The sequence below is a fragment of the Salinisphaera sp. C84B14 genome, assembly GCF_040361435.1.
Classification (GTDB): domain Bacteria; phylum Pseudomonadota; class Gammaproteobacteria; order Nevskiales; family Salinisphaeraceae; genus Salinisphaera.
In genome coordinates this window covers 1-57,671 of record NZ_APNL01000004.1, presented here as the reverse complement: position 1 = coordinate 57,671, position 57,671 = coordinate 1, and the positions used below count along the sequence as shown (strand labels likewise).

The 57,671-nt window shown below is 63.5% G+C and carries 49 protein-coding genes and 1 tRNA gene (1 of these 50 running past the window's edge); 19 read left to right on the top strand and 31 right to left on the bottom strand.

The window, feature by feature from the left end; all coding sequences use genetic code 11:
* The 3 genes from rpoD to C84B14_RS04340 form a co-directional block, all read left to right on the top strand.
* A protein-coding gene (gene rpoD / locus C84B14_RS04350) for an RNA polymerase sigma factor RpoD (protein ID WP_353222140.1) crosses the window boundary here: on the top strand, positions 1–615 show its 3' portion. 1,251 nt of this gene lie to the left of the window's left edge; the window shows 615 of its 1,866 coding nt (coding positions 1,252–1,866); the start codon falls outside the window, past its left edge; the stop codon is at positions 613–615.
* Between the two features lie 712 nt (positions 616–1,327).
* Entirely contained in the window at positions 1,328–3,649 is a 2,322-nt protein-coding gene (locus tag C84B14_RS04345) for a putative bifunctional diguanylate cyclase/phosphodiesterase (protein ID WP_353222139.1), read from the top strand.
* A 446-nt stretch (positions 3,650–4,095) separates the two neighbouring features.
* A tRNA-Ile gene (locus C84B14_RS04340) sits at positions 4,096–4,172 on the top strand.
* A gap of 437 nt (positions 4,173–4,609) precedes the next feature.
* On the opposite strand, the gene C84B14_RS04335 is transcribed toward C84B14_RS04340, so the two are convergent.
* The 17 genes from C84B14_RS04335 to C84B14_RS04255 form a co-directional block, all read right to left on the bottom strand.
* The gene (locus C84B14_RS04335; RefSeq protein ID WP_353222137.1) at positions 4,610–4,981 is read right to left on the bottom strand and encodes a hypothetical protein; all 372 of its coding nucleotides are present in this window, start codon (positions 4,979–4,981) and stop codon (positions 4,610–4,612) included.
* Positions 4,982–5,402: 421 nt separating this feature from the next.
* Complete coding sequence (locus C84B14_RS04330) at positions 5,403–5,633, bottom strand: DUF2188 domain-containing protein (protein ID WP_353222135.1); 231 nt, start codon at positions 5,631–5,633, stop codon at positions 5,403–5,405.
* A gap of 142 nt (positions 5,634–5,775) precedes the next feature.
* A complete protein-coding gene (locus C84B14_RS04325) occupies positions 5,776–6,630 on the bottom strand; it encodes a M23 family metallopeptidase (RefSeq protein ID WP_353222133.1) in 855 nt (284 codons plus the stop codon).
* Positions 6,631–6,724: 94 nt separating this feature from the next.
* Complete coding sequence (locus C84B14_RS04320) at positions 6,725–9,616, bottom strand: PAS domain-containing protein (protein ID WP_353222131.1); 2,892 nt, start codon at positions 9,614–9,616, stop codon at positions 6,725–6,727.
* 161 nt (positions 9,617–9,777) lie between these two features.
* Positions 9,778–10,527 (bottom strand): Abi-alpha family protein, encoded by a 750-nt coding sequence (locus tag C84B14_RS04315; protein WP_348767472.1) that lies wholly within the window; start codon positions 10,525–10,527, stop codon positions 9,778–9,780.
* A 24-nt stretch (positions 10,528–10,551) separates the two neighbouring features.
* The gene (locus C84B14_RS04310) at positions 10,552–11,805 is read right to left on the bottom strand and encodes a DUF445 domain-containing protein (protein ID WP_353222129.1); all 1,254 of its coding nucleotides are present in this window, start codon (positions 11,803–11,805) and stop codon (positions 10,552–10,554) included.
* Positions 11,806–12,183: 378 nt separating this feature from the next.
* Positions 12,184–13,950, bottom strand: coding sequence for a sodium:solute symporter family protein (locus C84B14_RS04305; protein WP_353222127.1), 1,767 nt, complete (start codon positions 13,948–13,950; stop codon positions 12,184–12,186).
* Between the two features lie 9 nt (positions 13,951–13,959).
* Entirely contained in the window at positions 13,960–14,229 is a 270-nt protein-coding gene (locus tag C84B14_RS04300; protein ID WP_348767469.1) for a DUF4212 domain-containing protein, read from the bottom strand.
* 709 nt (positions 14,230–14,938) lie between these two features.
* Positions 14,939–15,211, bottom strand: coding sequence for a hypothetical protein (locus C84B14_RS04295; protein ID WP_353222125.1), 273 nt, complete (start codon positions 15,209–15,211; stop codon positions 14,939–14,941).
* The gene (locus C84B14_RS04290; protein ID WP_353222123.1) at positions 15,208–15,702 is read right to left on the bottom strand and encodes a hypothetical protein; all 495 of its coding nucleotides are present in this window, start codon (positions 15,700–15,702) and stop codon (positions 15,208–15,210) included. Before C84B14_RS04290 ends, C84B14_RS04295 begins: the two co-directional genes overlap by 4 nt.
* A gap of 214 nt (positions 15,703–15,916) precedes the next feature.
* Positions 15,917–18,088 (bottom strand): malate synthase G, encoded by a 2,172-nt coding sequence (locus C84B14_RS04285; protein ID WP_353222121.1) that lies wholly within the window; start codon positions 18,086–18,088, stop codon positions 15,917–15,919.
* A 96-nt stretch (positions 18,089–18,184) separates the two neighbouring features.
* Complete coding sequence (locus tag C84B14_RS04280) at positions 18,185–19,675, bottom strand: RimK family ATP-grasp domain-containing protein (protein ID WP_353222119.1); 1,491 nt, start codon at positions 19,673–19,675, stop codon at positions 18,185–18,187.
* Between the two features lie 16 nt (positions 19,676–19,691).
* Complete coding sequence (locus tag C84B14_RS04275; RefSeq protein ID WP_353222117.1) at positions 19,692–20,168, bottom strand: GNAT family N-acetyltransferase; 477 nt, start codon at positions 20,166–20,168, stop codon at positions 19,692–19,694.
* Positions 20,169–20,206: 38 nt separating this feature from the next.
* Positions 20,207–20,890: a type 1 glutamine amidotransferase domain-containing protein gene (locus C84B14_RS04270; protein ID WP_353222115.1), complete on the bottom strand. Its 684-nt coding sequence runs from the start codon at positions 20,888–20,890 to the stop codon at positions 20,207–20,209.
* Positions 20,891–20,946: 56 nt separating this feature from the next.
* A complete protein-coding gene (locus C84B14_RS04265) occupies positions 20,947–21,720 on the bottom strand; it encodes a phosphatase PAP2 family protein (RefSeq protein ID WP_353222113.1) in 774 nt (257 codons plus the stop codon).
* Between the two features lie 75 nt (positions 21,721–21,795).
* Complete coding sequence (locus C84B14_RS04260; RefSeq protein ID WP_353222111.1) at positions 21,796–23,133, bottom strand: ATP-binding protein; 1,338 nt, start codon at positions 23,131–23,133, stop codon at positions 21,796–21,798.
* Complete coding sequence (locus C84B14_RS04255; protein WP_353222109.1) at positions 23,134–23,856, bottom strand: response regulator; 723 nt, start codon at positions 23,854–23,856, stop codon at positions 23,134–23,136.
* Between the two features lie 212 nt (positions 23,857–24,068).
* On the opposite strand from C84B14_RS04255, the gene C84B14_RS04250 reads away from it, so the two are divergent.
* From C84B14_RS04250 to C84B14_RS04230, 5 genes are all read left to right on the top strand, one after another.
* Positions 24,069–24,590 (top strand): EF-hand domain-containing protein, encoded by a 522-nt coding sequence (locus C84B14_RS04250; RefSeq protein ID WP_353222107.1) that lies wholly within the window; start codon positions 24,069–24,071, stop codon positions 24,588–24,590.
* 112 nt (positions 24,591–24,702) lie between these two features.
* On the top strand, positions 24,703–26,193 hold the full coding sequence (locus C84B14_RS04245) for an efflux transporter outer membrane subunit (protein WP_353222105.1): 1,491 nt from the start codon (positions 24,703–24,705) through the stop codon (positions 26,191–26,193).
* Positions 26,190–27,569 (top strand): efflux RND transporter periplasmic adaptor subunit, encoded by a 1,380-nt coding sequence (locus tag C84B14_RS04240; protein WP_353222103.1) that lies wholly within the window; start codon positions 26,190–26,192, stop codon positions 27,567–27,569. Before C84B14_RS04245 ends, C84B14_RS04240 begins: the two co-directional genes overlap by 4 nt.
* Complete coding sequence (locus C84B14_RS04235; protein ID WP_353222101.1) at positions 27,566–30,667, top strand: efflux RND transporter permease subunit; 3,102 nt, start codon at positions 27,566–27,568, stop codon at positions 30,665–30,667. Before C84B14_RS04240 ends, C84B14_RS04235 begins: the two co-directional genes overlap by 4 nt.
* Before the next feature lie 170 nt (positions 30,668–30,837).
* Positions 30,838–31,302: a hypothetical protein gene (locus C84B14_RS04230; RefSeq protein ID WP_353222100.1), complete on the top strand. Its 465-nt coding sequence runs from the start codon at positions 30,838–30,840 to the stop codon at positions 31,300–31,302.
* A 9-nt stretch (positions 31,303–31,311) separates the two neighbouring features.
* Here the strand turns inward: C84B14_RS04230 and C84B14_RS04225 are convergent, their stop codons facing one another.
* Genes C84B14_RS04225 through C84B14_RS04195 form a run of 7 tightly spaced genes read right to left on the bottom strand, consistent with a single transcriptional unit; the run spans position 31,312 to position 38,496 of the window.
* Positions 31,312–32,175 carry an SDR family oxidoreductase gene (locus C84B14_RS04225; protein WP_353222098.1) on the bottom strand — a complete coding sequence of 288 codons (864 nt, stop codon included), beginning with the start codon at positions 32,173–32,175 and terminating at the stop codon, positions 31,312–31,314.
* A gap of 2 nt (positions 32,176–32,177) precedes the next feature.
* Positions 32,178–33,365, bottom strand: a complete 1,188-nt coding sequence (locus C84B14_RS04220) for a heme biosynthesis HemY N-terminal domain-containing protein (RefSeq protein WP_353222097.1) — start codon at positions 33,363–33,365, stop codon at positions 32,178–32,180.
* On the bottom strand, positions 33,365–34,897 hold the full coding sequence (locus C84B14_RS04215; RefSeq protein ID WP_353222095.1) for a uroporphyrinogen-III C-methyltransferase: 1,533 nt from the start codon (positions 34,895–34,897) through the stop codon (positions 33,365–33,367). The genes C84B14_RS04220 and C84B14_RS04215 overlap by 1 nt, the downstream gene beginning before the upstream one ends.
* A 46-nt stretch (positions 34,898–34,943) precedes the next feature.
* Complete coding sequence (locus C84B14_RS04210) at positions 34,944–35,726, bottom strand: uroporphyrinogen-III synthase (protein ID WP_353222093.1); 783 nt, start codon at positions 35,724–35,726, stop codon at positions 34,944–34,946.
* Entirely contained in the window at positions 35,726–36,646 is a 921-nt protein-coding gene (gene hemC, locus C84B14_RS04205; RefSeq protein WP_353222091.1) for a hydroxymethylbilane synthase, read from the bottom strand. The genes C84B14_RS04210 and hemC overlap by 1 nt, the downstream gene beginning before the upstream one ends.
* 54 nt (positions 36,647–36,700) lie before the next feature.
* Positions 36,701–37,429, bottom strand: a complete 729-nt coding sequence (locus C84B14_RS04200) for a LytR/AlgR family response regulator transcription factor (protein WP_353222089.1) — start codon at positions 37,427–37,429, stop codon at positions 36,701–36,703.
* A gap of 23 nt (positions 37,430–37,452) precedes the next feature.
* Positions 37,453–38,496, bottom strand: coding sequence for a sensor histidine kinase (locus C84B14_RS04195; protein ID WP_353222087.1), 1,044 nt, complete (start codon positions 38,494–38,496; stop codon positions 37,453–37,455).
* A gap of 163 nt (positions 38,497–38,659) precedes the next feature.
* Here C84B14_RS04195 and argH point away from each other — a divergent pair, with 163 nt between their 5' ends.
* Both argH and C84B14_RS04185 read left to right on the top strand, forming a co-directional pair.
* Complete coding sequence (gene argH / locus C84B14_RS04190) at positions 38,660–40,072, top strand: argininosuccinate lyase (protein ID WP_353222085.1); 1,413 nt, start codon at positions 38,660–38,662, stop codon at positions 40,070–40,072.
* Between the two features lie 47 nt (positions 40,073–40,119).
* On the top strand, positions 40,120–40,632 hold the full coding sequence (locus tag C84B14_RS04185; RefSeq protein ID WP_348765061.1) for a general stress protein: 513 nt from the start codon (positions 40,120–40,122) through the stop codon (positions 40,630–40,632).
* A gap of 273 nt (positions 40,633–40,905) precedes the next feature.
* Here C84B14_RS04185 and C84B14_RS04180 read toward each other — a convergent pair whose 3' ends face one another.
* The gene (locus tag C84B14_RS04180; RefSeq protein WP_502949888.1) at positions 40,906–41,772 is read right to left on the bottom strand and encodes an NAD(P)-dependent oxidoreductase; all 867 of its coding nucleotides are present in this window, start codon (positions 41,770–41,772) and stop codon (positions 40,906–40,908) included.
* Positions 41,773–41,843: 71 nt separating this feature from the next.
* Here C84B14_RS04180 and C84B14_RS04175 point away from each other — a divergent pair, with 71 nt between their 5' ends.
* Positions 41,844–45,059 carry a DUF748 domain-containing protein gene (locus C84B14_RS04175; protein ID WP_353222083.1) on the top strand — a complete coding sequence of 1,072 codons (3,216 nt, stop codon included), beginning with the start codon at positions 41,844–41,846 and terminating at the stop codon, positions 45,057–45,059.
* Positions 45,060–45,065: 6 nt separating this feature from the next.
* Here C84B14_RS04175 and speA read toward each other — a convergent pair whose 3' ends face one another.
* Positions 45,066–46,931, bottom strand: coding sequence for a biosynthetic arginine decarboxylase (gene speA, locus C84B14_RS04170; RefSeq protein WP_353222081.1), 1,866 nt, complete (start codon positions 46,929–46,931; stop codon positions 45,066–45,068).
* A 77-nt stretch (positions 46,932–47,008) separates the two neighbouring features.
* Here speA and speE point away from each other — a divergent pair, with 77 nt between their 5' ends.
* On the top strand, positions 47,009–47,854 hold the full coding sequence (gene speE / locus C84B14_RS04165; protein WP_353222079.1) for a polyamine aminopropyltransferase: 846 nt from the start codon (positions 47,009–47,011) through the stop codon (positions 47,852–47,854).
* A 48-nt stretch (positions 47,855–47,902) separates the two neighbouring features.
* On the opposite strand, the gene C84B14_RS04160 is transcribed toward speE, so the two are convergent.
* Positions 47,903–48,943 (bottom strand): hypothetical protein, encoded by a 1,041-nt coding sequence (locus C84B14_RS04160; protein ID WP_348765055.1) that lies wholly within the window; start codon positions 48,941–48,943, stop codon positions 47,903–47,905.
* A gap of 328 nt (positions 48,944–49,271) precedes the next feature.
* Here C84B14_RS04160 and C84B14_RS04155 point away from each other — a divergent pair, with 328 nt between their 5' ends.
* From C84B14_RS04155 to C84B14_RS04140, 4 genes are all read left to right on the top strand, one after another.
* Positions 49,272–49,469 (top strand): CsbD family protein, encoded by a 198-nt coding sequence (locus C84B14_RS04155; protein ID WP_353222077.1) that lies wholly within the window; start codon positions 49,272–49,274, stop codon positions 49,467–49,469.
* Between the two features lie 64 nt (positions 49,470–49,533).
* Positions 49,534–50,469, top strand: a complete 936-nt coding sequence (thpD, locus tag C84B14_RS04150; RefSeq protein ID WP_353222075.1) for an ectoine hydroxylase — start codon at positions 49,534–49,536, stop codon at positions 50,467–50,469.
* 78 nt (positions 50,470–50,547) lie between these two features.
* On the top strand, positions 50,548–50,985 hold the full coding sequence (locus tag C84B14_RS04145; RefSeq protein WP_348765052.1) for a host attachment protein: 438 nt from the start codon (positions 50,548–50,550) through the stop codon (positions 50,983–50,985).
* Positions 50,986–51,140: 155 nt separating this feature from the next.
* On the top strand, positions 51,141–51,317 hold the full coding sequence (locus C84B14_RS04140) for a DUF1328 domain-containing protein (RefSeq protein WP_209059367.1): 177 nt from the start codon (positions 51,141–51,143) through the stop codon (positions 51,315–51,317).
* 71 nt (positions 51,318–51,388) lie between these two features.
* Here C84B14_RS04140 and C84B14_RS04135 read toward each other — a convergent pair whose 3' ends face one another.
* Positions 51,389–52,306 (bottom strand): response regulator transcription factor, encoded by a 918-nt coding sequence (locus C84B14_RS04135; RefSeq protein ID WP_353222072.1) that lies wholly within the window; start codon positions 52,304–52,306, stop codon positions 51,389–51,391.
* 18 nt (positions 52,307–52,324) lie between these two features.
* Between C84B14_RS04135 and C84B14_RS04130 the strand changes: the two genes are divergently transcribed.
* Entirely contained in the window at positions 52,325–53,386 is a 1,062-nt protein-coding gene (locus C84B14_RS04130; RefSeq protein ID WP_348765050.1) for a sensor histidine kinase, read from the top strand.
* A 139-nt stretch (positions 53,387–53,525) separates the two neighbouring features.
* Here the strand turns inward: C84B14_RS04130 and C84B14_RS04125 are convergent, their stop codons facing one another.
* The 3 genes from C84B14_RS04125 to C84B14_RS04115 are packed head-to-tail and all read right to left on the bottom strand — an operon-like array spanning position 53,526 to position 55,903.
* Positions 53,526–53,954 (bottom strand): hypothetical protein, encoded by a 429-nt coding sequence (locus tag C84B14_RS04125; protein ID WP_348765049.1) that lies wholly within the window; start codon positions 53,952–53,954, stop codon positions 53,526–53,528.
* Positions 53,955–53,993: 39 nt separating this feature from the next.
* Positions 53,994–54,704 carry a glutathione S-transferase family protein gene (locus C84B14_RS04120; RefSeq protein ID WP_353222070.1) on the bottom strand — a complete coding sequence of 237 codons (711 nt, stop codon included), beginning with the start codon at positions 54,702–54,704 and terminating at the stop codon, positions 53,994–53,996.
* Positions 54,701–55,903 carry a CaiB/BaiF CoA transferase family protein gene (locus C84B14_RS04115; protein ID WP_353222068.1) on the bottom strand — a complete coding sequence of 401 codons (1,203 nt, stop codon included), beginning with the start codon at positions 55,901–55,903 and terminating at the stop codon, positions 54,701–54,703. Before C84B14_RS04115 ends, C84B14_RS04120 begins: the two co-directional genes overlap by 4 nt.
* A 115-nt stretch (positions 55,904–56,018) precedes the next feature.
* Between C84B14_RS04115 and purT the strand changes: the two genes are divergently transcribed.
* Both purT and C84B14_RS04105 read left to right on the top strand, forming a co-directional pair.
* The gene (gene purT / locus C84B14_RS04110) at positions 56,019–57,206 is read left to right on the top strand and encodes a formate-dependent phosphoribosylglycinamide formyltransferase (protein ID WP_353222066.1); all 1,188 of its coding nucleotides are present in this window, start codon (positions 56,019–56,021) and stop codon (positions 57,204–57,206) included.
* Between the two features lie 160 nt (positions 57,207–57,366).
* Complete coding sequence (locus C84B14_RS04105) at positions 57,367–57,591, top strand: hypothetical protein (protein WP_348765045.1); 225 nt, start codon at positions 57,367–57,369, stop codon at positions 57,589–57,591.
* Positions 57,592–57,671 lie beyond the last annotated feature (80 nt).

Genomic DNA, 57,671 nt, shown 5'->3' with positions numbered 1-57,671 from the left:
ATCGGCCTGATGAAGGCGGTGGACAAGTTCGAATACCGTCGCGGCTACAAGTTCTCCACCTATGCCACCTGGTGGATTCGCCAGGCCATCACCCGTTCGATCGCCGATCAGGCGCGCACCATTCGTATTCCGGTGCACATGATCGAAACGATCAACAAGCTCAACCGCATCAGCCGCCAGATGCTGCAGGAAATGGGCCGCGAAGCCACGCCGGAAGAGCTGGCCGAGCGTATGGAAATGCCCGAGGACAAGGTGCGCAAGGTCCTCAAGATCGCGAAGGAACCGATCTCGATGGAAACGCCCATCGGCGACGACGAAGATTCGCATCTGGGCGATTTCATCGAGGACGTCAACGCGGTCGCCCCGGATGACTCGGCGTCGGGCGAGTCGCTGCGCGAAGCCACGCACAATACCCTGGCGAGCCTCACCCCGCGTGAAGCCAAGGTGCTGCGCATGCGTTTCGGCATCGACATGAATACCGACCATACGCTTGAGGAAGTCGGCAAGCAGTTCGACGTGACCCGCGAGCGTATCCGCCAGATCGAAGCCAAGGCGCTGCGCAAACTGCGTCACCCCTCGCGGGCGACGTTCCTGAAAAGCTTCCTCGACGAATAGCCGCCCGGACATCCAGCGCGCCGCCGCTCGGGCGGCGCGTTCGAAATGCGTGGCTCGAACGCTGCGCGGGGCTGTATGTCTCGCGCTCAACCCGTACCCGCGGCGCCGCAATACCCTTTTCGGGCAGGCAGCGATTCGTACCAGATGCGTAATGGACGACCGCCTGGGCGAGCCATTCTTCGCTCACCTTAAGCGGTCTTATCAACCTGAAAAATCGCCCGCCGATCGCGTAGAACGCGCGCATGCGTATGGATGCGCGCTACACACTGCGACCGCGAAACCATTGAGGATAAACGGCGGACAGATGCCGGCGGTGATTTTTCGCTGGCGTTGAAAACAGCTGAAATACTCGGCTGCAGGGGTGCCGGATTAACGCTTGGCACGCACGCAAGCCGCAGCTCGGAGAACGCCCTGCACCCGATCGCCGCTGCGCTTGCCAGCGCATCCAAGCAACGCGTCCGGCCACGACCCTATCGAGGTCGGCAGCCAAGTTTATACGGTGGTGGCGGACGCCCATGGCGGCATACGACCTCGTGCCAAGGTGGCAGCCAAGCGCGTAATTTGGCATGAATGTCGCAAATCATTGCAGGACCTATATCTTCGCGCACTGCGGCCGATACCGTCTCAGTAGATTTCCTTATCGATGTATCGCTGCCGGCGCTATATCAAGCATATTCATGCCTATGTACGAGCGATTCGATCGGATGGCCCCATGACACTGCGGCCGCGCACGTTTCGAAACCAGCTCATGATCGCGCTACTCGGTTTCGTGCTACTCGCCGAGCTCGGGGTGGCGATTTCGATTTTGCACCGCACCTACAACCAGCGTGTCGATCAGGCCCATGACACGTTGCAGGTGGCCAGTCGCGTGCTCGACCGCGTGCTGGAGGTCCGTGCCGAACAATTACTGACGACCGTGAACATCCTGGCTTCCGACTACGGCTTCAAAGCCGCAATCGGCACCCAGGACGAGGCCACGCAGCGCACCGTGATCCGCAATTTCGGCGATCGCGCTCGTGCCGACCTGGCCACGCTTGCCGCCCCGTCGGGCGAACTCATTACCGTGGTACCCCGTACCCAGCCCGAAACCGACGTCGATCCATTCGGCCGCGTACTCGACCGCGCGCGTCGCCTGGGCAGCGCCAGCGGACTCATCATGGTGGATAACCGGCCCTATCAGTACGTGATCGCTCCGGTGAATGCACCGCGGCTGATCGCCTGGGCCGGCATGGGCTTTCTCGTCGATGCCGACATCGCTCGCAACGTGGCAAGCGTGACCGGCGTACACGTCGACTTCATCGTACGCGAAGGCGAGCAGGAACTGTTTTCGACCGGCCCCCAGGACGCGGACGGCGACGTGGCAATCACCGACAGCGATGCGTTCCTGGTAGAACGGCATACGCTGTTCGACGCCGACGGCCACCAGCTCGATGTCGCCCTGTCGTTATCGCGCCACACCGTGCTTTCGCCCTATTACGACATGGCGAGCAGTCTGAGCCTGGTGTTCATAGTCACCATCGGCCTGAGCGCGCTCGTTGCCATCGCCCTGGCGCGGCGCCTCAGTCAGCCGGTGCGCGAGCTAAGCGAATTTGCCGAATCGGTGGCTGCCGGCCATTATCACGAGACGCCTGGCGCCCAGGGCATCGGCGAATTCGATGTGCTCAGCGACGCGCTCAACGACATGCAGATCGCGGTGCGTCAGCGTGAAAACAGGATACGCCACCAGGCCACGCACGATGCTCTAACCGGCCTGCTCAACCGCAACGCCGTGCGCGACGTGCTCTACGAGCAGATGAACAACGACGCGCAGGTCATCCTCGTACGCATCGCGCTGCACGGCTTTTCTCGTATCAACAGTGCACTGGGCTACAAGCTTGGCGACGAAGTACTCAAGACCGTCGCCGGCCGACTCAACAACGCCTGCACCATGGCCCACACGCTGGGGCGGATCGAGGGCAACGATTTCCTGGTGCTGGTCGAATGCCAAGCCGACAACGACGCCGTGCTCGCGACGATCGAACATCTGCGCGCCAAGGTCGAACAACCGTTGCACCTGGAGCACACCTCGATCCAGCTACTGCTTGATATCGGCGTGGTGCGTATACCCGAGCATGCCGACGATATCGAATCCGCCTGGCGACGCACCGTCATCGCACGCGACGGCTCGCGAGCGCAGCGCTGTGCCACCTTCTTCTACCAGCCCGGCATGGACGAGGCGCATCAACGCGAGCTGGCGATCATCCAGGGCATCGCGCCAGCGATCAAACAAGACGAGCTGTCGCTGCTGTACCAGCCCAAGATGGCACTCGGCGACGCCGAGATCGTTCAGGTCGAAGCACTCGCGCGCTGGCACCATCCGAAGCTGGGCGCGATCTCGCCGGACGAATTCATCGGTCTGGCCGAGCGTTCGGGCCAGATCCGGCTGCTCACCGAATGGGTGGTTCAGCGCGTCTGTCGCGATGTCACCGACTGGCGCGAAAACGGCATCACCCTGGGCGTGGCGATCAACCTGTCCGCCGACGAAATCGCCCAGAGCGAACTCGAGGCCACCCTCGAGCCGTTGTTGACCCTGTGCCGGGACCGAGAACGCATCACCCTGGAAGTCACGGAAAGCGCGCTGCTACGCGAGCCACAGAGTGCGCTGCAGAACCTGCGCGCCCTGCAAGGCCGAGGCGCACGTATCTCGGTCGACGACTTTGGCACCGGCTATTCTTCTCTTGCACAGCTCAAAAGCCTGGCGCCGGACGAACTCAAGATCGACAAATCCTTCGTATTCGGCCTCGCCGACACGCCGGCCGACCAGTTCATTGTCGACCTGATCATCGACCTGGGCCATAAACTCGGCCTTGAAGTCGTCGCCGAAGGCATCGAAAACGCCGAGTCGTGGCAGTACCTGCTACATCGCGGCGCCGACATCATCCAGGGCTATTTTCTGTCACGGCCGATGCCCGCCGATACCATCATCACCTGGCTGGCCGAACACGAAGCCAACCGTGATCGTTGGCTCGACTACTCGACCACCAAACAGCCTTGAGTTCCGCCGCAGCGATACCCGAGCATGCGCGTGCCTCGGTCCGAACAACCGCATCACCGTCGCCGGCTGCGCCCCAGCTCTAACCGTACGAGCCGCAATGTCGGCGTCGAGGTCTGCTAGGCCGAGTCGTCGCATTCAAGCACCGACCAACCGCGCCACGGCCAAGCACGGACATAGGCAAGGTTCGCCACTTGTTTCAGTGGGGTCACGGGCGTTGGCCACGACGCGCGTGCTTTCGCACAAGCGCGTTATCAACCCGAACAATCATCTATTGAATAACCTATATTTTCGGGCCGGGCTAATAAGCGAGTAGCGCCCGCATGGGCGAATAGCGACGCCAGCCGAACGGCGTGTGTCGGCAGACCGACCCGCCTGTCACCGCGCTCTGGGCCAATTCATCCTTGGCGACCTACGGCTATCCCGATATAGTGCTCCCCGCGTGTACGGGGCCTGTAGCTCAGTTGGTTAGAGCAGGGGACTCATAATCCCTTGGTCGCAGGTTCGAGTCCTGCCGGGCCCACCATTCGCATGCCGGTTGCGCAGAATAACGCTGCCGGGCCCTAGCGCCCTCCCCCCCACACCTCAAGTGCTGGGATAAGAAGCCGCTCGCCGTATTTCGATTCGCGGGTCTGGTGACTTGGTCGCCCTTCAATCCACTGATCCGGAATTGTTTTGCCCCTCCCGTATCAAGGAATACTTCCTGAAGGGGTCGAGGCCGCGGGCGAGGCCTACAGGCGGTCGGTCGCGCGCTGGTGCAGCCTTAAGAGATCTCCCCCGCCCAGGCTCGCCGTTCAATATCTTATTCCCGACGAGCACCAATGCGTGACGACGCCGCGAGCGCGATGGCGGACAACCCGCCATCACGCCGCAAATACACTGCCTGCCCGCACCCGGCCCTGGCCATCGCCCTGGCCCCGTCAGGACGGCGAGTGGGCTATAAGCCGGTACTCAACATGCCGGCTAGTGTTTTGATTGTCGCCCGATTGCGCTTCGCTGCTGTGCCTGGCCTGCCTGTTGCAGACCCAGCGCACCCGCTCGGCGTGCTCGTGGTGCGTTGCGGGCGGGGGCATCGAAATGTCGCTGCCAGTACTCGCGCGCAGGCGCGCTGAACCAGTGCTGCGGGGACGTATCGAAAACCCATCGCAGGTAGTCGCGCCCGGCCAGATCGACGAGTTCGCACACGTCGCGGTAAGTACCCGCAGTCATGACCCGCGCGGCGATGCGCTCGGCGGGCTCGGTTTCGCCAAGGCGTTCCCGCGGAAAATACTTTTGCGCCATGGCGGCAAGAAAACCGTACAGCGCTTCCGGATGATGTTCGACAGCCGTAATCATGAAAGTCACCTCCGTTGCCGACAGATTCAGGGGGTTCGAGCAACGGCTCGACCCGATCGAATCGAGCCGGCCATCGCCTCAAGTGCCCGCTAGAATGCGGCCCCAAGATGACAAGCCCACGACAGAACGAAGGTAATTTCGATATGACGAACGGGCAGAATAACGGCCGCTCACGGTCCACGGATTACTTTTTTAATTCAAATGCTTGCGAAGCGGGCGAACAGGTGGCGGACCGGTCATGCAGTCCGATCGTGACGGGCTGAGGCAAGACCGCCGGCCTTGAAGCGCGTCGACGTCGATACCGTGGACCCAATGGGCGGCTGTTGGATCCGTTGGCAAAAGCCGGCCGACGATGTCGGCGAGATCGTGCCTAGGCCGCTACCGGCCGGCACGACCGACACGCGCGAGCATCTCCGGTGCTTCAGCCGGCAGAGCGGTAGTTGGCAGGCCGGCCAAAGTTACGCTCTATCTCGACCTCGCCGGCGGCGTTTTCCACCCGCACGAGGCTTGGCCGCTGCCGGCTGGCGAGATCCATCGCTCGAGCGATGGCATTGTCACGGCAACGGTAACCTCGGCACGGCCGCGGTGTGCCCAGTTGCTCGACATACCAGTACGCGCTGTAGCGCACGACGCGATATACGTGCAATGCCATATTCGACGAATACGTTGCGATCCCGGACGCTGATCATAACGACATGCCGACCTCCGTACAACTACGTAGAGCCGTCGTTAATCGGGCGTTAAACTGCCCGGCCGTTATCTGCATACCGCTTTGAGCGGCGTGCAAGCTGACATCAATTGCCGCGCTGCAACACCAGCAACGGGTCGATACGCGTCGAAAACCAGGTCATGCCCCAGTGCAGATGCGGCCCGGTTGCACGCCCGGTTGCGCCAACCTCCCCGATGATCTCGCCTTGCTTCACTTGGTCGCCAACGGCGACATCCAGTTTGGACAGATGCAGGAAATTCGAGCCGACCCCGTAGCCGTGGTCGATGAGTACGGTGCCGCCGGTTAGGTACAGATCGGGCTCGGCCAATACCACCGTGCCGGAAGCCGGCGCTTTTACGGGTGTGCCGGTCGGCACCGCAATGTCCATGCCGGAGTGGGCCGAACCGGGAGTCCCGTTGTAAACCCGCTGATTACCGAAGCGCCCGCTGATACGCCCACGTACCGGCCACACAAAATGTTCGGCGAAACCAAGGCCATGGCTCGAGTCGGCACGAGCCGCCGCGACCTTCTTCTGTTCGCGGGCGATGCGACGCGCGATTTCCGGCGGGGGTGAGACGGTCTTGGGCGGTACGCCGTTAATACGCTCTATAGGCCAGTCGCGCGGGCGAATTTCGATCTCGACGACACGTTCGGCCTGCCCTGGCGGGGTGACGTGCAGGCGGGCCACGCCGGCGGCATCGCGCCCGATACCAAACACCGCGGTGCCATAGTCGGTGACATCGAGCGCACGACCTTCGTAGCTCACCCGGCTACCGCTGGGTACACGGGCGTAAACCAACTCGCCCTGCTGTACATGGGCCGGCGCGACGACTTCAGCCGCCGACAGCTGTTCGACCCACGCAAACGTAAGGCATAGCAGCCCGAGCAGCCAGAACACCAAGGCATGCACGGAGAGGGACTTCGCAGTCTTCGGTTTCATTGGTTGCGCACCTTGTAAACGAGCAAATCCAGACAGCCAACCCGTAGCCGCCGGGCCGCCCTCACCGGCTGGCGGGGTCCAGAACGTCCGGCAGTTATCGCTGCGGTGGTTCGGCGGATCGTGAGGTCGATGCCTTCGTGGCTGGACCAGCCGACTTCACAAGTACGGACTCGACAGGTTCCGGTCGGTGAAAATAATAGCCTTGAAAATGACTGACGTTCGCCCGCTTGAGCAACTCCAGGGCGGCCCGGGTTTCCACGCCTTCGGCAACGACATGCAGATCGAGCGTGGCCGACACATCCGCGATCGATCGCAGCACGGCGCGGTCGACCGGATCGTGCTCGAGATTGCGTACGAAGGCGCGATCGATCTTGATACCGTCCACCACAGCATTCTTGAGCACATCGAAGCCGGCATGCCCGCGGGCGAAGTCATCCAGCCAGACCTGAAAGCCTCGGGCTCGCAAATGCTCGATCAGACGCGGGTAGTGTTCGCCGAACAAGGCTTCGCTTTCAGTGATTTCGAAAACCAGCTCGCTGCCTTTCGCCTGCCACTGGTCCAGCATGGCGATCAGCTGCCGGTGAAAGAGCGGATCGGCCATGCTGATAGCGCTGATATTGATGCTGAGATAAAAGCCCTCGGGCCAGAGCCCCCGTTCCCGATAGTCGTCGATCAGTTCCAGCGCATGTTGCAGCACCCAGCGATCGATACGACCCATCATGCCCAGCCGGGTGGCTATGGGCAGGAATGTTTCCGGCCGGATGACGCCGTCGGGCTCGCATAGGCGCAACAATGCCTCGTAGCCGACAGGGTTGCCCTGAGCATCGACAATCGCCTGCAGATACAGCGTGAAATCGTCCTGATCCAGACCGCGCTGGAGCAGCTCGGCCGCGCCGCCAGTTTCCACCGACCGCTCGCCGTGATCCGCGCGCTCCTGATAGACCTCGTAGCGATTACGGCCCGCATTCTTGGCGGCATAGAGCGCCGTGTCGGCATGCAGCAGAACGGAATCGGTCGAGTCCAGGCCGGGGTCGAGTTCGGCCAGGCCGATACTGACGCCTACGTTGAACACGCGCGTGTCATGACGGAATTCATGGTTGCGGACTTTCTGAATGATCTTTGCGGCCACGATACGCGCGCCTTCGGCATCGCCGGCGTGGACGATCGCAGCGAACTCGTCCCCCCCGAGACGGGCGAGCACATCGCTATCACGCAGCAGCGAACGCATGGAGTCGGCGAGTTCGCGAAGCAGTTCGTCGCCTGCGGCATGGCCGCAGATATCGTTGACCGCCTTGAAATGATCCAGATCGAGATACATCACGAATGCATGCAGTGCGCCCTGCTGCACACGCAGCCAGGTTCGCATGAGCGCTTCATCGAAACCACGCCGGTTGGGCAGACCGGTCAACGCATCGTGGCTGGCCTGGTGGGCGAGTTCCTGTGTCGCCCGCCGTGCTTCACTGATGTCCTGGAACACGAACACCGCGCCCCGGATGGCGCCGGTATCGTCGTGGATCGGTGAGATCGAATCGACGATGGAAATAAACTGCCCGTCGCGGCGCCGCAGGCGGGTGAAGATCGGTACCCGCACCCGGGCGCCGTCCTTGAGCACCTTCGGCAGGGGATTGTCGAGCGCGACTTCGTCATCCGCGTCATAAAACTGAACCACGTCGCCAAAGTCGGCGCCGACGATCTGTTCGCGTGTACAGCCAAGCAATTCCGCGCTGGCGGAATTGAGTTCGGTGATGCAACCCGCCGCATCGATCCGAATCACCCCCTCGCCGATCGACTCGAAGGTGATATCGGCCAGTTCCTTGGCTTCGAACAATTCGTGCAGGGCCTGCTTGCGCTCCGAAATATCCTGGATATGGCAAATGAAATACAGCGGCTCGTCGGCGTCCCGCAGCAATGACACGTCCAGCTGTACATCAACGCTGTGGCCAAGCTTATGGAGATAGCGTTTTTCCATGCGGCCAACAAGCTTGCGGCCGGTAAGCAGGTCGTCAACGTAATCGAGATCGATTTCGAGATCGTCCGGATGGGTAATATCCTGGAACGTCAGCTTGAGCAATTCGAGCTCGTCGTAGCCTAGAATCTCGCAGAGGGCGCGGTTGACGGAAAGCCAGCGGCCTTCCGGCGATACCAGCGCGATGCCGGTGGGCGCATGCGCCAACGTCTGGGTTAGCCGGCGCTTGGCGCGGCGCAGTGCATCCTGCGCCTCGCGCTGGTGTGTCACGTCCGACACCGTACCGACGATACGCTGCCCCGATTCGGTCTGCGCTGCGCTGCCCTGTTCGCGCAGCCATATCGGTGCGCGATCCGGCAACAACAGCCGGTATTCGAAAAAGTATTCCGAAGAAGGATCGGCCAAGTGCGCCTCGATACGGACCTGGCGGGCATCGCGCTCGTCGGGATGTATCCACGCATACCACTTGTGGCAATCGATGGCCGATTCGCCTGTGTGACTCAGGCCAATCCGGCTGTTGAAGCGGCCGTAGAGTCGATAGACATTGTCTTCCATGTCGATATCGATCAAGCCAAGACCTGCATTCTCGCCGGCTGTACGCCAGCGCGTATTCTCGGCGAGAAGCAGACGCTCTCGCTCGGCACCGGCAACAAGCGCTACGTGTTGTTCGTGTACGTCAATGACCGCGCCGGCCAGCAAAGGCAGCTGCCCCTCGCGTAACTCGACCTGGCCGATGGCCTGAATATAGCGATGCGTGCCATCCGCGCGAACCAGCTGGACGATAAGGCTGTAGCCGGTCCCGGTCTCGCGCGCCGTGGCAAGCGCTTTGTTCAAGGCATCGCGCGAATCCGCGGAATAGAACGCCAGCGCAGAGTCGATCTGCGGGGTATAGGTCGCGGGGTCGACGCCATGCAGCGCATACACGCCGTCCGACCAGCGAATCTGCCCGGTCTGCAGGTCGTAGGACCATACCCCGACCCAGCCATGGCGCTCGAGAACTTCAAAGCCTTTCAGCTGCATCGCTCGATCTCCAAACGATTACAGCGATGGCACGACAACCTGGCGTTCTGGCGCGAAAAACATGGCATCCCGCAAATTATACAGCTCTCGAACGCGCCGGTTTGAGCGCGCACGCTCGCAGTTTCGACGGAACCGTGGCCGCGACGAACACGGTCACAAACTCAGGGACGTCCGTGCGGCAAGGCCACGGCACACAGCGACTCCGCGAATTCACTCAGCCTGATCGTGCAGCGTTCGATGTTCGAGTACTGGTTGAGCTCTGTTTCGATATAACCCATGGCCTCTCGCACCAGCGTGTCTGCTTCGAGGATTTCATACTGGGGTTCGAGCTCACGCGATTGCGGGCCGACCGTGAGCAGGCCCAGCGAATACATATGGGCAATAAAGTTCGGCACCTGCGCCCGTAGGAGCACGCCGGCTTCCTTGCCCACACTCGATGCATAGGACAGCACGCGCGTGCTGCCGATGCCCGGCAGCGAACCGGCATTCACATGCACCATCGGCCACGTGCTGCCATCGGCCATGAGAACCAGAATCCGGGCCTGCGAGGGATTGAGCTGGCGCAGCAGCCGGACATAGAAATCCTGTTCGATCGCCTGCTGGTCGGTACCGCGAGAGGCATCGAGCAGTTCCGCGAAGATCTGGGCCGGCAGCGTGTCGCTGTTCGGGCTCGAATTGCCGAGCGGGTCGGCCGGACGGATCCCGGCGCGATCGAGGCGTTCGCCCAGACTTTTGAGCGCACGGTATTCGGCACGGCGCAATGCGCGAATACCCAGCCCGGCCACCGGCCGACGGCCCAGCCACAGCGCGGTTCGGCGCAACAGCTCCAGCGGCAAGGCTGCGCTTTCTTCTGTCTCGAATTCCGGCGCAAACGCATCGTAGCGCTGCTGTTCATAGTCGTATTGATTCACACCGCCCTCCCAGGCACTCGCCACTTAGCCGCCGCCAAACAGCACCATGAACTGAAACACGCCCACGGCCAGCCCGAGCCCGGCGCCCACGGCAATCAGAATCCATTCGTCTTCTTCGAACGCGGGCCGGAGCATGCCCTCGAATTTTCGCGGCGACAGGTCGCGCATACGCTCGACCAGGGTTTGTTCGATGGCCATGGTGCGATTCGTGTAGCTGATGAATTCCTGCATGGTAGGCGACGCACTGCCCTGGGCATCGGGCGTGTACTGGATCAGCCGCTCGACCGCCGTCTGCTTGAGCCGAATATAGTTCACGTCGCCGACCGTCCAGCTCATGAAGGAGCCGACCGGGCCGGCACTTTCGTCCACGGCTTCACCCACGTGGTGGGCGATGATGGCAAAGATCCGATCCGAATACGGCCCCTTGAGTACCTGCTGCAGGATATTGGCCGGCGCCAGCACTTCGTTGGCCACCAGATCACCATAGGCACGCGCAACGTCGGCCTGACGCTTGAAGAACAATCCATGCAGTTCGAACGGGCCGACGCGATACTTTTTCTTGGGGTTGAAGATCATCTTGAGCGCGGCCCAGTTGGTGAACCAACCCACGATCATCCCGAACAGAGGCAGCAGCCACCACGGCTGAAAGAAAATCCAGACGACCATCTGCAGCGCGCCCAGCGGGAAGCCGAAATAGGCCCCCGAGCGGGCGATGAACTTGAACTCCTCCTTTCCGGTTTCCAGAAAGATGCGGTTCATCAGCTCCTTGTGGTGGACCAGATTAGTGACGACCATGTCCTTGAGATCGAACACCTGGTTCACGTCGCTGCGCAGGTCGCGCACCGTGTCGGCAATAGCCCCGGGCACGGCCGACTGGACCCGCGCAACGATGGTGGCGCGAACCGCGTCCGGCGTGCGCGCCCACACGCTCGGGTGATGCTCCTGCATGACTTCGTTGACCAGGTCCGCGGTCATTTCGTTGAGCGGACCCGTCAACTTCTCGGCCACTTCATCCGGGTCCAGCCGCGAAAAGATCTCTTCGCTGTCGATCAGGTTTTCAGTGATGGTATCGGTGGCGATCGCCGACATCTTGGCGGCCTTGCGCGGTACGATGCCCTGCCAGCCGAGAAAGGGCTTCCAGACACCCACGAACTCGATCGGATGAAACATCATCCAGATCGCGACCCGGTTGGTGATATAGCCGATTATCGCGCTGATAAACGGCATGGACGCATACTTCCAGAACGTTGCCGTTCCTAGAAACGCCAGGTCCATCATGCCGATCTCCTCGTATCCTGCACTGACGGGTATTTATTGTTGTAGTCGCGATTCAACGGCCGGTCACCGGCTCTAAAAAGATCGCGTTTTCAAATCAACATACAGTTATTAAACGGTGCTGTCGCCTGCTGCGGGCGATTTTTCCCATAATCGGCAGTCGCGGCCCGGGCAGCGGCCTCAGCAGAGCCCGTTACGCCGACGCCAAGCACATTCCCAACGCGACAACGCCGCCGGCCTTTAGCATGGCGAGCGCCCCGGGCGGCCCGCGTCCGGCGATCGACATGCACCCATACACAGCCCGCCGTGAACGCGGGCACCCGCGATAAAAAAAGGCCCCGCAGAGCGGGGCCTCGAGTCGCAGGTCGTGTTTCGTACCGGTTAGCGTAGAACGCCGGGAACGCGTACGTTCTCGACCAGTTCCCGCACTTCTGCCGGCGGCGGCGCGGTCGCCCGCGATACCAAAAACGCCACCACGAAGTTGATCAGCGCACCGATGGCACCGAACGACTCCGGCTGAATGCCGAACATCCAGTTCGCCGCGCTATCGGCAAACAGGTTGGTCCCCGGCACAAAGAATATCCCCTTGTACAGGAAGATATAGACGATGGTCACGGTCAGGCCGGCCAGCATGCCGGCAATGCCGCCTTCGCGGTTCATGCGCTTGGAAAACACGCCCATGAGCAGCGCCGGGAACAGCGAAGACGCAGCCAGGCCAAACGCCAAGGCGACCACCTCCGCAGCAAACCCCGGTGGATTGATGCCCAGATAACCGGCCACCAGAATCGCGCCGGACATGGCGATACGTCCGGCCATGAGCTCGCCCTTCTCGCTGATATCGGGCTTGAGCATGCTCTTGAGCAGATCATGGGAAATGGCCGATGAAATCGCCAGCAAAAGCCCCGCCGCGGTCGACAGGGCCGCTGCGACGCCGCCCGCGGCCACCAGGGCGATCACCCAGGCCGGCAGCTGCGCGATTTCCGGATTGGCCAGCACCATGATGTCGCGGTCGACGTTGACCATCTCGTTGCCCTGCCAGCCATAGCCTTCGGCCGTGGACGCGAACTCCGGATTCTTGTCGTTGTAGTACTGAATCCGGCCGTCGCCGTTCTTGTCCTCGAAGCCGAGCAGGCCCGTGCCTTCCCAGGTCTTGAACCATTGCGGGCGTTGTTCGTACTCGAGGTTCGAACTTTCCGTACCCACCGGCCCGGTTTGTACCGTCTCCATCAGATTCAAGCGCGCCATCGCGCCCACGGCCGGGGCGGTCGTGTAGAGAATCGCGATGAAGAACAGTGCCCAGCCCACCGACTTACGCGCGTCGCTGACCTTGCGCACGGTAAAGAAGCGAATGATCACGTGCGGCAGGCCCGCCGTGCCGATCATCAGCGACAGCGTGAGCATGAAGATATTGAGCGTCGAATGCTCCGGGTTCGTGAACTTGTCGAAGCCGAGCTCGGTAATCACCCCATCGAGTTTCTCCAGCAGATAAACCCCGCTGCCATCCGCCATGGTCGAACCCAGACCAATCTGCGGCAACGGCACGCCGGTGAGCTGGATCGAGATAAAGATCGCCGGCACGGTGAAGGCGAAAATCAGCACGATGTACTGGGCGATCTGGGTATAGGTAATGCCCTTCATGCCACCCAGCACCGCATAGACGAACACCACGCCCATGCCGATGAGCACGCCCGTTTCGAACTCCACTTCCAGAAAACGGCCGAACGCGACGCCCACACCTTTCATCTGGCCGATTACGTAGGTGATCGAGGCCACGATCAAACAGATGATCGCCACCGTACGGGCCACGTTCGAGTAATAACGCGCGCCGATGAAGGCCGGCACGGTAAAGCTGCCGAACTTGCGCAAGTACGGCGCCAGTAACAGGGCCAGCAACACGAAGCCGCCCGTCCAGCCCATCAGATACGGCGAGGCGTTATAGCCCAAAAACGCAATCAGCCCGGCCATGGAAATGAACGACGCCGCGCTCATCCAGTCGGCGGCGGTGGCCATGCCGTTGGCGACCGGCCCGACGCCGCCGCCGGCTACATAAAAATCCTCCGTGCTGCCGGCACGCGAGGCGATGGCGATAACGAAATACAGCAGAAAACTGCCGCCTACGGCGAGATATATCCAGGTTTGTGTATCCATGGCTGTGCTCTAATCCTTTTCTTCTACGCCGAATTCCCGATCGATCTTGTTCATGCGGAAGGCATAGAAGAAGATCAGGAACAAAAACACATAGATAGAGCCCTGCTGAGCGAAGAAATAGCCCAGCGGATAACCGCCGATATAGAAGTTATTGAGCACGTCCACGAGCAGAATGCCGCAGCCGTAAGACACCACGAACCACACGGCGAGCAGCTTGAGAACAAGCCTTATATTGGCCTGCCAGTAAGCAGCCGCCGAGTCGGATGGCCGATCGGACATATCCCCCTCCTTGTTATGAATTGTCCTTGGCAATCCTCGACCAGCGGGGTAAGACCGGCAATGATACTTTTGGCTATTCAACCATTTGGCTAGCTAACGCCGAAAAAGCCGCGAAGAAGTAAATGTATTGAGCATGCATAGGCACAGCTTCAACCCGATACCGTGAGCCAACCAGCCTGCATCGGCGCTTCGCGCTTACTAACCCGGCATAGAACTAAATGACTTCTAGGGTTGGCAGGCCGCGTATACGAACGCATCCATCTGAAAAACGACCGGCGAAAGTGCGCCGACGTCTTGCCGATGAGATGGGAAACATTTGAGAGATGCAGCTTTCCGACGTCGGATCAATAATCCAGCGACACGGCAACAGATGTGGCGCCCAATTCGGTCATTAATGAACTAAGCGCGACCATTCACGAATCACGGGCCGCCAATAGCCGCGCAAACACAGGAATGCAGTCAGTCAGCTTATCCAGAGGCCGAATGACGAAAATAGCGGCCTGACTTCAACCGTTCAGGCCGCACGGATATTTTTAGAAGCGGCAATTTGAACCAAGGGGCTCTGGGTCGAGGCGGCTATCAATCCGACCGGGGGGGGGTCACCTGAAAGCGTTTGTCGTTCGGTCATACCGCCGTCAGGATTGCCTCCTGACCTGGGTGTCCGTTACAGCCGGGGCGCCTCGCTCTGTCTCCAGATACTAAAACAGTCTCACACCTCGTAGATTCTCCGAACCCACAGCGGTAGATCGGGGTCGGCTGCATCGACCGCACCGTTTCGAAGTGTGAGCACCCAGCGCTGCGGCTGAAATGCTTTCGAGCTGTCGTAGATCAGGGCCACATCGCACAGGCGTGCGGCCTCTGCAATATAACGCTGATTTCGCTCATAGCGTTGTCGAATCTTCTCTTCGGGAACGTCGTGCCCGCCCAAGGCGACACGAATACGCACGCGCGCAACGCAGATATCCGCGCCGCTGCTATTCATGTCCGCCCGTACTCTAGCGCGCCTGCGGCGTCGATGGTCTGGCGTGAGCCAATCGCCGACAGTTGCGTACCGTACATTTGGCTATAGAGCACAGGGTCGCCGGAGACGTTGTCGCCGGTCCAAAGCAACACAAACTGACCATCCGAGCGGCCGCTGGCCGCGGCTTCTCGATGGTTGCAATTGGTCGAGCAGAGCGTCTGTAGCACCTCGGCATCGGCAGCCGGTTCGCCCAACGGATAAGCTTTGGCAAGGATGTTGGCGCCGCCAGCGCCAAGAAAAGTACTCGTATACAAAGTAACGATATTATTCGTTGCGTCGCTTACCACATCGATCGCGCCTTGCACGCCATCGCCAACCTCGTCGACAACCTGCGAATCCTCTATCGGTTGATCCGGCCCTGCCGGATTGGCTAAGGCCTGTACTACAGGCAGGCAAAGCCCCAAGCAAAATAAGCCGTATGCGACAAGGCGTCGCTCTTTATTACACAACATCCCGTTCCCCCATGACTCCCAAACCGTACGACGCGGCATAAATCAAAAGACAGCCACAAGCCCGTCTTTGCGATATTTCAGCCTACAGAGCACGCCATGCGGCGCAAGCCCATGCCCGTGACATATAGCGCAACCTATTGACAACCGACGGAATATGGAGCCCACAAAAAAGCCCGGCCGAAGCCGGGCTTTTTCGTAACGGGCGTGGCTGGCATCAGCCTTTAGCCCGCTTGGCCTTGAGCTCGCGGCGACGCGCGTGCAGGACCGGTTCGGTGTAGCCCGAAGGCTGTTCCAGACCCTTGAAAATCAGGTCGGAGGCCGCCTGGAAGGCCACGGAATCGTCGAAGTTCGGCGCCATGTTGTGGTAGTTGGCGTCGCCTTCGTTCTGGCGATCCACCACCGCGGCCATGCGCTCGAGGGTTTCGCGCACCTGCTGTTCGTTGGTCACGCCGTGGTGCAGCCAGTTGGCCACATGCTGCGAGGAGATACGACAGGTCGCGCGATCTTCCATGAGCTGGGTGTCGGTGATGTCCGGCACCTTGGAGCAGCCCACGCCCTGGTCGACCCACCGCACGACATAACCCAGGATGCCCTGGCAGTTGTTGTCGAGCTCTTTCTGGATCTCTTCATCAGAGAGCTGGCGGTCGAGCAGCGGAATCGTGAGCATGTCGTCGAGGTAGTCCTCGTTGCGCGATTCCAGTTCGGCCTGGCGTTCCAGCACGTCGCAGCGATGGTAATGAATCGCGTGCAGCGTGGCGGCGGTCGGCGACGGCACCCAGGCACAGTTGGCGCCGGCTTTCGGATGGCCGATCTTGGCTTCCATCATGTCGGCCATGTTGTCGGGCGCGGCCCACATGCCCTTGCCAATCTGTGCCTTGCCGCGCAGGCCGGCGGCCAGGCCGGTGTCGACGTTGTTGTCTTCGTAGGCCTTGAGCCAGGGCTGGGATTTCATCTCGCCCTTGGGCAGCATCGGGCCGGCTTCCATCGAGGTGTGCATCTCGTCGCCGGTGCGATCAAGGAAACCGGTATTGATGAAGATGGTGCGCTCGCGGGCCTGTTTGATGCAGGCCTTGAGGTTGAGGCTGGTACGACGCTCTTCGTCCATGATGCCGACCTTGAGCGTGTTCGGCGCCATGCCGATGCCCTTCTCGACGGCTTCGAAGAGCTCGACCGTGAAGTTGACTTCGGCCGGGCCGTGCATCTTGGGCTTGACGATATACACGCTGCCAGCACGGCTGTTGGTGTGGGGACCGTTGCGCTTGAGGTCGTGCAGGGCAATGGTGCCGGTGCACAGCGCGTCCAGAATGCCTTCCGGAATTTCGTTGCCGTCGCTGTCGAGCACCGCCGGCGTGGTCATCAGATGGCCGACGTTGCGCACCAGCATCAGGCTGCGACCGGGCAGCGTGAGCGTGGAGCCGTCGGGGGCGGTGTATTCGCGATCGTCGTTGAGCTTGCGGGTGATGGTCTTGCCACCCTTCTCAAGCGACTCCTGCAGGTCGCCCTTCATCAGGCCCAGCCAGTTGCCGTACACCAGCGCCTTGTCTTCGGCATCGACCGCGGCGACGGAGTCTTCACAGTCCTGGATGGCGGTGACGGCGGCTTCCATGAGCACGTCCTTCACGCCGGCTGCATGATCCTTGCCGACCGGATCGTTGGCATCGATCTGGATTTCGGAATGCAGGCCGTTGTTGGTCAGCAGCACGGCCTTGGGCGCAGACGCATCGCCCTGGTAGCCGGCGAACTGCTTGCTGTCCTTGAGCGTGGTGTGGCTGTCGCCCACGTCCACGGCCAGGGTGTCGTTATCGATACGGTAGGCAGTGGCATCGGCGTGCGAGCCGTCAGCCAGCGGGAAGGTATCGTCGAGGAACTTGGCCGCCCATTCGACCACCTTGGCGCCACGCTTGGGGTTGTAGCTGCTGCCCTTCTCGGCGCCGTTATCCTCGGGGATGATGTCCGCGCCGTAGAGGGCGTCATACAGGCTGCCCCAGCGGGCGTTCGCGGCGTTGAGCGAAAAACGCGCGTTGGTGATCGGCACCACCAGCTGCGGGCCTGGCACGGTGGCAATCTCGGGGTCGACGTTGTCGGTCGACACCTTGAAGTCGCCCACATCACCGACGATGTATTCGAGCTCTTCGAGCAGCTTGCGGTATTCGCCCTTGTCGAAGGCATCGCCGCGGTGCTCGCGGTGCCATTTGTCGAGCGTTTCCTGGATATCCTCGCGATGACGAAGCAGCTGCGCGTTGCGATCGCCGAACTCGGCCACCAGCGAAGCCAGCGTCTGCCAGAAGGTGTCGGAGTCGACGCCGGTGCCCGGCAGGGCTTTTTCAATCAAATCATGCAGGGGCTTGCCGATCTGCAGGCCCGCTTTTTCGATACGGTCGGTCATAAAACGCCTTTTCTTGTGCCAAACGCAGCCGTTCTGGCGAACGGTCACGAAAATTTGTCAGGCCGGCATCATAACAAAGCACTGCCGACATGGGTTTTACGGCGATCCGGCCCGCCGCTTGCCCGGCGCCCGGGTGCGCTGCTGCAGGCGGTACAGGAATTCGCCCATGATGCGGTCGTACAACGCATCCCCCAGCACGGCATCTTCAATGCCGGCGTCCAGGCTCGGGTTGTCGTTGACTTCGATCACCCGAATACCGTCGGCGGTCTGCTTGAGGTCGACCCCGTACAAACCGTCGCCGATGAGATTGGCCGCGCGCACCGCGGTGTCGATGACCTCGGCGGGCGCATCCTCGACCGCCAGCGTGGCCGAATCGCCCTCGCTGTAGTCGCCGCTGTCTTCGTGCTTGACGATCTGCCAGTGGCCGCCCGCCATCGCATACTGGCAGACATACAGCGGCTTGCCGGCGAGCACGCCCACCCGCCAGTCGAACTCGGTGGGCATGAATTCCTGGGCCAGCGCGAGTTCGGAATCGTCGAGCAGGCGCGCGGCGATAGCGTCGAGTTCGGCGCGATCGTTGGCCTTGAACACGCCTTTCGAAAACGCGCCTTCCGGGGCCTTGAGCACCATCGGAAAACCCAGCAGCTCGGGCAGGCGCTTGACCTCGCGTTCGCCAAAAATACAGGCGCGCGGCGCGGCCACCTTGTAACGGGTCAGCAGTTCGGCGAGATAGACCTTGTTGGTACAGCGCAGAATCGAGGTCGGATCGTCGATGACGACCAGGCCTTCGCGCTCGGCACGACGCGAAAAGGCATAGGTGTGATGGGCCAGCCGCGTGGTTTCACGAATGAACAGGGCATCGAACTCGGCCAGCCGGCCGAAATCGCGCCGGCCGATGATTTCCACCTCCAGGCCCAGACGCTTGCCGGCGGCCACGAACTTGTCCAGCGCGGCGACGTTCGACGGCGGCTGCGGGTCGTCTGCGTCCACGAGCATGGCTACGTCGAAGCGCGCGGCCCGACGCTTGCGTGCGCCGCGCCAACCCTTGGCGACGTGGGCCTGCAGGGCGCGATCGAGAAACGCTGCCTGTTCGGCGTCCAGTGACCGAATCGAGAGCGTGCGCAGCCCGTCCACCGCCACCTTGCCCTCGCGCCGGCGCAGCTCCACATGCAGCAGCGGCACGGCAAACTGCTCGAACAGCCGCCGCGCCAGAGATGCCAGCAACGGGTTTTCGCAGCGGCCGAGGTAGACGTTGAACGCCGCCGGCAGGCTGGCACGTTCGGCCTCGCTCAGCCGATCGAGATACTCGGCCAGCGCCGGGATTTCGCTGCCGTAGATGATCTTGCGCGACAGATCCTGCAGCGTGGCCACCGAGGCGAGCACGCGATGCCCGCGGGCCTCGGCCAGCAGCGAACAGTAATAGCCAAGGCTTTGATAGCGCGTACTGCGACACAGGTTGATGACGTGCAGATCCGCCTCGGCGAACGCCGGATCGGCCAGATAGTCATCGGCGAGCACCAGCCGTACCGAAGGCGCGGGCGCTTTCCAGTCCCGCAGAGATTCCACCACCACGATCGGTTCGGCCATAGACGCGTTTTACCCGCTAGTTGTTGAGCTGTTTTTCCAGGCGCACACCGTCTTCGTGCCCGCTGTTGCTGCCCGGATAATAATCGACAAGTCGTGCGATTTCGCGATATCCCGCATCGGCAAACAAGCCGCGCGAGGCGCCGTTGGAAAGCCGCGCCTCGGCCCGCATGAAGCCACATCCCCTTGCGACAGCCTGGGTCTGCGCGCGTTCCAGAAGCCGGCGTGCCATGCCCTGGCCACGAGCGGCCGGGCCGACCGCGATCGAATACAGCCGGGCCACGCGGCTGCCACGGCGATAGAGCACGATCACATCGGCCACCACGGCCTCGTCCACCACGGCGACCAGGAAATCGCCGTGGGCACGGGCGATGAGATGGCGCAGGCTGCGCCGGCTCTGCCCGTCCAGCACGAAACAGGCCTGTTCGAGCGCGTAAACGCCGGCCAGATCGCCAAGATCGGCGGCGCGAATGATAGGCGATGGGGTCACCGGCATGGGCCGAGTATACGCGCGCAAACGCCCGACGCGAGAGGCTATTTGGGCTGCAGCTGGGCCATGAGAAGCCGCGCCGTGGCCGTCGACGAGGCCGGATTCTGACCGGTGACCAGATTGCCCGCGACCACCACATGCGAAGCCCAGTCCTTGCCGCTCGAAAATTCAGCACCGCTGTCGCGGAGCATGTCTTCCACGCGAAACGGCACCACCTCGGCCAGGCCCACGGCCTGCTCTTCGCTATTGGTAAAGCCGGTGACCTTGAGGCCATGGACCAGCGGCCCGCCGTGCGCATTCCTTGTATGCCGAAGCACGCCCGGGGCATGGCAGACCAGCCCCAGCGGTGTGCCCGCGGCCTGATTACGCTCCAGCAGCGCGATCGAATCGCGGTCTTCGGCCAGATCCCAGAGCGGGCCGTGGCCGCCGGGGTAGAAGATCGCGTCGAAGCGCTCGCCGGTCACGTCTGCCAGTTTCTGCGTGGTCGCCAGCGCGTGCTGGGCCTCGGCATCTTTCTTGAAGCGCTCGGTGGCCGCGGTCTGGGCCTGGTCGGTGTCGCTGGCCGGGTCCAGCGGCGGCGCGCCCCCGGCCGGCGAGGCCAGCACCACCGCCGCGCCGGCATCGCGAAAGACATAGTAAGGCGCGGCGAATTCCTCCAGCCAGAAGCCGGTGGTCTTGCCTGTATCGCCGAGCGCAGCGTGCGAGGTGAGCACCATCAGCAGTTTCATGGCGCATCCTTTGTGGTGACGTCACACACGCACGATGCGGCCACCGGCCACGACAATCAATCGTGCCGGCGCAAGCCGTGCGACGGATGACCCGATTCGGCACCGCTTCTACCTTTCAGGCGGTGCATACCGGACACGAGGCCACGCGTGAGTATGTCCTGGACCGGCGTGTAGACGACCAGCGGCACCACCACCAGCGCGGTCACTACCCCGCCGATGATGGCATCGGTGAACCAGTGCGCACCGCTGACCAGCCGCGGCAACACGAAAAAGGTCGCGAACACCGCGGATACCAGGCCATAGCGGCGCCCCGCGAAGAACCACAGCAGGAAGGTGAACGTCGCCACCACGGTGGCATGATCGCCGGGAAAGCTCTGGGTCGAATGGTCCTTCGGGTTCAGCGGCGTGTGCTCGGAGAGCATCGTGAAGGGTTCCAGCACCAGCGAAGGGCTGTCGCGGGAGACATCCTTGAACAAAAACTCGCGGGTGATTGCGACCAGCACCAGCAACAGCACGCAGACCAGAATTGATCGGGCGATACGCACGTCTCGCGGCGCATTCTGGCCACGCATGACGTAGGCGATGAGCACCCCCAGCAGAATGAACGCCGCGATGTAATCGAATATCCGCAGGTTCGCGAACGCCCAGAACATCTGCTCGGTATAGCTGGTCTGCACCATCGAGTTGAGCCCGAGGGCGATATGCCGGTCGAGCCCGTCCCAGAGCATTCGGGTGGGCGCCCAGAGGTAGGACAACACCAGCAGCGCGGCGATACCGTAGCTGATCATCAGGCCGCGCAGATTCCAATAGGCTTCGTTCGTACTCGTCATTGCCGCTTTCCTCAAGGTGCCGCAACATCATCTAAACGAGATATTAACGATTTCTTAATACTGTGTATATAGCACCTAATTGATGCCGGTTCGCGGTAGTCGAATGCTCACGCTCAGCCCGCCTTCGTTACGGTTGGCCAACGTGATGTCGCCGCCATGGCCTTGCACTACCGAGCGCGCGATCGACAGCCCCAGGCCGGTACCGCCGGTATCGCGGCTGCGTGAACTTTCCAGGCGCACGAACGGGTCGAACACCCGTGCCATTTCGGCCTCGTCGATACCCGGACCGTCGTCCAGCACCTGGATCGTCACTGCCTGGCGATCGTCGAGCAGAACCAGCCGTGCCCGCTGGCCGTAGGCGAGCGCGTTGTCGATGACGTTACGCAGCGCACGCCGGATCGCGGCCGGACGACACACCAGCGCCAGGCGGGCGTCGGGCTCGAATAACACCTGTGCACCCGCAGCGCGATAGTCTTCGCACAGGGCATCCACCAGCGCCGATAAATCGACGGTGCGTGTGGCCTCCGTGGCGGCCTCTTCGCGCATGAAGGTCAGCGACGCCTCGCTCATGCGCGCCATATCTTCGAGGGTGGCCGCCATCGAGCGCGTGTTGTCGTCGTCCGGCAGAAATTCCAGGCGCAGCCGTAGCGCGGTGATCGGTGTGCGCAGGTCGTGGGCGATGGCGGCGACCATACGGGTACGGTCGGCCACGAACCGGGCCAGGCGCTCGCGCATGCGATTGAATGCCGCGACCGAGCGCCGGATATCCTCGGCGCCGTATTCAGGCAGCGGCGCCACCTCTTCGCCCCGGCCGAAGCGTTCCGCCGCCCCGGCCAGCTCGCGCAGGGGCGCAGTGATCCGGCGGCTGGTCAGCACCACGATGAGCACCATCAGAACCGCACTCACCGCCAGCGTCATCAACGAAGACCGTGCCCAGTGCCGGGTCGGGTCGAACACCATCTGGCGTGCGCGCAACCAGACGCCCTCGTCGATTTGTACGGCCATGCGCAGCGCATCGCCGGCACGCCGGTTCGGCCCGCGCGCCAGCCCGGGGCCGATCGCCACCCGCACCCGATCGGTTTCCATGCCCATGTTGCGGGCCATGTCCAGGGCGAAACGGTTAGCGGCGTCACTGCGCCCGGCAAATGCACGCCCCGGCGTGGCTGCCAAGCGATAACGCAGATCGCGGGTGGACAGCGCGGCGACCGCATCCGCGCGCTCGTCGTCGGCGACGAATTCCAGCGTGCGCATGGCGGCCGCCACGTTATCGGCCATGTTGCCCAGGATCACGCGCTCGAGAAACCGATCGCGCTCGTGCATGAAAATGAAGAAACTCACCAGCTGCGAGATCACCAGCGCCAGCAGCGTCAGCGCGACGATCCGCCCGGCCAGGCTGCGCGGCCACATGCGCATTCAGGCCGCCTTGCAGGCGGCGGCGAAGCGATAGCCCCCGCCCCAGACGGTAAGAATCAGGCGCGGATTGGCCGGGTCGAGCTCGACCTTGCGGCGCAGCCGGCTGACCTGATTGTCGATACTGCGATCGAACACCTGGGCGTCCTTGCCCTGCGTCAAATCCAGCAGCTGGTCGCGCGAGAGCACGTGATTGGGGTGGCGCACAAACGCCAGCAGCAGCCGGTATTCGCCGGTGGACAGGGCCACGGCCACGCCGTCTTCGTCGACCAGCTCCTGTTGCGCGGTATGGAAGGTCCAGCGATCGAAGCGTACGGCGCTGCGCTCGGGCTGGTTGCGCTGGGTCGGCAGCGCCGTGGCCCGCCGCAGCACCGCGCGAATGCGCGCGAGCAGCTCCCGCGGCGAGAACGGCTTGGTGACATAGTCGTCCGCGCCCATTTCCAGGCCGATGATGCGGTCCGTTTCGTCGGCCACGGCAGTCAGCAGCACGATGGGGATGTCGTGGGTTTCGCCCAGCCAGCGACACAGGCTCAGGCCGTCCTCGCCGGGCATCATGATATCCAGCACGACCAGATCGAAGGCCGATTCACGCACCAGCCGCCGCGCCGCGGCCGCATCGGCCGCCGCGGATATGCGAAAGCCGTGATCGCGCAGATAGCGGGTCAGCGAATCGCGAATATCGCGATGATCGTCGACAACGAGAATATGCGGCTGCGGCTCGGCCATGACGGGCTCGTGAACGAATGGCCGGGCCAATATAACCTGCCATCCGGGGGGGGTTTACGCGGCCGTTGTATCGAGCTCTGCCAGGGCCAGGGGCTCGACACACTTTGCGACAAATTCATCGCCTGCCGACAGATTTGCACGACATTTGTGCGCGTTAATGGCGTTCGAGACAGGGCCAGCACGGCCCGTATCGCCCCCAAAAGGAGACATCCATGAAACACCGTATTCTCATGACCGCCCTCACCGCCGGCCTGGTCGGCATCGCCAGCGCCCATGCCAAGCCCATGCACGATCCCGACAAGCTGTTCGACGCGCTCGATGCCGATGGCAACGGCAGTCTGAGCCAGCAGGAACTGTCGAACATGCGCCAAGCCATGGCCAAACTGCGCTTCGATGCTGCCGATACCAACGGCGATGGCCAGATCGACAAGGACGAGTTCATGGCCCAGGCCCAGCAGCGCGCCGAGCGCATGTTCGAGCGCATGGATGCCAACGGCGACGGCAGCCTGGACGCAAACGAAGCCCGCCCGCCGCAGCACGGCAAGCACGGCGGCGACAAGCCGAAGCACGCCGAAAACGGCGCCGATAAGCCGAAAAACCACGGCAAGCGCGACGATATGTTCAAGAAAATGGACAGCGACGGCGACGGCCTCGTGTCACGGGAAGAGTTCAAGCAGGCCATGCAGCGCCACCACGACCGTATGGCACAGGAACACGACAAGCGTTCGCCGTAACGTCCGCAACGACGGCCCGCTGCCCGCCCGGCGAGCCCGGGCCGTCTCGCCTGCCCGTCGGCGTTCGTGCCGGCGGGCTTTTCACAGCCGTTAGAATGAGTAGCCGATTCCCGTGATCCTGTCGTCGCCCATGCGTTTTGCCGCTCTTGCCTGCCTGTGCCTGGCGTTCGCCGGCTGTGCGACGACGCCGCTCGACGAACTGGCCGAACCGGCATTCGAGATGCCGGCCCGGTTTGGCGCCAGCGGCGAAGCAGCCACGGATAGCCGCTGGTGGACCGCCTTCCACGATCCGGGGCTGAATACGCTGGTCGAACGCGCGCTGGGCAACAACTTCAGCCTGGCCTCGACCTATGCCCGTGTCGAACAGGCCCGGGCCACGCTCGCCAGCGCCAATGCCGACCTGTTCCCGAGCGTGGATGCGAGCTTCGAACAAAGCGGCACGCGGCGGTCGAACAACGGCGCGAGCGTGAGCGGCAGCACTGCCGGCAACAACGGGATCGTGCTCGACCAGAGCGGCTCGAACTGGAGCGAAACGCGGACCCTGCAATTTTCGGCGGCCTATGAACTCGATCTGTGGGGGCGGCTGCGCAATGCGCGCAGCGCGGCCCTGTTCGATGCCCGCGCGACCGCGGCCGACTACCAGGCGGCTGCCATCACGCTCACCGCCGATCTGGCCAGCAACTGGTATCAGCTGCAGGAACTGCGTGCGCGTATCGCGCTGCTGGAAAGCCAGATTCAGACCAATCGCGACGTGCTCGACCTGACCACCTATGCCTTCAAGTACGGCCAGAGCCAGGCCGCCGACGTCCTACGCCAGCGCCAGGCCGTGGAGTCGGTACGCGGCCAGCTCGAGCAGGCCCAGGCCAGCGAAGCGGTACTCGAACACGCCCTGGCCACGCTGGTGGGCGTCGCGCCTAAAGACCTGGACATACCCGAAGGCGATCTCATCGAACTGCCCGCCCTGCCGGACACCGGCGTGCCCGCCGCCGCGCTCATGCGCCGGCCGGATGTGCGCCAGCAATTCTATTCGCTGGCCGCGGCTGATCGGCGGGTCGCGGTGGCCGTGGCCAATCGCTATCCACAGCTGTCGCTGTCGGCGAGCGTATCGGCGACCAACGATTCCGGCGATCTGTTTTCCAACTGGATTACCCAGCTGGCGGCCAATCTCACCCAGCCGATATTCGATGCCGGCTCGCGCGCGGCCGAGGTCGATCGCAGCCGGGCCGTGGTCGCCGAGGAAGTCGCCGATTACCAGCAGAGCATGCTCGAAGCGTTGCAGGAAACCGAGGATGCGCTGACCAACGAGTACCGCCAGAAGCGCTATCTGCAGCGCCTCGACGAACAGCTGCGCCTGTCGCGCGAGAGCGTGGCCAATCTGCGCCTGCGTTACCTGCGCGGCGCCACCGACTATCTCGACGTGCTCGATGCCCTGCTCACCCGCCAGAACCTGCAGGTGGACTATCTGGCCGCTCGTCGCCAGCTGATCGATTACCGTATCAACCTCTATCGCGCGCTCGCCGGCGATATCGACAGCCTGCCCGACGCGGGCATCGATAATCCCCGCATCCCGCTGGACGCCGCGCAAACCGAAGACCGCCCATGAACAGCGAACCACCCCGGCGCACGTTGCCGCGACTGCTATGGATTGCCCTGCCCGTTCTGGTGCTGGTGGCAGGCGTCGTCATCGCCTTCATCGTGCTCACCAGCACACCGAGCGCGCCCAAGGCCACGCCGCGCGAGCGCCAGGCCCGGCTGGTTACGGTCACACCGGCCGAAGCGGCGCCGACGACCCTGGATTTCTCGGCCAACGGCACCGTGCAGGCGGCCGATTCAACCACACTGCGTCCGCGGGTGTCGGGCCAGATCGTCGCGCTGACCGACAAGCTCGCGCCGGGCACACGCTTTAATAAATCCGAGGTACTGGCTCGTATCGACGAGGCCGATTACCAGCTCGCGCTCAATAGCGCGCGCACTGATCTGGCCAATGCAAAGGCCGCGCTGCGCGTGGAACAGGGCCAGCAGGCCGTGGCCAAGCGCGAGCTGGCCCTGGTGGGCAGCGACGTCAGCGCCGACGAGCGCGACCTGGCCCTGCGCGGGCCCCAGCTCGAACAGGCCCAGGCCGACGTCGAAGCCGCCCGTACGGCGGTCGAACAGGCCCAGCTCGATCTGGACCGTACCAAGGTGCGGGCGCCCTTCGACGGCATCGTCACCGAACGCAGCGCCTCGATCGGTGATGTGGTGACCACCAGCGACAGCATCGCCACCCTGGCCGCGACCGATACCTACTGGGTCGATGTATCGGTGCCGGTCGATCAGCTGCGCTTCATTCATGCCGCCGACGCCGAGCGTGCGGGTACCTCGGCGCAGATCTTTTATCCCGACGGCTGGGGCGCGGACGCCTTCCTGCCCGCCGAAGTGCTGCGTATCCAGCCGGCATTGGAAACCTCGGGGCGCATGGCGCGGGTGCTGCTGCAGGTGCCCGACCCGCTGGGCGACAACACGCCTGCCGACACGCGCCTTCTGATCGGCGCCTATGTACGGGCCGCGCTGGAAGCGCGGCTGCCGGCCGACAGCGTGCTCATCGACTCGGCCTTCGTACACGAGAACAACAACGTCTGGGTGATGAGCAACGACAACCGCCTGGATATCCGCAGCGTCGACATTCTCTATCGCGACGCCAATCAGACGGTTGTCTCGGCCGGGCTGGAACCGGGCGATGCCGTGATCACCAGCGAACTGACCGCGCCCATCCAGGGTATGCCCATCCGGGTCGACTCGAGTACGGCGACAACACCCGCCAACCCGGATGACGCAGGCGACCCGGGCGACGACGAAGCCGAAGCCGCGGCCATGACCGGCAAGCAGCGGCCGCAGGGACTGCGCCTGAGCGGCCCACCGGAGGAGATTACGTCCAGCCCGGCTAGCGCGCGGGCCGACACACGTCAAGTGGCCGCGGCAACGACGGAGCCGAACTCGTGAGCGAGAGTCCGCGCCGCGGCCCGATGGCCTGGATGGTCGCCAATCGGGTCACGCCGAATCTGCTGATGCTCGTACTGCTGGCCGGCGGCCTGCTGATGACCACGCTCATCAAGCAGGAGGTCTTCCCCGAATTCAGCCTCGACATGGTCACGGTATCGGTGTCTTATCCGGGCGCCACCCCCGAGCAGGTCGAACAGAATATCGTGCTCGCCATCGAAGAAAAGGTGCGCGACGTCTCCGGCATCGACGAAATGACCGCCACGGCGGCCGAAGGCGGTGCCACGGTTCAACTGGAACTGTCCGAATCGGCCGACGGCCAGGCCGTGTTCCAGGACGTGCAACAGGCGATCAGCCAGGTCACCACCTTCCCCGACGATGCCGAAAAACCGGTGATCTCGCTGTCGGACCACCAGCGCGACGTGCTCGATGTTCAGCTCTACGGCGATGTCAGCGAAAACGCGCTGCGTTCCTATGCCGAAGAAGTACGCGACCGTTTGCTGCAATCGCCGGACATCACCCAGGTAGAGCTCGAAGGCGCGCGTGATTACGTGATCCGTGTCGCCATTTCCCAGGAGCGCCTGCGCAGTTTCGGGCTCACGCTGGGAGACGTCGCCGATACCGTGGCCGCCTCGGCGGTGGACGTGGCCGGTGGCAGTGCCGATACCGCCTCGGGCGAGGTTCTACTGCGGCTCAAGGGCCGACGTGATTCCGCCAGCGAATTCGAACGCATCCCGCTGCTGACCACGCCCGAAGGCACGGTGGTACGGCTGGGCGATGTGGCCACCGTGAACAACGGCTTCGAAGACAGCAAGACCGAAGCCACCTACGACGGCGCCCGCTCGATCGGGATCGCGGTCTATCGCGTGGCCAAGCAGACGCCCATTTCGGTCTCGCAGGCCACGCGCAAGGTGATGGCCGAGCTGGAAACCGACCTGCCGCCCTCGCTGCACTACGCCATCAACGGCGACAGCTCCGAAATCTATCAGCAGCGCCTCGAACTGCTGCTCAAGAACGCATTCATGGGCCTGGTGCTGGTACTGGGCGTGCTCAGCCTGTTTCTGGAGATCCGTCTGGCGTTCTGGGTGACCATGGGCATTCCCACCGCCTTTCTCGGCGCGTTCTTGTTCCTGCCTTTGATGGGCGTGACCATCAACATGATCTCGATGTTCGCCTTCATCATCGCGCTCGGCATCGTGGTGGACGATGCCATCGTGGCCGGCGAGAACATCTACGAACATCGCGAACGCGGGGCCAGCGTCATGCAGGCTGCGATCGCCGGCGCGCGCGATGTGGCCATGCCGATTTCGTTCTCGATTCTCACCAACGTGGTGGCGTTTCTGCCGCTGCTGCTGGTGCCCGGCTTTCTCGGCAAGCTCTTCGGCGTGATTCCGCTGGTGGTAATTACCGTCTTCCTCGTCTCCTGGGTCGAGGCACTGTTCATCATGCCCGCGCATCTGGCCCACGAACGCAAGGGCCGGCGCAATCGCCTGTCGGCCGCCATCCATACCCGCCAGCAGGCGTTCTCGCGCGGCTTTTCGCGTTTCGTGAGCGATTACTATGCGCCGCTGGCCTCACGGCTCGTTGTGCATCGCTACGTCACGTCGGCACTCGGTGTCGCCGTGCTGCTGATCGTGCTGGCCTGGGCGTTTTCGGGCCGCATGGGCTTCGCGCTCATGCCCAAGGTGGAATCCGATCGCGCCCAGGCCACGCTGACCCTGCCCTATGGCAGCCCCATGGATCGCGTACAGGCCACCCGCGACCGCCTCGAAGCGGCGGCAGAACAGGTGATCGCCGACAACGGGGGCGGCGACCTGGCCACCGGCGTGTTCGCCACCATCAAGGAAAACGTGGTGGAAATGCGCGTTTACCTGCAACCAGCGGACATACGCCCGATCAGCACCTCGGCCTTCACTACCGCCTGGCGCGAACAGCTCGGCGATATCGCCGGCCTGCAGTCGGCCCAGTTCCAGTCCGATGCCGGTGGGCCCGGCGCCGGCAAGGCCATTACCGTGGAACTGTCGCATCGCGACACCGATACGCTGGATCGCGCGGCCGAAGCGCTGGCCACACGGCTGGGCGAATTCGCCGGTACCCACGATATCGACAGCGGCGTGGCCGAGGGCAAGAATCAGATCAGCTTCACCCTCAACGATGCCGGCCGCTCCCTGGGCCTGACCAACGCCAGCGTGGGCGCCCAGGTACGCGCTGCCTTCTATGGCGCCGAGGCACTACGCCAGCTCCAGGGGCGTAACGAAGTCAAGATCATGGTGACCCTGCCCGAGTCCGAGCGCGACAGCGCAGCCTCGATTCGCAATCTGTTGATCCGCACGCCCGACAATACCTACGTGCCGCTGGCCCAGATCGCCGATATCGACTACGACCGCGCCTTCACCCAGATCACCCGCCGCGACGGCCGGCGCAGTATCGAAGTCACCGCCAACGTCACCCCCTTCGATGCCACCAGCCGTATCACCCAGACCCTCAACGCCGAAACCCTGCCGCAGCTCGCCCAGGACTATCCGGGTCTGAGCTACGGCTATTCCGGCCGCCAGCAAGACACGGCCGACTCGGTGCATGCGCTGTTCGTGGGCTTCGTCTTCTCGATGGCCGGCATCTACATGCTGCTGGCGATCCCCTTTGCGAGCTATCTGCAGCCCATCATCGTGATGATCGCCATTCCGTTCGCGGTGGTGGGGGCCATTCTCGGCCACGAAATCATGGGCTATTCGCTATCGGTGGTCAGCCTCATGGGCGTGCTGGCGCTGGCCGGCGTGGTGGTCAACGATTCGCTGGTGCTCATCCACTATGCCAATACGCTACGCAACAGCGGAGAAAGTCCGGCCAACGCCGTGCGTCTGGCCGCGGTTCGCCGCTTTCGCCCGATCTTGTTGACCACGCTGACCACCTTCGGTGGTCTGGCGCCGATGATCTTCGAAACGTCCCTGCAGGCACGCTTCATGATTCCGATGGCGATCTCGCTGGGCTTCGGCATTCTGTTCGCGACCGCCATCACCCTGGTACTGGTGCCCTGCTTTTACGTGATCGTGGAAGACCTGCGCGGCCTGCTGTCGCGGCGCGAACCCGAAGCAGGCGCCTGAGCCGGCATGAAAAGACCGTTTCGGGGTGTTGATAGCGCGGGCAAACGGCCCGCGTGGCGTTCGGCAATAGCGCCGCGCATCCGCTTTTCCCACGCCGATACGATGCGCTTCTGCGCGCGGTGGCGATGAGGGTTATCCTGAGGCGCTGAGCCCGCCCGATACCACCGCCGATGAAGCCCCGCAAGACGCCCCTGACTGCCCTCGCGATCGTGCTTTACGGCATGCTTACCGCCTGTGCGAGCGCGCCGCTGCCGGCGCCGGTTGACGACGCTTCCACGAGGGCGGTCGCGGTACCCGCCGGCGACGGACTGCTTCTCGAGCGCCTGCGGGCGAGCCTGCGCGAGCGCGGCTGGGCGCTGATGTCATACGATGCGTCCGCGCTCGATCGCAACCGTGCCTACGACAGCCTGGCCCGGCAGGCCCGATACCGGCTCACACTCTCCGAGGATCGCATCGGCAACTGTCGTGGCGGTATGCCCAGCTTCCTATACAACGCGACGATGATAGAAAACCGCGGCGGCGCCGTGGTGTTCGCCCTCACCGGCGCGCACTGCCTGGACGAGGTGATCTCCCGCTTTGCCACCGGGCTGGATCGAAACGGGTTGATCGCGCCGACGGTGGGCGCCGGCGGCTGAGCCGGGCGTTCAATCCAGCGGCGGTTCGGCCTTGAGGCTGGCCGCCAGGCCGTCGCGAAAATCCGCGAAGGCGAGCACGTAGCCGGTATCGTCGAGCAGGCGCTGGTTGCTCAAGCGCCGGGATTCGCGCAGAAACGACAGCCGCATGGCCGAAAAGCGCTGCTCGGCCTCGGCCCAGGAAATACGCGGCGGCGAGGCCACACCCAGCATCTCGGCCAGAGTGTCGTAGTAGATGCCAAGCCCGGTCGGATGGCCATCGCTGGCGTTGTAGAGATTGTGGTCGAGCACGCGGGTGCCGGCCAGCCAGGCGATAGCGGCCAGATCGTCGATATGGATACGGTTGCTCCAGCCACCCTCTTCATCGTTGAGAATGGGCGTGGCCTCGCGTACCCGTGCCACCGGCAGGCGGTTCGGCCCGTAGATGCCGGGGGCCCGCAGCACGCGCGCCTGCGGCGAGAAGTCGAGCATCTGACGCTCGGCGTCAACGCGCCGCTTGGCCCGTTCGCTTTCGGCGTTCACCGGCCGGGTTTCGTCCACCCAGGCATCGCCGCAATCGCCGTAGACGCCGCTGGTGCTGATATAAACGGTATAGGCCGGCGAAGCGTGAAGGGCAGCCAGCACACGCGCCATGCGCGTATCGGTTTCGCCCTCGCGCTGGGGCGGGGCGAAATAGAACAGCCGATCACAGGCCGGAAGCTCCAGCTGCTCGGTGTCGAGATCCAGGGTCAGCGCATGTGCGCCCACGGCGCGCACCTTCGCGGCGCTGGCCGGGCTGCGCACCACGCCGGTCACGATATCGCCTGCAGCGACCGCGCGTGCGGCGACACGAACACCCGTGTCGCCGCAGCCGATGATCAGACTATGCGAAGCCAAACCTAGCGGTTCGCGTCGCGCAGTTCGAGGCCGCGACGATAGGCCGAACGCGCTTCCTCTTTTTCGTTGATTTCCTCGAACAACCTGCCGAGCTCAAGCAGCGCATCGGGGCGCGACTGATTCTTCTGGCTGGCCTCGAAATAGCTGCGTGCCCGGCCCCATAGGCGATTGCGCAGGCACAGACGGCCCGCCACGAGCAACAGTTCGGGCTCTTCACCGTACTGCTTGAGCCAGTTCTCCACCGTGGCCAGCTGTGCAGTGCGGTCGGCGCATTCCAGATCGCCGAACAGCAGCGCCAGCGACGCGCTCCACTCGTGCTTGAGCGTGTCGCGAATGACGTCAGCGGCCTGCTCGTCCGCGCCGGCCAGCTTGAGCAGCTTGGCATAGCGCTCGACCATGCCGGGCTTGGAACGCAGCCGTTTGGGCACGCGCTTCCAGGCGGTGGTCAGAGCGATCGCGTCTTTTTGCTGATGGTGGGTGAGATCGTCATTCCAGGCATCCACCGCCAAACGATCGATATTCTCGGTGGGCATCTCGCCGTACTTGTAGAGCGACGGCACCAACGCGCGCAGCTGCTTGTAGTCGCCCACGCTCGCCGACTGCGCCGCGTAGAGCTGAAGCACCTGCGGGTGCGTGGGCTCCATCTGGTAGAGCCGGGCCAGACTGGCCATGGCCTCGGCGCTCTGGCCCTGCTGGATCTGCAGCTGGGCCTGGGTCAGCAGCACGGCAAGTTCACTCGCGCCCTTCTTGGACGAGGCCAGCTCCAGAAAACGATCGCGGTCCGAGACATGCCCCTGAAACTGGGCCGCGCGGGCGGCGAGCAGATAATTCAGGCCCGGCGCTTCGTGGCGGTCGGCAAGACGACTCAGCTCGGTCTCGGCGCGTGACCAGCGCCCTTCCAGCAACAGCTGCAGACCGTCGTAGAGCGAATGGCGTGCCTTGCGCTCACGGCGTCGAGCGACACGCTCGCGCAGCGAACGCGGCAGCAGCACGCCGGCGACGATGAGCTTCCACAGCCCGATCACGAGCGCGATCGCCACGACCAGCGCGGCCACCGCGAACAGCAGCGAGGTTTCTACTTCCCAGCCGCCGAACGACAGCAGCAGATAGCCCTGCTGGTCGCGAAAGACCAGCGCGATCACGATGCCGAGGATGACGAATAGGCAGAAAGCCAGCAGCGTACGCCGCATCATGCACCGTCCTGGCCGGTCTGCTCACCGGCGCTAGCATCGTTGTCCTGATTGCTCGAGCTGCCATTGCTGCCCGAAGAGCCGCCGCCACGACGCGACTTGAGCTGTTCGAGCAGAACCAGACTGCGCGAGATATCCGGCGTATCCCAGTCGAGCTTGACGTTGCTCATCTGGTTGAGTCGGTCGCGCATCTGGCTGACCGGTGCCGCATCGCTATCGTAATAATCCGCAAGCCACTCACGCGCGGTTTCCAGGCTCTCGCGATAGTTCTCGGTATCGCGCTCGAGCAGGGCCAGCCGCGCGCTGCGCAGTTCCAGCTGCAGGTTCTGGTTCAGAAAGAACGCCTGATCCGGGGGCAGCAACGCGCGCTGGGTACCGTCCGAGCGGCGGATGGTCATCATTCCGGAGAGCGCGTCGCCCACCGAATTCTTGAAGTGATCCCAGCCTTGGCTGAACTGCGACTGGAACTCGTCGAAGCTCATGCTCGATTCGTCGTCCGCGGCCTTGGCCTGACTCTGCTGATTGTCGTATTCGCTGGGCACGCTCGAATCCAGCGGCAGCTGGGGCACCTGTTCGATAAGGGCCGCAAGCTGCAGCGACAGACCTTCGATATCCGGCGATGGCAGCGCTTGTAGGGCCGCCACTTCGTTGGCGATCTCGCCGCGAATATCGAACAGGCGCGGGTCGTTCTTGCGCGCGATCGCATCGCTGGCCATTTCCAGCGCACGCGCCGCGCCTTGCGGATCGTCGTAGAGCTGTACGCGCTGGTTGGCGACACGCAGCAGCGATTCGATCTGGTCGAGCTGCAGCCGGCTGGCGCTTTCGTTGCGCGCATCGGCCAGTTCGGCGAGCTGGGTCTGAGTGGCTTCCAGCGACGCCTGCATATCCGACAGGTTCTGACCCTGCCGGTCGATACGCGAGCCCAGCTCGCCCAGGTCGGAATCCAGCGACTGCAGCCGCGAATCGAATCGCGAAAGGCGCGGCATGACGATGTCCTGCACGCTCGACTGCACGCTCTTTTCGACCGTGTCCAGGCGCGAATCGGCCGAGGCAAGCCGCTGTTCGCCGCGGTAGAGCAGCCAGCCGGAAATCACCAGCGCGATGAGCGCGATTACCACCGCCACGATGGCAATGATCGGCGGCTTGCCACCGCCGTTGCCGGTGTGCGCGCCACGGGCCGGCCGGTTCGGGGTGCTCGCACCACTGCCCGTAGGCTTGGCAGCGGCCGTACTCGCTGCGGTCGTCGCCCCGGGATTTGTCGCCGAGGCGCCGGTCTTGCCAGCGCCGGCGGTATTGCCTTTCGCCGCATTCGACGAACTCGCGTCCGTCTTGGCGCTCCCACCGGATGTGTTCGCGCCCGATGCGGCTTGTTTCTTGCCGCTCTGGCCGGCCGTCGTTTTATCGGCCGGCTTGCTGGCCGCCGATTTGGACGCGCCGCTGCTGGCACTGGCCGATGTGGAAGCGCTGGCCGCGCTCTTGTTCTGGTCAGCGCCCTTGTTCGAAGGGGCTTCGTTACGCTTTTCTTCACTCATGTGGTGGCGGATTCCCCCGGTAGCCGATAGCCCGTAGCGATGGCTGCTATTGTCGGTCGCCCGTCGATTGCCGCGCAAGCGCGGCCACGATGGCCTCGCCGCTGATGCGTTCGACGATCAACGGCGCATGCTGCCAGTTCAGGCGTTGATCGGCCTGTTTTACCACACGCACGCTTGGCGCCACCAACCGACAGCGTTCCAAAGCGGCTCGCACGTCGACGTAAGCGCGCTTGTTCACGAGATCGCACAGATGCGCCAGCGCCTCGCCGCTGGTCACGATCACCGCATCCGCACGGTGGGCGATCCGCTCCAGGCGGTCGACGCTCGGTGTCAGCCAGCAACGCCGGTAGAGCGCGATCTTGTGCACTCGGGCACCGCGTTGGCTAAGCGTGTCGACGAGCAGATCGCGCCCGCCTTCGCCGGAGAGGATGGCAATATCCAGCCCCTCGACACGGGTAAGCGTGTCCATGGCCAGCAGGCCTTCGCTGGTGAAGGCCCCCGCCGGCCGTTCGACCGGGCGCCCGGCAGCGGCTTCCAGCGCCTGGGCGCTGGCATTGCCGACGCCGTACAGGCGACCGGCGGGCGCGAAGCCGGGCATGAGCTGCCAGGCGGCATCGACCGCGTTGGTGCTGGTGACCAGTACCCGATCGGCGGTCACTGCCTGCATCAACGCGCGATAGGCCGCGTGGCGATCGGCCGTCGGCTCGATGGCCATCAGCGGCTCGACGATGACCGTGGCCCCCGCCTGTTCCAGCAACCGCGCCCAGGCCGCGCTCTGGTGCACGGCCCGCGTGAGCCAGATCGTCTGGCCGGCCAGCGGCGTACTCATCAACCCAGGTCAGCAAGAATCTTGTCGGCGCCCGCGGCCAGCAGTCGGTCCGCCAGCCGGTGGCCAAGCTCGGCGGCTTCGCCGGTCGGGCCGCTGATTTCGTCGCGCACCATCACGCTGCCGTCGGGCTTGCCCACGCAGGCGCGCAGGCGCAGCGTCTGCCCGTCGTGCACCGCATGGGCAGCAATAGGCAGATGACAGCTGCCTTCGAGGCGGGCGTTGACCGCGCGCTCGGCGTCGATTCGGATATGAGTGTACTCATCGTCCAGGGCCGCGATATGCGCCGCGGTTTCGTCGTCGTCGGCACGAATCTCGATCCCCAGGACGCCCTGGCCGATCGCCGGCAGGCTTTGCTCGATCGTCAGTTCGCTGGCGATACGCGAGGCCAGCTCCAGGCGTTCGAGGCCGGCACAGGCCAGCACGATGGCATCGAAGTCGCCGCGATCGAGCTTGGCCAGACGGGTCTGGACGTTGCCCCGCAGACTCAGAATTTCCAGGTCCGGGCGCAGGTGCTTGATCATCGCCGCACGGCGCAGGCTCGACGTGCCCACGCGCGCGCCATCGGGCAGCGATTCCAGCGTCTCGTAGTGGTTAGATACGAAGGCGTCCAGCGGGCTGCCCGGGGCAAGCACCGTGGGCAAGGCAAATCCTGGCGGCAGCTCCGCGGGCACGTCCTTCATGGAATGCACCGCCATATCTGCTTCGCCGGCCGCGATCGCCGCCTCCAGCTCCTTGAGAAACAGCCCCTTGCCACCGATTTCGGCCAGCGGCCGGTCGAGCACGCGATCGCCCTCGGTCCGAATGGGCAGCAGCACCACGTCGACTTCGGGCAGCGCGGTCTGCAGGCGCACCTGGACGTGTTCGGCCTGCCACATCGCGAGCTGCGACTGACGGGTGGCAATACGAAGGGTCTTGGACATGAACAAAAGCCTTATTGGAGACGACACGCCGCGCGGTCGTGAAAATCGTGAATTCTACCCCTCGATCAAGGCCCGTACCTCGGCCAGCCGGCGACGGCTGACTGGAACCGGGTCGCGCACATGGCGCAGGGTCAGGGTGGCCCCGTCTTCGCCGTCCAGACGCAGGCCGGTGATATGGCGTTTGGCCACCAGCGCCTTGCGATGTACGCGAACGAAGGCCGCGCCCAGCGCCTGTTCCAGGGCAAGCAGGGACTGCTCGATGAGTAGCTCGCCCTGCATATGATAGACGGTGGTGTATTTCTGGTCGGCCCAGAAATAGAGGATATCGCTCGCCGCCACCCGTTCGATGCCGTCGCGGGTACGCGCACTGACATAGGTGGGGCCGTCGCCGGTGACCACGCCGTCCAGGGCGGCCAGCTGAGCACGGCTGGGCTGGCGTGCGCGCGCCAGGGCTGCCGCGAGGTCGTCGCGACGCACCGGTTTAAGCAGATAGCCGGCCGCATGATTATTGTGTGCCGAAAGCGCGTGCTCGCTGTGCGCGGTCACGAAGATGACCGCTGGCGGTACGTCCGCCTCGGCAAGCTCACGTGCAATCTGGAGCCCGTCCATGCCCGGCATATGCACATCGAGCAGCACGGTATCGGCAGCCGTTTCGTTGACACAGTGGACCGCGCTGCTGCCGTCCCCGGCCTCACCGACGACGTCGTAGCCGGGAAAGGCATCGATCATCCGGCGCAGACGTTCCCGGGCCAGCGGTTCGTCGTCGACGATCACGATTCGCATATCGTTCCTGTCATCGCTGTTCGCTAATGTTCAGCCATCTGCGGCACGACCATCACCACCGTGAAACGGTCCCGCTGCTCGTCTACCCGCAGTACGGCCGCATCACCGTATCGCAACGCCAGCCGATTGCGAATATTGGCGATCGCCTGGCGGTTGCCCGGCACGGTGGCGGTATCCGCACAGATCGGGTTCGACACCTCGACCACCAGCGTGTTGCCCTTGCGCTGCGCGGTGATTGCTACCGTACCGCCGGCGGGCAGTCGCGCCACGCCGTGACCGATCGCATTTTCCACCAGCGGCTGGAGCGACAGCGCCGGCAGCCGGCAAATACGGGCCGTCGGCGCGATGTCGATATCCATATGCAGACGCTCGCCCAGGCGCAGCGACTCGATTCCCACATAGGCGTTCACCAGCGTCATCTCCTCGGCCAGACTGACATCGGCCGGCCCCTGTTCCGACAGCCGGGCGCGCAACAGCAACGCCAGATCTTCAAGCGCGGTTTCGGCATCGCCCGGGCGCACCGCGATCAGCGCCGCCACGCTGTTGAGGCTGTTGAACAGAAAATGCGGCTCGATACGGGCCTGCAGGGCCTCGAGCCGGGCGCGCACCTCGGCCTGGGCCTGGGTCTGCCAGGCTGATCGCAGCCAGAAATAGCGCAGGGCAAGCGCCGACACGACCGCGCAGATACCCACGCTCCGGGCCAGAAAGCCGTCGTGGGAGGCGTCTTCGAGCAACAGGGCAAAGCCCGAATAGCGCCCTGCCACATAGGTGATCTCGGTGATCGACAGCGTAACGAGCAATAAAACCAGATAGGCCAGTAGGGCCATGCCGCGAGCCGACATGCCGCTGGCATAGCGCTTGATCAGGCACAGGGCGGCCGCGCTGCATACGCCGATCCACTGCATATACACCGACAGCAGCAGAAAACGTCGCGGCAGTTCGTCGCTGAGCGAGCCGCCCAGCGCAAGCACGATCGCGACCGCCTCGCAGACCACCAGCACGCGAAGCACGCGGGCGCCGGTACAGAAATCGGGCAGAAATTCGACGTTTTCGCGCGCGCTCGTCATTGAAAAGGCTCGAATCGACAAACCACAGCATTGCGCAGCTGGCCTGCGACAACAAGCCGGTAAGAGGCGCGACACCCCCGAGCGGGCATACGGCATTGCTATACTCGCGCGCCGAACGCGATGCGAGGCGTCGCGACCATCGATGCAGCAACGAGCCAAGCGCATGAGCAATACCCGCAGCGACAACGCCGGCCATCAGACCTGGGGCGGGCGTTTTTCGGAAAGCCCGGATGCCCGGGTGGCCGCGTTTACCGAGTCCGTTTCCTTCGATGCCCGCCTAGCCGGCCACGATATTCGCGGCTCGATCGCCCATGCGCGCATGCTCTCGAAAGTCGGTGTGCTCACCGACGGCGAGTTCGAAGAGATCGAAGCCGGCCTGCGCGCCATCGAGGCCCGGATCGCCGCCGGCGATTTCGCCTGGGACCCGGCCCTTGAAGACGTGCATATGAACATCGAAGCGCGGCTGACCGAGGATATCGGCGCGCTCGGCAAGAAACTGCACACCGGGCGCAGCCGCAACGACCAGATCGCCACCGACATCCGGCTATGGCTGCGCGATGCCATCGATGCGCTCGTCGCCGAGCTCGAACGCCTGCGCGCAGCACTCGTCGGCGTGGCCGAGCGCGAGGCCGATACCATCATGCCCGGCTTCACACATATGCAGGTCGCCCAGCCGGTAACGTTCGGCCACCACATGCTGGCCTGGGAAGCGATGCTGGCACGCGACACCGAGCGCCTGCGCGACATCCGCAAACGCGTCAATCGCCTGCCGCTGGGCGCCGCCGCTCTGGCCGGCACCACCTTTCCGATCGATCGCGAAATGGTCGCGGCCGAGCTGGGCTTCGACAGCGTGATCGACAATTCGCTGGACGCCGTCTCCGATCGCGATTTCGCGATCGAGTTCGTCTCGGCGGCGGCGCTTACGATGACGCATCTGTCGCGCCATTCCGAAGAGCTGATCCTGTGGATGAGCCCGGCGTTCGGCTTCGTCGATCTGCCGGATCGCTACTGCACCGGCAGCTCGATCATGCCGCAGAAGAAAAACCCGGACGTGGCCGAACTGGTGCGCGGCAAGACCGCACGCGTGAACGGCCATCTGGTGAGCCTGCTTACGCTCATGAAGGGCCAACCGCTGGCCTACAACCGCGACAACCAGGAAGACAAGGAACCGATCTTCGACGTGGTCGATACGGTCATGAACAGCGTGGCCCTGTATGCCGACATGATGCCGCACGTCACCGTGCATGCCCACGTGTGCCGCGAAGCCGCGCGCAAGGGCTTTTCCACTGCAACCGATCTGGCGGACTATCTCGTACGTCAGGGTGTGGCCTTTCGCGACGCGCATGAAATCGTGGGCAAGAGCGTGCAGCACGCCATTGGCGCCGGCTGCGACTTGGCCGATCTCGACCTGGCCACGCTGCGCGGGTTTTCCCAGGCGATCGGCGAGGACGTCTACGAGGTGCTCACGCTGGAAGGCTCGGTGGCCGCACGCGACCATATCGGCGGCACCGCGCCGGCCCAGGTTCGCGCGGCGGCTGCACGGGCAGGCGCCGCACTGCCGAAACGGAACCCGTAGCCGCTGGCTACGGTCTTAATTTCAACGCCATATACAACAGGATAATCATGTCACGTCGTCTTTATTTCCTGGTCCCGGATATTGATACGGCCCATACGGTGGTCGACCAGCTCAAGCAGAACGAGGTCGCCGAAGACGACATGTCGGTGGTGGCCCGCGACAGCGTGCAGACGAGCGACCTGCCCCAGGCCGACGTCACCGAAACCTCCGATCTGGTCGGCTCGGCCGAGCGCGGTGCGGCCGCGGGCGGGGTGACCGGCGTGGTGGCAGGACTCGCCGCCGTGGCCTTCCCGCCGGCAGGGCTGGCGATCGGTGGCGGCCTGGTCGCGGCCACCGGCCTGGCCGGCGCCGGCTTTGGCGCCTGGGCGTCGAGCATGATCGGCATTCGCCACGACAATTCGCAGATCGAAACCTATGAAAAGGCGCTGGAAAACGGCCAGGTGCTGTTCATGGTCGACGTGGCCGCCGAGCGCGTGAACGAAATCGAACGCGTTATTCAGCAGGCCGCGCCGAGCGCTAAAATCGAAGGCACCGACGCCCAGGGCGACAACGCCGACTGATACCGGCATCGCCCCGCTCGAACCCGACAAGGCCGGCAATCATCGCCAGCCTTTTTCTTGGCCGCTAATTTCGCAGCCGCGGATTTTTGTCGTCGTTGGCGACGACAACCATCCGCCAATGAACGCCAATAAACGCAAGCGGAAAACGTTCGCAAAAATCGCCTAGCTACAAGGCCGCGGACTGCTTGCAGCGTCTGCCCTGCACCAGGTCCACGCCGCTATCCTGTCTGCGTTTACTCGCGTTCCTTGGCGGCCCCTATCGTCTTGGCACGCTCAGTGGTCGAACAGATCGCGGCGGGCGCGGTAGAGCGCGGAGATGTCTTCGTCGCCGTAGCCCTGTTCGATGAGCTTTTCGTACTCGGCACGGGTCTGGGCCGACAGCGGCAGCTCGCCGCCGTTGAGCTCGGCCATATGCAGGCAGATGCCGAGATCCTTGTGGTGATGCTTCATCTTGAAGCCGGGGTCGAAGATATCCTTCACCATCGTCTTGCCGCGATGATTGACGAACCAGTTGCCGGCCGCACCGGAGCCGACAACGTCCACGACCTTTTCCAGCGGCAGATCGAGCGCGGCCGCAAAGCGCATGCCTTCGCAAACCGCCTGATTGATGCCCGCGCACAGAATCTGGTTGACCGCCTTGGTGGCCTGGCCCGTGCCCACTTCGCCCATATGGGTGATGCTCTTGCCCATGGCGTCGAGCACCGGCCGCGCCCGCTCGAACACGGCCTCGTCGCCGCCGGCCATGATCGACAGCGTGCCGTTCTTGGCGCCTTCGGTGCCGCCGGAAACCGGCGCGTCCACGAAGCCCGCCCCTTTTTCAGCCACGCGCCGTGCCGATTCGCGGGCGGTATCGCTGGCAATGGTCGAACAGTCGATCACGATATGTTGATCGTTCAGGCCGGGCAGCAGCGCGTCGACCATGGCCAGCACGTCGTCGTCGGCGCTGACACAGATGACGATCGCCTCGGCCTCGGCCGCGATGTCGCCCGCCTCGGCAACCGCTTTCACGCCGTATTCGCGCGCGAACGCCTCGGCCTTTTCGTGCGTGCGGTTGTAAACCGCGCTCAGCAGGCCGGCCGCCTGCAGGTTGGCGGCCATGCCGTGGCCCATGCCGCCCAGGCCGATGAATGCAGTTTTCATAGCGAACGTATGTCGAGAAACGAAGCCTCGATGATAAGGTTTGAGTCCTCTGTGGCCAATCCCGTACTGCAATGACGTTTTCGCGGCGCACGAAAGGCGCTATAGGCGCGCTGTGTGTGCTTGCCGTGCTGCTGGCGGCTGCGCTCGTGTGGCTGCCGTCCATCGTGGTGCGCCAGCTGACGCTGCATTACCTCGACCAGGCCGGCATGACCGCCACGATCGGCGATGTCGACGTCAATCTGTTCACCGGCAGCGTGGTCTACGAAAACGCCCAGGCCAGCGCGGCAGAGGGTGAACAGATTGCTGTCGGCCGACTCGCGCTCACGCTGGAATACGCGCCGCTGCTGTCCAAACGGCTGGTACTCACCCGCCTGGCCATCGCCGACAGCGCCATCGACATTCGTCGCGACGCCGACAATACGCTGCGCGTGGGCGGCTACCCGCTCGTGGCCAGCCCGGACTCGGGTCAATCGCTGAGCTGGGGCATTGCGGTCAAACAACTGGCGCTTGCCGGTATCCGGCTGCACTACGTCCAGCCTGCCCAGGGCGAACAGCCGGCCATCGATCGAGAACTCGTGCTCAACGATTCCAGTGCTCGCGACGTGGTGAGTTGGGAGCAGACCAACGACGTACCGATGCAGGCCGACATGAGCATCGGCGAGGGACGCATCCGCCTGTCCGGAAAGGTCACGCCGTTTGGTGAGCGTATTGCCGGACATTTCGAACTGGCAACCCAGCGCTTCGAGCTGGCACTGATCGACCCGCTCGCCACGGGCGGCGTGCTGCGCGAAATGAGAGGCCTTGTCGACAGCGATCAGCGCATCGATTTCGAGTACGACGCCGACAACGCCCTGGACATCACCATCGCCGGGCAGTCCACGGGCCACGGCGCCACGCTTGCCCTGGACAACGGTACGCGCATGCGCGCCAGCCAGCTCGCGTGGCAAGGCAATATCCAGCTTGCGCTGCTGCGCGCCGAAGGACAGCCGGCCACCATCGCAAGCGATGGAGAGATCGACGCGAAGGGATTCAGCGTCGAAAACGGCGAACGCTTGAAGCTCACCCAGGATACGGCTCATTGGCAGGGCAAGACACAGCTGACGCTCGCAGCCGAGGCCACGCAACTCGATCTGGACGGTCAATACCGGTCCGCCGCGCCACAGCTGAAATCGGGCAGCACCACGGTCGCGGCTGAGCAGCTGGATTGGACCGGGCAATTCGCCGGCGAGTTCGGCGCCAGCGCCAGCAAGCTCGGCATCGACGGCTCGATCGAAGCCGCAAGCCCGCGGGTGTCGAGCTCGACGCTTCAGGCCAGAACGCCGCGGCTGAATTGGCAGGGTCATATCGAAACGGCCCTTGGCGATTCCATGCAGGTCACGACCGACGGCCGCCTGGCCACGCAGGCGGTATCGATTGACGACGACGATCTTCAGGCCAAGACCCAGGCGCTGGACTGGCGAGGCACGCTGCGCGTGGCCGGGGCCAACGATATCGACAGCGACGGGCGACTGCGCAGCGATCGTATTGCGCTGTCCTCGCCGGGCGCCCTGGACATGGTGCTCACCGCCGTCGATTGGCAGGGCAAGATCGACGTCGATACGGCCGCGACCACGCGGATACGCAGCAACGGCGCGCTCGACGCCTCGGCATGGACATTCGACGTGCCGGACACGGCGCTGTTCGAAACCGACGACCTGAACTGGCGCGGACAGACCGATTTCGATATCGGCCGGCTGTTCGCACGCAGCGCCAAGGGTCGTGTGATCGCCAAACACGCACGTCTGGACCTGCCCGGCCAGCCCATCGCACTGCGTGCCGATCGGATCGTCTACAACGGTGCCTACAGCGAGCGCCCGGCCGGCGGCGAGCTCAAGCTGAATATGGACGGCGACATGGTCGCCCAGAATTTCGCGATCCAGAACACCAGGCTCGACGCCGCCTGGCTGTCATCGCGCGACACCGAACTCTTTCGCCTGGTGGTGGACGGGGTCGATGACATCGCCTTCAATAGCCTCAATGCCAAGGGCGTGCGCGTACTCGACGATACCGATTCGCGCGTGGCCGTACTGCAGGCCATCTCGGCGAGCGCGCGCGATTTCCGCCTGACCGACCTGGCCCATTATCACCTGGGCGAACTCGATATCGACGAAGCCAATATCCATATCCGTCGCGATGACAACGGCATGGGCGTGATGGCGCTTTATTTCGGCGGCGACGATGAAACCTCCAACGCCGTGCAGGCGGGCAGCGGTTCGTCCGGCGTGGCGTCGACCTACAAGATCGATCATCTCTCGTTGACCGGCCCGCAGATCGTGTTCAACGATATCTCCGTTACGCCGAACGTATCGCTCAGGGGCTCGTCGCTGGTGTTAAACGTCGACGGGCTGGATACCGGCCATCCGGAACGCGACGCGCGTTTCGACCTGGCCCTGGACGTGGGCGAGTACGGCCATCTCGACAGCCGCGGCAGCATCGCGCCGCTGGCCGACGGCGGCCTGAACATGGATGTGGATGCCTGGCTGCGTTCGCTCGCGCTGGCGCCGTTGTCGGGTTATCTCAATGCCGCGATGGGCCGACGGATCGCAAAGGGGGTGGCCGACGGCACGCTCAACCTCGCCGCCCAGGGCGGCCAGCTCGACGGCAACCTCGATACCACACTGTCGAACTTTCGCCTGGTCGACACGCCCAACCAGGAAACCGAAATCATCCTCGGCATATCCATGGACAGTGCGCTGGCGCTGATGCGCGGCCAGAGCGACACCATCCAGTTCCAGACCGCGATCCTGGGCGATGTCACCAACCCCTACTTCTCGATTCGCAATTTGGTACGCGAAGCCGTGCTGGCCGGGCTGCGCACCGCGGTGATGAGCGATTACTCCCCGGTCGGCCTGCTCAACAAGGCCAAGAACGCCGTACTCAGCCTGGGCCGGTCACTGGCCTCGGAGCCGGTGTTCTTTGTAGCCGACAAGGAATATATCCGCCCCGATGACCGGCCCTATCTGGGCCGCATCGCACAGCAGATGAGCCGCAAGCCCGGCCTGCGCCTGACCATCCAGGGCCATGCAACGGCCCGGGACGCCGAAGCGATGGCGCCCAACGGCGAAGCCAGGATAACCGTCGACAACGAGGCCGAGCTCAGGCGCCTGGCCCGGCGCCGGGCGAAGTCGGTGCGCGATTATCTGGCCGCCCGCGATGCGCCGCCGGCACATATCGAGCTGGCCGCGCCGGTGATCGATCGCGACGGCGACGCACGTCCGCGCGCGACTCTATCGATTACCGGCAAGTAAGGCGGGCTAGGCCTCAACCAAGTAGGTATAGCCCGCCAGCCCGGCTTCCAGCAGCGCTTCGGTTTCGCGCTTGAGCCGACCGCCGAGCCCGGAGGCGGCCAGTTTGCGTCGATAGGCAGCGCGCAGGTCGTCGGGTTCGAAATGCACGTAGCGCAGCAGTTCGTCGGTGCGATCGCCCTGCTCCGCGTCGGCCAGGCGCCAACCGCGCTCGCTGGCATCGACTTCGACATTGACCACGTCGGTATCGCCGAACAGATTGTGCATATCGCCCAGATTTTCCTGATAAGCGCCGACCATGAAGATACCCAGCCGGTAGGCCTCGCCTTCGCGCAGCCCGTGTAACGGCAGCGTGCTGTCGACGCCGTTTTCGTCCACGTAGCGATCGAGCCGGCCGTCGGAGTCGCAGGTCAGATCGCAAAGCCGGGCCCGTTCGTCCGGGCGTTCGTTCAGACGCGCCAGCGGCATGACCGGAAAGATCTGGTCCAGCGCCCACACGTCGGGCACCGACTGGAACACCGAGAAGTTGACGAAATACTTGGCCGCCAGCTTTTCCTGGGCCGCGGTGATCGCGGCGCGTTCGTCGTCGTTGTCGCCGGCGTGAGCCGCCACCGCGCGATAGATCGACACCGCCTCGGCCTCGGCGGCCGCACGTTCCTTGAGGCCGATATCGCCGGCCAAGAACCGCGCCTGGACATCCGCCAGGCCGCGTTCGGCGCGATCGAGCGTGGCGCCCGGCGACAGCTCGGTGGTCAAGTCCGCGGCAGCCGGCGTGCTGGCCAACTCGCTGTCGATGACCTGGGTGAGCAGCACGGCATGATGGGCGGTCAAAGCCCGGCCGGATTCGCTGATCACGTCCGGCATGGGCAGGTCGAATGCACGACATACCTTCGCCAGCGCGCCGATCACGGCATCGGCATAGTCGGGCACGCCATAGTTCATGGAACAGAACGAACGCGCGCCCCGGCCTTCGTAATCGACCGCCAGGCCGCCGCCCACGTCTACGCAGGCAAGCGGCGCGCCCAGCGCGCGCAGCCCCCGATACAGATGCGCGGTTTCGTCCATGGCCCGCGACAGGGCGCCGTGATCGGCCACCTGCGAACCCACATGCACGTGCAGCATGCGCACACAGTCGGCGTAGCCGAGCTGTTGCAGCCGCTCGACGGCCTCGACCACCTGGGTGGCAGTCAGGCCGAACTTGGATTTCTCGCCGCCGGTGTTCTGCCAGTGACCGGCGGCGACGCTCGCCAGACGCACGCGCAGGCCGATGTTGGGCCGCAGGCCCAGCTCTTCGGCGATTTCGGCGATGGGCACCAGCTCGGAAGGCTTTTCCACCACGATATAGACACAATGGCCAAGCTGCTGGCCGATCATGGCCAGGCGCAGGAAGGCGCTGTCCTTGTAACCGTTGCATACGATCACGCTGCCCGGCGCGGCCAGGGCGAGCACAGCCATCAGCTCCGGCTTGCTGCCTGCCTCCAGGCCGGCGCGTTCGCCGCCCGCAGCGACCAGCCCCTCGACCACCGCGCGCTGCTGATTGACCTTGACCGGATAGACCACGGTATAGCGGCCCGCATAGTCGTAGCGTTCGCGCGCGCCTTCAAAGGCATCGCAAAGCCGGGTGATGCGATCGCCCAAAATATCGGTGAATCGCGCCAGCACCGGCAGGCGCAGGCCGGCGCGCTGGATCTCGTCGGTGAGCGCATCCAGATCGATGGCCGGCCCGTTTCGGCGCGGCGTGACGGTGACCGCACCGCGCTCGTTGATATCGAAATAGCCCTCGCCCCAGGTGGCAACGCGATACAGGGCACGGGCATCGTCGATCTGCCAGTCGTGGGCAGGCCGCGGGTTGGTATTGGATCGGGACATGAACATTCGTGTTGCGTGGCTGGCTTATACTGCGAGCCAATCTGGTTCGACGGATGCGCAAACGCGCACAGCAAGGAAAACGCATGGTACTCGACGACAACTGGTATACCGAAGCAAGCCACGACCTGGGGCTGGGCTTTTCACTGCGGATCAAGTCGAAACTGCATGAAGAACAGTCGGAATATCAGACCATCGCCGTCTATGAAACCGAAACCTTCGGCCGCCTGCTCACCATCGACGGCCTGGTGATGCTCACCGACCGCGACAACTTCGTCTACCACGAGATGATGACCCACCCGGCGCTGTTCGCCCATGGCGCGGCCAAGAACGTGGTGATCATCGGCGGCGGCGACTGCGGCACGCTGCGCGAAGTGCTCAAGCACGACAGCGTGGAGCACGCCACCCAGATCGAGATCGACGAGCGCGTCACCCGTATCGCCGAAGAGTATTTCCCGGCCCTGTGCGATTCCAACGACGACCCCCGTGCCACGCTTGCCTTCGAGGACGGCGTGGCCTGGATGAAAAACGCGCCGGATGCCAGTGTCGACCTGATCATCATCGACAGCACCGACCCGATCGGCCCGGCCGAGGGGCTGTTCAACGAAGCCTTCTACAAGCAATGCCATCGCGTACTCGGCAACGGCGGCCTGCTGGTACAGCAGAGCGAATCGCCGCTGGTGCACAGCGAACTCATCGGCGAGATGCACGGCGGCCTGCGGGCGGCCGGCTTTGCCGATACCCATCTGCTGAGTTTTCCGCAGCCGAGCTACCCCACCGGCTGGTGGTCGGCCACGCTGGCGGTGCGTGATACGCGCAGCCTGTATGCGCCGCAGGGCGGGCTCGATTTTCAGACGTTCTACTACACGCCCGCCATGCACAATGCCGCGTTCGCACAACCCGCCTTCATGGCCCGTATCCTGGCCGACTGACCACCGCCGTGGCGCCGGTGATCACACCGGCGCCACGCGCCGGACACATCAGTCGGAGGCGCTGTTGAGCGCCTTTTCGAACGCGTCCGAAGCATAGAACGCCGCCAGGCGACGGCGTACCAGATCCTCGAGCAGGCCGCTTTCGGCCAGCCCCTCGATCACCAGTGGCGCCAGCGTTTCGGCTTCCTGTCGCAGCAGATCGCGATCGACGCCGACATCGCCAAGCACATCGGTGAGCTTGCGCTTGCCGTTGCGTTCGAAATACGACACCACGGCCGCGTCGACCAGCTCGCCGACATACTGGGTCTCGCGCAGTTCCTGCCAGATGCGCAGGCCGTAATCGACCAGCTTCTGGAGTTCGTCGCTGTCGACCACTTCTTCGATCGACAGCTTCTTGTCGTGGATTTCGGCCCAGATTTCGGAGGCGATCGCACGAATCCGTTCTTCGTCCAGGGATTCGATCAGCATTTCCTGGCTGCGTGCCAGCGTCTTCGCGGTATTGTTCTCGATATAGGCCCGTACCCGTTTTTCGACCTGGGCTTCGAGCCCCGGCATGCGCTTGCTCAGGGCGCTGCTGGAGCCCTTGAGCAGCGACGAAACGCCCGGAATCGAATTGATCGCGCCGGTATCCGAAAAGATGTAGTCCTTGATGCCCTGATAGAGCACATCCGAAGCCAGCGCGGTATAGACCGGACTGTCTAGAAGCCGCGTGATCAGGCGCGCACGCAGCGCTTCCAGTTCGACGAACAGCGACACCCCGTCGTCGAACAGGGACTCGTCGATGACGTCCTGCACCCGCGTGTTCTTGTTCACGTCGTGGCAGATCAGATCGTTGGCAATGCCGCCGATCACGCCGGCCAGATCGTCGGGCAGCGACATATCCAGGGCCAGCCGCTCGGCCGCGCCGCGCACGGTATCCACCGATACCAGCGTTTCCAGCGTCGTCTGGTCGGCCCATTTCCAGACCGCGTCGACCTCGTCCTGCAGGCGCTGGGTAGCGCCCTTGCCGCGCCATTGCTCGAGTTCGAACGCCACATGGGCTTCGAAGATCGCCTCGCCGGCCGAATTCATCTTTTGCGACTGTGTCATGCGTCAATGAAACGATTGAGTGGTGCCGCGAGCTTACGCGCTAAAGCCGTTCCGGGCGAGCGATTGGCCTTGGGCAGCTCTGGGCACCCTCTCGCGGGTCGCGTTCGAGTGCTCGCGCACGGTACGGCAAGGCGTCCAGGCCTTGCGGTCGGGTCAGCCGCCTGGCAACGCGGACGCGGCGTCTGTGCGGCCGCCCCCCTTGCGGGCCGTCGGCCTGAGCGCGACAGGTTTTGCAGGTGTTTCTTAGGTATAAGCCCGTATTGAGCGGACTCGGCCGGGCGCTTAACTTGGCCAGACTGTTTTCAAGGTCATCCGCAAGGATCACGCAATGAACGAAGATCAATTCGAAGGCAAATGGGATCGCATGAAAGGCAAGCTGCGTGAGCACTGGGGCCGCCTCACCGACGACGATGTCGAAGAGGTTCAGGGCAAGCGCCAGAACATGCTTGCCAAGATCCAGGAGAAATACGGCGATACCAAGGAAGCCGCCGAAGAAAAGCTCGCCGAGTTCGAACGCAAGTTTTAGGGCGAGTGCTTCACTACCGGCGCCCGCACGGGCGCCGGGTCCTTTACTCAATCCGGAGGCAACGATGCGACACGACGATTACATAACGCGTACGAGCCGCCCCGAACCGCGCTTTCTGCGTCGGGATCCGGTTGTGCATGCCGATACCGATAACCGTTGGCAGGGTCCGCTGGACGAGGTGGCGCTGTCGAACTTTGAACGCGATGGGTTTCTCTGGTTCGAAGGCTTTTTCTCCCAGGAGCGCATGACGCCGTTCTTCGACGAACTCGCCGCGATGAGCGAGGACGAGCAACTACTCAAGCAGGACGGTGTGATTCGCGATCCGAAGTCCGGCGCCATTCGCTCGGTTTTCGACATGCATCGCATTTCCGAGCGTTTCGCCGAGCTCACGCGCGATCCCCGCATTCTGGGCATGGTGCGCCAGCTGCTGGGCGGCGATGTGTATATCCATCAGTCGCGTATCAACGATAAATACGGTTTTCAGGGCGCCGGGTTCGACTGGCATTCCGATTTCGAAACCTGGCACGCCGAAGACGGTATGCCGCGCATGCGCGCAATCAGCGCATCGATCATGCTCACCGACAATAACGAGTTCAACGGCCCGCTGATGCTCATTCCGGGCTCGCATCACGCGTTCGTGCCGTGCGTGGGCCAAACCCCGGACGACAATTGGAAGAGCTCGCTCAAGGCACAGGAAGCCGGCGTGCCCAGCCAGGAAAACCTGCAGGCCCTGGTTAACCGGGGCGGCATCCAGGCGCCCAAGGGGCCGGCCGGCTCGCTGCTATTGTTTGAATGCAACGTGCTGCATGCCTCGAACTCGAATATGTCGCCCTGGCCGCGCTCGAACCTGTTCTTCGTTTACAACAGCGTGGAAAACGCGCTCGAGCAGCCGTTCGCGGCCGACAAGCCACGACCATCGTTCCTGGCGAACCGCGACCAACCCCGAGCGCTGGATATGCACGATCCCTATCGGGATGTTCGATTCGCCAAGTCGGCCTGACCTATGCAAGTGTACGAACAGCGCGGTGAGTGAATCACCGCGCTTTTTCGTTGAGGTAACCCAGCCAAGGAGATCAACATGGCTAAACAATGGATCGTCGTCAGCGACGCGGCACGTGCCCGAGTCTTCGCCCGCGACGGTGCCGGCAGCGGCCTGACGCTGCTCGACACCCTGACCCACAGCGAAAGCGAGGCCCACGAGGGCGACCTGCGCACCGGCGGCAAGGGCGACGTGCACGACAGCGGCGGCTCGAGCGTACATCAGCCGGACCCTCAGACCACGACCTCGGAAAAGCATGCCGACATCTTTGCCAAGGAGGTGGTCGAGCACCTCAAGAGCGGGCTCAACGACAGTAAGTACGAACAACTGATCGTGGTCGCCGATCCATCGTTTTTAGGCCGCCTGCGCGACAAGATGGATGGCCCGCTGGAAAAAGCGGTAGCCGAAACCATCGACAAGAACTGGGCCCAGCACGATGCCGATCAGATCGAAAAACAGCTGGCACGAAAGCTGTAGCGGGCGATCAACAATATTTAATTGCTGAATACATTTTTCCGGCATACTGGCGTACACGCGTGGCGCCGGTATGTATCAGCGTATTAAAAAGCGCAGGGCGACTCTGGCAACGTCGTTCGAGTCACGCGGATGCTTCAAAAATCAAGGAGAAAACCATGCTGGGTTGGGCAATTACCTTTTTCATCGTCGCAATCGTGGCGGCGCTGTTCGGCTTTGGCGGCATCGCCTCGGGTGCGGCCGGCATCGCCAAGATCCTTTTCTTCATCTTCCTGGTGCTGTTCGTGATCGCACTGGTATCGAACGCGGTGCGCGGACGCGGGCCGAAGATATAGCGCCTGTCGCCACCAGGCGAACCCAAGGTTGGGGCGCCGTCAGGTTCTGACGGCGCCGAATCAGGCGGTGTTCAGCTTTCGGGAATCTCCACGAGATGCCCGGCCGAAAGCCAGATGCGCACCAGATGCGGCAGGGATTCGGCATTGAGCTTTTGCATTATGTGTACGCGATGCGTTTCCACCGTGCGCGCGCTGATGCCCAGCTGGCCCGCAACCTGCTTATTGGCCAGACCATCGACGATCATGGCCATCACCTGTTTTTCTCGCGGCGTGAGCAGTTCGATGAGGGCCGCATGCTGGCGGGCTTCGCGCAGCGCAAGATCGTCGGCGTCGGTGGCTTTGGCAAGCTGCTGAACGCGTTTGAGCATTGCCTCCGGCGAAAACGGCTTCTCCACGAAATCCACTGCGCCGAGACGCATCGCCGCAACCGCATGCTCGATATCGCCGTAGGCGCTCATCATGATGACGCTCACGGCCGCGTTCTTTGCCACCAGCTCTTTTTGCAGAGCGAGACCGTCCATATCCTTGAGCCGCAGATCGATGAGCGCGCAGCCGCGATCGGGCGCGCGCACGTTGAGAAAGGCTTCGGCGCTGGAATAGCACTCGACCTGGTAACCGGCATCGCCCAGAAGACCTTTCAGCGATTCACGGATCGCTGGATCATCGTCCACGATATGTATGACAAACGGCACCTTGCCCCCATTTTCGGTAAACGTTGCGACTTCTGTCGGCGACGATCTTTTTAATGTATTGAGCCTATTTTGACAAGATAAAGCAGCCGATAAGCATTCGGACCAGCTATTCCCCCGCTTTAACGGAATGACGCCATGAACGAAGATGAGTCGGAAACTCTTGACCCCGGGCAGCCACAAACGCTGGCGGCTGCACAAGCTCGCATTGCCGAGCTCGAACGACAGCTTCAAGACGAGCAGAACCGGCACTCGGAGATCGAAGCCAACGAGCGCTGCTTTCGCGAACTCGCCGAGCACATCCGGGAAGTCATCTGGATGACCGACGAAACCGGCGAGCAGCTGGTCTATGTCTGCCCGGCCTACGAAAAGATCTGGGGCCAGAACTGCCAAGACCTCTACGACGACCCGAGTAAACGTCTGGCGCGTGTACACGAAGAAGATAAAGCGCGCGTCCTCGAGGCATTCGAACGCCAGGCCCATACCGGCGACTACGACGAGATCTATCGCATCGAACGGCCCGACGGCGAACTGCGCTGGATCCGAGATCGGGCGTTTCCGGTGGAAAACAAAGACGGCCAGGTTTATCGACTCGCCGGGCTGGCACTCGATATCACCGACCGCATCGAGTTCAACGACCGTATTTCCAACCTTCAGTACGACATCAACAGCCAGGATCGCATGAGCGTGTTCGCCACGCTGGGCACCGGCCTGGCCCACGACCTGAGCCAGCCACTGACCGCGGCACGCAACTTCATCGCTCGGGCCCGCATGGGCTTTACCTCGAACGCGGATGACACGCGCCAGACGCTCGAACGCGCCGACGCCGAAATCTCGCGTGCAGTGGCCATCATCCATCACCTTCGCGACTTCGCCCGCCAAGGCCGGCCGACACGCGTGTATCAGACCCTGGGGCCGATCATCGACGACGTGCACCAGATCCTCGATCCGGCGCTGCGGGCGAACGACATTCGCTATGAAGGGCCATGCTCCGATTCGCTGCGCGATCTGGAGCTGCCGGTCGACGCCGTGTTCGTCCAGCAGATATTACGCAACCTGCTCAGCAACTCGATCGATGCGTTCGACGAGGCATCGGAAAAGACCAAGACTCTGAGCATCGACGTTGTAAGCAACAACGACGAGTATGTCGATATCCAGATCAGCGACAACGGGCCAGGCGTTGACGATTCGATCGAAGTATTCGAACCCTTCAAGACCACCAAATCCGAAGGCGTCGGCCTGGGCCTGGCGGTCAGCCGCACGCTGGCGCGAAGCCACGGCGGCGATCTCGTGCTTGCCTCGCGCGGGGGTGGCGCGGCCAACGGCGACGACAACGGGCCGCATACCGTATTTACGTTGCGCCTGCCGCGGCACGGTTAATCCCGCACCAGAACGGCTGACTGCGTCAGCTGTTTTCAACGCCATCGAGAAAGAAACGCCGCCGCGCCTGCGGCGTTTCTTGCGATGGCTTCACGAGCGTGGGCCGCGGCGCGGCGATTGGCATGCGTGTGAAAAGGTCCTAGCGCGGCGGATGCATGATGCGCATGATCACCGCCACGCCAAGGCCCCAGCAACCGTTGAGCGCCAGACCCACGCCCACGCGCGCCATGCTCAGGCCGTCGAAAATCTCGGTCATGGTCTGGCCCTTGAGCCACTGGACGATAAACAGATACACCAGCGTCGGACCGATCGCGCCGAGAATGATCGCACCGACGTAGTAGCCGGCCGCCAGTGCACGCCGGATCAGCAGCCACAGCAGCATGCCCCAAAGGCCGCCCCAGAACGCCAGCGATATGACCGAAGGCACATCGAACGGTGGTACGGCAGTCATGTTCCAGGGCGTGCCCCCGGGAACGACCCCGGCCGTGATGAACACCCACAGCAGGCCCTGATGGAAGGTCAGCGTGGATACGAAACCGGCGATAAAGGCCTTGATGAAAGCGAACATGGTTCTCCCTTGGGTATGCTGTAATCGCGTGCTTGCTGCCTACCGGCTGCGTACGGTATCGGCGGTCTGGTTGAACAGGCGCTGGCGCGCTGCCTCGGTCTTGGGCTGGCCCCCGCGCCATTGCTTGCCCAGATCGACGCCGCGCTGCACCGCTTCGCGTGTCTTGATGCGCTGGCGCCAGGCCGCAACCCGCGGAAACTCGTCGAGAGGTTGTCCCATGGCCTTGGCAATGAGCACCCAGGGCCAGTTGACGATATCGGCGATGGTATAGGTTTCGCCGACCAGGTAATCGCGTTCGGCCAGGCGGCGTTCGAGTACGCCCAGACAGCGGTGATATTCGCCGGTATAGCGCTTATAAGAGTACGGATGATCGCCGGGCGCATAGTTGACGAAATGACTCATCTGCCCACCCATGGGCCCGAGATTGCCCACCTGCCAGAACAGCCATTCGTCGACTTCCTTGCGTAGCCGTGCATCGTCCGGCATGAGCTGGCCGCTCTTGTCGGCCAGATAACGCGCGATCGCGCCCGATTCGAAAATCGGCAGCGGCTCGCTGCCGTAGCCCGGCGCGGGTGAATGATCCACGATTGCCGGCATGCGGTTGTTCGGCGAGATGGCCAGAAACGCCGGCTCGAACTGATCGCCGGCGTTGATATCGACCGGAATCAGGTTGTAGTCCAGCCCCAGCTCTTCGAGCAGAATGGATATTTTCCAGCCGTTGGGCGTGGGCCAGTAATAGAAATCGATCATGACGGCTCTCCGGTGGCGTCGATCGCGCCTGACCGGGCGAGCGCGGCGATATCGGCGTCGGAAAAACCGTTCTCGGACAGCACTGCCCGAGTATCCGCGCCCAGTGCCGGCGCGCCGCGATAGTCTTCGACCGGCATCTGCGAAAAGCGCGCCGCGGGCCGGGTCTGACGCAGCCGTCCGGCTTCAGCATGTTCGGTTTCGATAAGGATGGCGTTGGCCGCGATCTGGTCGTGGCTGAGCAGATCGGTCCGGGTCAGGACGGGCGCACAGGGTACGCCGTACTCGCTTAGACGGGCCAGCCAGTGCTCGGCCGTGTTCCCGGCCAGTTTTTCCTGGGTAAGCTGCAGGCGGGCATCGATGTTGTCCTGGCGCTTGGCGGGGGTGGCAAAACGCGGGTCGTCGTTCCACTCGGGCGCGTCGAGAGCGGCGATGAGCGCCTGCCATTCCTTATCCGTCTGTACGGCCACGCTGATATAGCCGGTGGTCGTTTCGTAGATGAGGTCGATGAAGCTGGCAGCCCGGGCCTGATCGAACTCGTCGCCCACGAACGTCTGGCTGTTCATGTCCGAGTGCCATAGAAAGTCGATGACCGCATCCAGCATGGATACGCGTACGTGCTGGCCGGGCGCGCCGTTGGCGCGGGCCAGCAACGCGGCGGTGATCGCCTGCGCGGCGATATAGCCGGTGAGCTTGTCGGGTACGATGGTACGAACCAGACGCGGACGGGCCTCGTCGGCGCCACCCTGAATACTGGCCAGGCTCGACAACGCCTGCACCAGCGGATCGTAGACCGGATAGCCGGCATAAGGCCCGGCGTCGCCGAAACCGCTGATCGAGCAGTAGACGATATCGGGGGCTACCGCACGAATATCGGCTTCGCCGATGCCCATGCGCTCGGCCACGCCGGGGCGAAAATTCTGTACGAAGACATCGGCATTCGCGCACAGGCGCAGCAGCGCATCGCGTCCGGCCGACGCCTTGAGGTTCAAGGCGACCGAACGCTTGTTGCGGTTGTTGTTGAGATAACTCGCTGAAAAGCCCTTGCGCCGATTTGACGCCAGGCGCGTGTAGTCGCCCACGTCGGGGCGTTCGATCTTGAGCACTTCAGCGCCCTGATCGGCCAGCTGCATGGTCGCCAGGGGGCCGGACACCATGGCCGTGGTGTCGATAACGCGATAACCGGACAGGGGCTGTTTCATGCCCGCTAGTCTAATACCCCGACCACGGTGCGCCAACGCGCAACGCTTTCAACCCGCGCCGTGCTTGGCGACAATAGCGCGCTATCGATTTCTTCTACCGGCCAGGAACTCCTCCATGCGTACGATCGGCACCCCCGGCTCAGATACCGCCACACGCGTCATGCTTCTAGGCAGCGGCGAACTCGGCAAGGAGGTCGCCATCGAACTCCAACGCCTGGGCTGCGAAGTGATCGCGGTCGATCGCTATGAGCGCGCGCCGGCCATGCAGGTCGCCCACCGCTGTCACGTAATCGACATGGGCGACGGCGAGGCATTGCGCCGCGTGATCGAATCGGAGCGGCCAGCGCTCGTGGTACCCGAGATCGAAGCGATCGCCACCGCGACGCTGGTCGAACTCGAGTCCGAGGGCTATCACGTAGTGCCCACTGCCAGGGCTGCCCAGCTGACCATGGATCGCGAAGGCATTCGCCGCTTGGCCGCTGAAGAGCTGGGCCTGCCGACCTCGCCGTATCGCTTTGCCGAAACCGAGGCCGATTATCGCGCTGCGATCGAGGCGATCGGCCTGCCCTGCGTGGTCAAGCCGGTGATGTCGTCCTCGGGCAAGGGCCAGAGCACGGTGCACAACGACAGCGACATCGACCAGGCCTGGGCATATTCCCAGTCCGGCGGGCGCAGCAAGCGCGGCAACTCGCGCGTGATCGTGGAAGGCTTCATCGAATTCGACTACGAAATCACGTTGCTTACCGTGCGCCACGTCGACGGAACGAGCTTCTGTGCGCCGATCGGCCATCGCCAGGTCGGCGGCGATTACCACGAGTCCTGGCAGCCGCAGCCGATGGCCGATGCAGCGCTCGCCGAAGCCGAGCGCCAGGCCGGCGCCATCACCGAGGCGCTGGGCGGCTACGGCCTGTTCGGCGTGGAGTTCTTCGTCGCCGGCGAACAGGTCTGGTTCTCGGAGGTTTCACCGCGGCCACACGACACCGGACTGGTGACGCTGATCGGCCAGAATCTGTCGGAATTCGCATTGCACGCCCGCGCGATCCTCGGCCTGCCGGTCACGCATATCGAACAGCGCGGACCGAGCGCTTCCGCCGTGATCATCGGCGAAGGGCAAAGTCGACAGATGCAATATCGCGGCCTGGAGAATGCCCTGGCCGCGCCGGACACCGAACTGCGCCTGTTCGGCAAACCCGAAATCGACGGCAGCCGCCGCCTGGGCGTGGCACTGGCGCGCGCAGATGATGTCGATGCGGCCCGGAACAAAGCACGGTACAGCGCGGCCAGTATCGATATCGATTATTGACCCGGCGACCGCCGAATTCGGAAAAAAATAATTTCCGCTTCGACGCAATTCATATGCGGGAAAGCTACGCGTGCTTTATACTTTGGTCCAAGCTCTGTCGGGGGCGCGGTTTTCGCGTACACAACTCAGAGCTTTACTTACCGAACTCAAGGAGTCGAATATGCAAAAGAAACTGACCACCCTGCTGCTGGCCATGATGCTGGGTCTCGGCACGCTGAGCCTGGCTGCCTGCGACAACGACGGCCCGGCCGAAAACGCCGGTGAAAGCATCGACAATGCGACCGACGATGCGCAGGACAGCATGGAAGACGCGGGCGATAACATTCAGGACTCCATGGATGACGCCGGCGACTCGATGGAAGACGCTGTCGAAGACAACAACTAATACGGTTGTCGCTGCAATCACGGATTGCAGAGTAAGAGCCCGTCGCGACATGCGGCGGGCTTTTTTTTGGTTCATCGCAG

Coding starts and splice junctions, on each gene's coding strand:
- C84B14_RS04270 (WP_353222115.1), bottom strand. CDS start 20,890: ATGAAACTGCTGATGGTGCTCACCTCGCACGCTGCGCTCGGCGATACA.
- C84B14_RS04215 (WP_353222095.1), bottom strand. CDS start 34,897: ATGAGTGAAGAAAAGCGTAACGAAGCCCCTTCGAACAAGGGCGCTGAC.
- C84B14_RS04290 (WP_353222123.1), bottom strand. CDS start 15,702: ATGTTGTGTAATAAAGAGCGACGCCTTGTCGCATACGGCTTATTTTGC.
- C84B14_RS04300 (WP_348767469.1), bottom strand. CDS start 14,229: ATGTCCGATCGGCCATCCGACTCGGCGGCTGCTTACTGGCAGGCCAAT.
- C84B14_RS04155 (WP_353222077.1), top strand. CDS start 49,272: ATGAACGAAGATCAATTCGAAGGCAAATGGGATCGCATGAAAGGCAAG.
- C84B14_RS04320 (WP_353222131.1), bottom strand. CDS start 9,616: ATGCAGCTGAAAGGCTTTGAAGTTCTCGAGCGCCATGGCTGGGTCGGG.
- C84B14_RS04120 (WP_353222070.1), bottom strand. CDS start 54,704: ATGATCGATTTCTATTACTGGCCCACGCCCAACGGCTGGAAAATATCC.
- C84B14_RS04200 (WP_353222089.1), bottom strand. CDS start 37,429: ATGCGAATCGTGATCGTCGACGACGAACCGCTGGCCCGGGAACGTCTG.
- speA (WP_353222081.1), bottom strand. CDS start 46,931: ATGTTCATGTCCCGATCCAATACCAACCCGCGGCCTGCCCACGACTGG.
- C84B14_RS04195 (WP_353222087.1), bottom strand. CDS start 38,496: ATGACGAGCGCGCGCGAAAACGTCGAATTTCTGCCCGATTTCTGTACC.
- C84B14_RS04230 (WP_353222100.1), top strand. CDS start 30,838: ATGAAGCCCCGCAAGACGCCCCTGACTGCCCTCGCGATCGTGCTTTAC.
- C84B14_RS04345 (WP_353222139.1), top strand. CDS start 1,328: ATGACACTGCGGCCGCGCACGTTTCGAAACCAGCTCATGATCGCGCTA.
- C84B14_RS04105 (WP_348765045.1), top strand. CDS start 57,367: ATGCAAAAGAAACTGACCACCCTGCTGCTGGCCATGATGCTGGGTCTC.
- C84B14_RS04180 (WP_502949888.1), bottom strand. CDS start 41,772: ATGAAAACTGCATTCATCGGCCTGGGCGGCATGGGCCACGGCATGGCC.
- C84B14_RS04130 (WP_348765050.1), top strand. CDS start 52,325: ATGACCGACGAAACCGGCGAGCAGCTGGTCTATGTCTGCCCGGCCTAC.
- thpD (WP_353222075.1), top strand. CDS start 49,534: ATGCGACACGACGATTACATAACGCGTACGAGCCGCCCCGAACCGCGC.
- C84B14_RS04240 (WP_353222103.1), top strand. CDS start 26,190: ATGAACAGCGAACCACCCCGGCGCACGTTGCCGCGACTGCTATGGATT.
- C84B14_RS04160 (WP_348765055.1), bottom strand. CDS start 48,943: ATGACACAGTCGCAAAAGATGAATTCGGCCGGCGAGGCGATCTTCGAA.
- speE (WP_353222079.1), top strand. CDS start 47,009: ATGGTACTCGACGACAACTGGTATACCGAAGCAAGCCACGACCTGGGG.
- C84B14_RS04145 (WP_348765052.1), top strand. CDS start 50,548: ATGGCTAAACAATGGATCGTCGTCAGCGACGCGGCACGTGCCCGAGTC.
- C84B14_RS04275 (WP_353222117.1), bottom strand. CDS start 20,168: ATGCCGGTGACCCCATCGCCTATCATTCGCGCCGCCGATCTTGGCGAT.
- C84B14_RS04265 (WP_353222113.1), bottom strand. CDS start 21,720: ATGACGAGTACGAACGAAGCCTATTGGAATCTGCGCGGCCTGATGATC.
- C84B14_RS04115 (WP_353222068.1), bottom strand. CDS start 55,903: ATGAAACAGCCCCTGTCCGGTTATCGCGTTATCGACACCACGGCCATG.
- argH (WP_353222085.1), top strand. CDS start 38,660: ATGAGCAATACCCGCAGCGACAACGCCGGCCATCAGACCTGGGGCGGG.
- purT (WP_353222066.1), top strand. CDS start 56,019: ATGCGTACGATCGGCACCCCCGGCTCAGATACCGCCACACGCGTCATG.
- C84B14_RS04175 (WP_353222083.1), top strand. CDS start 41,844: ATGACGTTTTCGCGGCGCACGAAAGGCGCTATAGGCGCGCTGTGTGTG.
- C84B14_RS04335 (WP_353222137.1), bottom strand. CDS start 4,981: ATGATTACGGCTGTCGAACATCATCCGGAAGCGCTGTACGGTTTTCTT.
- C84B14_RS04140 (WP_209059367.1), top strand. CDS start 51,141: ATGCTGGGTTGGGCAATTACCTTTTTCATCGTCGCAATCGTGGCGGCG.
- C84B14_RS04260 (WP_353222111.1), bottom strand. CDS start 23,133: ATGCGCATGTGGCCGCGCAGCCTGGCCGGGCGGATCGTCGCGCTGACG.
- C84B14_RS04325 (WP_353222133.1), bottom strand. CDS start 6,630: ATGAAACCGAAGACTGCGAAGTCCCTCTCCGTGCATGCCTTGGTGTTC.
- C84B14_RS04255 (WP_353222109.1), bottom strand. CDS start 23,856: ATGGCCGAGCCGCAGCCGCATATTCTCGTTGTCGACGATCATCGCGAT.
- C84B14_RS04305 (WP_353222127.1), bottom strand. CDS start 13,950: ATGGATACACAAACCTGGATATATCTCGCCGTAGGCGGCAGTTTTCTG.
- C84B14_RS04210 (WP_353222093.1), bottom strand. CDS start 35,726: ATGAGTACGCCGCTGGCCGGCCAGACGATCTGGCTCACGCGGGCCGTG.
- hemC (WP_353222091.1), bottom strand. CDS start 36,646: ATGTCCAAGACCCTTCGTATTGCCACCCGTCAGTCGCAGCTCGCGATG.
- C84B14_RS04220 (WP_353222097.1), bottom strand. CDS start 33,365: ATGCGGCGTACGCTGCTGGCTTTCTGCCTATTCGTCATCCTCGGCATC.
- C84B14_RS04250 (WP_353222107.1), top strand. CDS start 24,069: ATGAAACACCGTATTCTCATGACCGCCCTCACCGCCGGCCTGGTCGGC.
- C84B14_RS04310 (WP_353222129.1), bottom strand. CDS start 11,805: ATGATGGACCTGGCGTTTCTAGGAACGGCAACGTTCTGGAAGTATGCG.
- C84B14_RS04280 (WP_353222119.1), bottom strand. CDS start 19,675: ATGGCCGAACCGATCGTGGTGGTGGAATCTCTGCGGGACTGGAAAGCG.
- C84B14_RS04330 (WP_353222135.1), bottom strand. CDS start 5,633: ATGGCATTGCACGTATATCGCGTCGTGCGCTACAGCGCGTACTGGTAT.
- C84B14_RS04285 (WP_353222121.1), bottom strand. CDS start 18,088: ATGACCGACCGTATCGAAAAAGCGGGCCTGCAGATCGGCAAGCCCCTG.
- C84B14_RS04185 (WP_348765061.1), top strand. CDS start 40,120: ATGTCACGTCGTCTTTATTTCCTGGTCCCGGATATTGATACGGCCCAT.
- C84B14_RS04125 (WP_348765049.1), bottom strand. CDS start 53,954: ATGTTCGCTTTCATCAAGGCCTTTATCGCCGGTTTCGTATCCACGCTG.
- C84B14_RS04295 (WP_353222125.1), bottom strand. CDS start 15,211: ATGAATAGCAGCGGCGCGGATATCTGCGTTGCGCGCGTGCGTATTCGT.